57 protein-coding genes (1 of these 57 only partly in view) are annotated in these 57,048 nt (G+C 57.1%); 8 read left to right on the plus strand and 49 right to left on the minus strand.

Annotated features, from left to right (window positions below; translation table 11 throughout):
* From KOE80_RS02735 to KOE80_RS02750, 4 genes are all read right to left on the minus strand, one after another.
* Window positions 1-686 (minus strand): transposase (locus tag KOE80_RS02735; RefSeq protein ID WP_226348302.1); only part of this gene is annotated, 686 nt, incomplete at its 3' end.
* A gap of 137 nt (window positions 687-823) precedes the next feature.
* Window positions 824-1,342 (minus strand): GNAT family N-acetyltransferase, encoded by a 519-nt coding sequence (locus KOE80_RS02740; protein ID WP_413228915.1) that lies wholly within the window; start codon window positions 1,340-1,342, stop codon window positions 824-826.
* A 48-nt stretch (window positions 1,343-1,390) separates the two neighbouring features.
* On the minus strand, window positions 1,391-1,876 hold the full coding sequence (locus tag KOE80_RS02745) for a YajQ family cyclic di-GMP-binding protein (protein ID WP_026483353.1): 486 nt from the start codon (window positions 1,874-1,876) through the stop codon (window positions 1,391-1,393).
* Between the two features lie 74 nt (window positions 1,877-1,950).
* Window positions 1,951-3,603 (minus strand): acyl-CoA synthetase, encoded by a 1,653-nt coding sequence (locus KOE80_RS02750; protein ID WP_042480997.1) that lies wholly within the window; start codon window positions 3,601-3,603, stop codon window positions 1,951-1,953.
* 199 nt (window positions 3,604-3,802) lie between these two features.
* Between KOE80_RS02750 and crcB the strand changes: the two genes are divergently transcribed.
* Both crcB and KOE80_RS02760 read left to right on the plus strand, forming a co-directional pair.
* On the plus strand, window positions 3,803-4,189 hold the full coding sequence (gene crcB, locus KOE80_RS02755; RefSeq protein WP_045929973.1) for a fluoride efflux transporter CrcB: 387 nt from the start codon (window positions 3,803-3,805) through the stop codon (window positions 4,187-4,189).
* Window positions 4,186-4,938 (plus strand): glutamine amidotransferase, encoded by a 753-nt coding sequence (locus tag KOE80_RS02760; protein ID WP_222653287.1) that lies wholly within the window; start codon window positions 4,186-4,188, stop codon window positions 4,936-4,938. The genes crcB and KOE80_RS02760 overlap by 4 nt, the downstream gene beginning before the upstream one ends.
* Here the strand turns inward: KOE80_RS02760 and KOE80_RS02765 are convergent.
* The gene (locus tag KOE80_RS02765) at window positions 4,887-5,714 is read right to left on the minus strand and encodes an AraC family transcriptional regulator (RefSeq protein ID WP_045929975.1); all 828 of its coding nucleotides are present in this window, start codon (window positions 5,712-5,714) and stop codon (window positions 4,887-4,889) included. The genes KOE80_RS02760 and KOE80_RS02765 overlap by 52 nt on opposite strands.
* 85 nt (window positions 5,715-5,799) lie before the next feature.
* Here KOE80_RS02765 and KOE80_RS02770 point away from each other — a divergent pair, with 85 nt between their 5' ends.
* Window positions 5,800-6,804, plus strand: a complete 1,005-nt coding sequence (locus tag KOE80_RS02770) for a bile acid:sodium symporter family protein (protein WP_226348303.1) — start codon at window positions 5,800-5,802, stop codon at window positions 6,802-6,804.
* 86 nt (window positions 6,805-6,890) lie between these two features.
* On the opposite strand, the gene KOE80_RS02775 is transcribed toward KOE80_RS02770, so the two are convergent.
* The 11 genes from KOE80_RS02775 to KOE80_RS02825 form a co-directional block, all read right to left on the minus strand.
* Window positions 6,891-7,706, minus strand: coding sequence for a TlpA disulfide reductase family protein (locus KOE80_RS02775; protein ID WP_063690467.1), 816 nt, complete (start codon window positions 7,704-7,706; stop codon window positions 6,891-6,893).
* 97 nt (window positions 7,707-7,803) lie between these two features.
* Window positions 7,804-8,466, minus strand: coding sequence for a phosphoribosylanthranilate isomerase (locus KOE80_RS02780; RefSeq protein ID WP_226348304.1), 663 nt, complete (start codon window positions 8,464-8,466; stop codon window positions 7,804-7,806).
* A 61-nt stretch (window positions 8,467-8,527) separates the two neighbouring features.
* On the minus strand, window positions 8,528-10,201 hold the full coding sequence (locus KOE80_RS02785) for a TRAP transporter large permease (RefSeq protein WP_045929978.1): 1,674 nt from the start codon (window positions 10,199-10,201) through the stop codon (window positions 8,528-8,530).
* A gap of 2 nt (window positions 10,202-10,203) precedes the next feature.
* Window positions 10,204-10,821, minus strand: a complete 618-nt coding sequence (locus KOE80_RS02790; RefSeq protein WP_042481021.1) for a TRAP transporter small permease subunit — start codon at window positions 10,819-10,821, stop codon at window positions 10,204-10,206.
* Window positions 10,822-11,004: 183 nt separating this feature from the next.
* Window positions 11,005-11,820 carry a tRNA pseudouridine(38-40) synthase TruA gene (truA, locus tag KOE80_RS02795; protein ID WP_226348305.1) on the minus strand — a complete coding sequence of 272 codons (816 nt, stop codon included), beginning with the start codon at window positions 11,818-11,820 and terminating at the stop codon, window positions 11,005-11,007.
* 12 nt (window positions 11,821-11,832) lie between these two features.
* On the minus strand, window positions 11,833-13,239 hold the full coding sequence (locus KOE80_RS02800; protein WP_226348306.1) for a FimV family protein: 1,407 nt from the start codon (window positions 13,237-13,239) through the stop codon (window positions 11,833-11,835).
* Window positions 13,240-13,241: 2 nt separating this feature from the next.
* On the minus strand, window positions 13,242-14,366 hold the full coding sequence (asd, locus tag KOE80_RS02805; protein ID WP_042481031.1) for an aspartate-semialdehyde dehydrogenase: 1,125 nt from the start codon (window positions 14,364-14,366) through the stop codon (window positions 13,242-13,244).
* Between the two features lie 45 nt (window positions 14,367-14,411).
* A complete protein-coding gene (gene leuB / locus KOE80_RS02810; RefSeq protein WP_226348307.1) occupies window positions 14,412-15,488 on the minus strand; it encodes a 3-isopropylmalate dehydrogenase in 1,077 nt (358 codons plus the stop codon).
* 119 nt (window positions 15,489-15,607) lie between these two features.
* Window positions 15,608-16,252, minus strand: a complete 645-nt coding sequence (gene leuD, locus KOE80_RS02815; RefSeq protein WP_009462149.1) for a 3-isopropylmalate dehydratase small subunit — start codon at window positions 16,250-16,252, stop codon at window positions 15,608-15,610.
* 13 nt (window positions 16,253-16,265) lie between these two features.
* Complete coding sequence (leuC, locus tag KOE80_RS02820; protein ID WP_226348308.1) at window positions 16,266-17,669, minus strand: 3-isopropylmalate dehydratase large subunit; 1,404 nt, start codon at window positions 17,667-17,669, stop codon at window positions 16,266-16,268.
* A gap of 275 nt (window positions 17,670-17,944) precedes the next feature.
* Window positions 17,945-19,378, minus strand: a complete 1,434-nt coding sequence (locus tag KOE80_RS02825; RefSeq protein ID WP_226348309.1) for a PLP-dependent aminotransferase family protein — start codon at window positions 19,376-19,378, stop codon at window positions 17,945-17,947.
* Between the two features lie 182 nt (window positions 19,379-19,560).
* Between KOE80_RS02825 and KOE80_RS02830 the strand changes: the two genes are divergently transcribed.
* Window positions 19,561-19,992, plus strand: a complete 432-nt coding sequence (locus KOE80_RS02830) for a carboxymuconolactone decarboxylase family protein (RefSeq protein ID WP_226348310.1) — start codon at window positions 19,561-19,563, stop codon at window positions 19,990-19,992.
* Window positions 19,993-20,247: 255 nt separating this feature from the next.
* Here the strand turns inward: KOE80_RS02830 and KOE80_RS02835 are convergent, their stop codons facing one another.
* The 7 genes from KOE80_RS02835 to KOE80_RS02865 all read right to left on the minus strand — a co-directional run bounded on the left by KOE80_RS02835 (window position 20,248) and on the right by KOE80_RS02865 (window position 27,033).
* A complete protein-coding gene (locus KOE80_RS02835; RefSeq protein ID WP_226348311.1) occupies window positions 20,248-20,733 on the minus strand; it encodes a GlcG/HbpS family heme-binding protein in 486 nt (161 codons plus the stop codon).
* 109 nt (window positions 20,734-20,842) lie between these two features.
* The gene (locus KOE80_RS02840; RefSeq protein ID WP_226348312.1) at window positions 20,843-21,481 is read right to left on the minus strand and encodes a response regulator transcription factor; all 639 of its coding nucleotides are present in this window, start codon (window positions 21,479-21,481) and stop codon (window positions 20,843-20,845) included.
* Window positions 21,478-22,872: a sensor histidine kinase gene (locus KOE80_RS02845; RefSeq protein ID WP_226348313.1), complete on the minus strand. Its 1,395-nt coding sequence runs from the start codon at window positions 22,870-22,872 to the stop codon at window positions 21,478-21,480. The genes KOE80_RS02840 and KOE80_RS02845 overlap by 4 nt, the downstream gene beginning before the upstream one ends.
* A gap of 223 nt (window positions 22,873-23,095) precedes the next feature.
* Complete coding sequence (locus tag KOE80_RS02850; RefSeq protein WP_226348314.1) at window positions 23,096-23,923, minus strand: M48 family metallopeptidase; 828 nt, start codon at window positions 23,921-23,923, stop codon at window positions 23,096-23,098.
* 67 nt (window positions 23,924-23,990) lie between these two features.
* Window positions 23,991-25,052, minus strand: coding sequence for a chorismate synthase (aroC, locus tag KOE80_RS02855; RefSeq protein ID WP_035272817.1), 1,062 nt, complete (start codon window positions 25,050-25,052; stop codon window positions 23,991-23,993).
* A gap of 93 nt (window positions 25,053-25,145) precedes the next feature.
* Complete coding sequence (locus tag KOE80_RS02860; RefSeq protein WP_226348315.1) at window positions 25,146-26,612, minus strand: protein adenylyltransferase SelO; 1,467 nt, start codon at window positions 26,610-26,612, stop codon at window positions 25,146-25,148.
* Window positions 26,613-26,622: 10 nt separating this feature from the next.
* Entirely contained in the window at window positions 26,623-27,033 is a 411-nt protein-coding gene (locus tag KOE80_RS02865) for a DUF2069 domain-containing protein (protein ID WP_009462169.1), read from the minus strand.
* 56 nt (window positions 27,034-27,089) lie between these two features.
* Here KOE80_RS02865 and KOE80_RS02870 point away from each other — a divergent pair, with 56 nt between their 5' ends.
* Together KOE80_RS02870 and KOE80_RS02875 are read left to right on the plus strand one after the other, a co-directional pair.
* Window positions 27,090-28,469 carry a YihY family inner membrane protein gene (locus tag KOE80_RS02870; protein WP_226348316.1) on the plus strand — a complete coding sequence of 460 codons (1,380 nt, stop codon included), beginning with the start codon at window positions 27,090-27,092 and terminating at the stop codon, window positions 28,467-28,469.
* Window positions 28,453-28,914: a CBS domain-containing protein gene (locus KOE80_RS02875; protein ID WP_009462173.1), complete on the plus strand. Its 462-nt coding sequence runs from the start codon at window positions 28,453-28,455 to the stop codon at window positions 28,912-28,914. Before KOE80_RS02870 ends, KOE80_RS02875 begins: the two co-directional genes overlap by 17 nt.
* 21 nt (window positions 28,915-28,935) lie before the next feature.
* On the opposite strand, the gene dusA is transcribed toward KOE80_RS02875, so the two are convergent.
* Window positions 28,936-29,928 carry a tRNA dihydrouridine(20/20a) synthase DusA gene (dusA, locus tag KOE80_RS02880; protein WP_226348317.1) on the minus strand — a complete coding sequence of 331 codons (993 nt, stop codon included), beginning with the start codon at window positions 29,926-29,928 and terminating at the stop codon, window positions 28,936-28,938.
* The gene (locus tag KOE80_RS02885; RefSeq protein ID WP_146192484.1) at window positions 29,921-30,109 is read right to left on the minus strand and encodes a hypothetical protein; all 189 of its coding nucleotides are present in this window, start codon (window positions 30,107-30,109) and stop codon (window positions 29,921-29,923) included. The genes dusA and KOE80_RS02885 overlap by 8 nt, the downstream gene beginning before the upstream one ends.
* Before the next feature lie 22 nt (window positions 30,110-30,131).
* Here KOE80_RS02885 and KOE80_RS02890 point away from each other — a divergent pair, with 22 nt between their 5' ends.
* Both KOE80_RS02890 and KOE80_RS02895 read left to right on the plus strand, forming a co-directional pair.
* Window positions 30,132-31,103, plus strand: coding sequence for a homoserine kinase (locus tag KOE80_RS02890; protein ID WP_026483379.1), 972 nt, complete (start codon window positions 30,132-30,134; stop codon window positions 31,101-31,103).
* A gap of 14 nt (window positions 31,104-31,117) precedes the next feature.
* Entirely contained in the window at window positions 31,118-31,894 is a 777-nt protein-coding gene (locus tag KOE80_RS02895; RefSeq protein ID WP_226348318.1) for a BPSS1780 family membrane protein, read from the plus strand.
* A gap of 405 nt (window positions 31,895-32,299) precedes the next feature.
* Here the strand turns inward: KOE80_RS02895 and KOE80_RS02900 are convergent, their stop codons facing one another.
* The 24 genes from KOE80_RS02900 to KOE80_RS03010 form a co-directional block, all read right to left on the minus strand.
* Window positions 32,300-33,154, minus strand: a complete 855-nt coding sequence (locus KOE80_RS02900) for a type II secretion system F family protein (RefSeq protein WP_226348319.1) — start codon at window positions 33,152-33,154, stop codon at window positions 32,300-32,302.
* 2 nt (window positions 33,155-33,156) lie between these two features.
* Window positions 33,157-34,002: a type II secretion system F family protein gene (locus KOE80_RS02905; protein ID WP_226348320.1), complete on the minus strand. Its 846-nt coding sequence runs from the start codon at window positions 34,000-34,002 to the stop codon at window positions 33,157-33,159.
* Window positions 33,999-35,648, minus strand: a complete 1,650-nt coding sequence (locus KOE80_RS02910) for an ATPase, T2SS/T4P/T4SS family (RefSeq protein WP_264180181.1) — start codon at window positions 35,646-35,648, stop codon at window positions 33,999-34,001. The genes KOE80_RS02905 and KOE80_RS02910 overlap by 4 nt, the downstream gene beginning before the upstream one ends.
* Window positions 35,638-37,008, minus strand: a complete 1,371-nt coding sequence (locus KOE80_RS02915) for a type II and III secretion system protein family protein (protein WP_413228916.1) — start codon at window positions 37,006-37,008, stop codon at window positions 35,638-35,640. Before KOE80_RS02915 ends, KOE80_RS02910 begins: the two co-directional genes overlap by 11 nt.
* Window positions 37,005-37,886, minus strand: a complete 882-nt coding sequence (cpaB, locus tag KOE80_RS02920) for a Flp pilus assembly protein CpaB (protein ID WP_009462189.1) — start codon at window positions 37,884-37,886, stop codon at window positions 37,005-37,007. The genes KOE80_RS02915 and cpaB overlap by 4 nt, the downstream gene beginning before the upstream one ends.
* Window positions 37,883-38,503, minus strand: coding sequence for a hypothetical protein (locus KOE80_RS02925; RefSeq protein WP_115633791.1), 621 nt, complete (start codon window positions 38,501-38,503; stop codon window positions 37,883-37,885). The genes cpaB and KOE80_RS02925 overlap by 4 nt, the downstream gene beginning before the upstream one ends.
* Window positions 38,500-39,102, minus strand: a complete 603-nt coding sequence (locus tag KOE80_RS02930) for a hypothetical protein (protein WP_035272829.1) — start codon at window positions 39,100-39,102, stop codon at window positions 38,500-38,502. Before KOE80_RS02930 ends, KOE80_RS02925 begins: the two co-directional genes overlap by 4 nt.
* Window positions 39,099-40,361: a hypothetical protein gene (locus tag KOE80_RS02935; RefSeq protein ID WP_226348323.1), complete on the minus strand. Its 1,263-nt coding sequence runs from the start codon at window positions 40,359-40,361 to the stop codon at window positions 39,099-39,101. The genes KOE80_RS02930 and KOE80_RS02935 overlap by 4 nt, the downstream gene beginning before the upstream one ends.
* Window positions 40,358-40,615: a hypothetical protein gene (locus KOE80_RS02940; protein WP_009462197.1), complete on the minus strand. Its 258-nt coding sequence runs from the start codon at window positions 40,613-40,615 to the stop codon at window positions 40,358-40,360. The genes KOE80_RS02935 and KOE80_RS02940 overlap by 4 nt, the downstream gene beginning before the upstream one ends.
* 104 nt (window positions 40,616-40,719) lie before the next feature.
* Complete coding sequence (locus tag KOE80_RS02945; protein ID WP_226348324.1) at window positions 40,720-43,083, minus strand: TonB-dependent siderophore receptor; 2,364 nt, start codon at window positions 43,081-43,083, stop codon at window positions 40,720-40,722.
* A 257-nt stretch (window positions 43,084-43,340) separates the two neighbouring features.
* Window positions 43,341-44,330, minus strand: a complete 990-nt coding sequence (locus tag KOE80_RS02950; protein WP_226348325.1) for a FecR family protein — start codon at window positions 44,328-44,330, stop codon at window positions 43,341-43,343.
* 81 nt (window positions 44,331-44,411) lie between these two features.
* Window positions 44,412-44,915: a sigma-70 family RNA polymerase sigma factor gene (locus KOE80_RS02955; RefSeq protein WP_226348326.1), complete on the minus strand. Its 504-nt coding sequence runs from the start codon at window positions 44,913-44,915 to the stop codon at window positions 44,412-44,414.
* Window positions 44,916-45,156: 241 nt separating this feature from the next.
* On the minus strand, window positions 45,157-46,311 hold the full coding sequence (locus KOE80_RS02960) for a YncE family protein (protein ID WP_115633795.1): 1,155 nt from the start codon (window positions 46,309-46,311) through the stop codon (window positions 45,157-45,159).
* 40 nt (window positions 46,312-46,351) lie between these two features.
* Window positions 46,352-48,724 carry a TonB-dependent receptor gene (locus KOE80_RS02965; RefSeq protein WP_226348327.1) on the minus strand — a complete coding sequence of 791 codons (2,373 nt, stop codon included), beginning with the start codon at window positions 48,722-48,724 and terminating at the stop codon, window positions 46,352-46,354.
* A gap of 289 nt (window positions 48,725-49,013) precedes the next feature.
* Window positions 49,014-49,982: a FecR domain-containing protein gene (locus tag KOE80_RS02970; RefSeq protein ID WP_226348328.1), complete on the minus strand. Its 969-nt coding sequence runs from the start codon at window positions 49,980-49,982 to the stop codon at window positions 49,014-49,016.
* A gap of 7 nt (window positions 49,983-49,989) precedes the next feature.
* Window positions 49,990-50,493 carry a sigma-70 family RNA polymerase sigma factor gene (locus KOE80_RS02975; protein WP_226348329.1) on the minus strand — a complete coding sequence of 168 codons (504 nt, stop codon included), beginning with the start codon at window positions 50,491-50,493 and terminating at the stop codon, window positions 49,990-49,992.
* A 234-nt stretch (window positions 50,494-50,727) separates the two neighbouring features.
* Entirely contained in the window at window positions 50,728-51,423 is a 696-nt protein-coding gene (locus KOE80_RS02980) for a fumarylacetoacetate hydrolase family protein (protein WP_009462199.1), read from the minus strand.
* Window positions 51,420-51,956 (minus strand): inorganic diphosphatase, encoded by a 537-nt coding sequence (gene ppa, locus KOE80_RS02985; protein WP_009462201.1) that lies wholly within the window; start codon window positions 51,954-51,956, stop codon window positions 51,420-51,422. The genes KOE80_RS02980 and ppa overlap by 4 nt, the downstream gene beginning before the upstream one ends.
* 28 nt (window positions 51,957-51,984) lie before the next feature.
* Window positions 51,985-53,490: a heme biosynthesis HemY N-terminal domain-containing protein gene (locus tag KOE80_RS02990; protein WP_226348330.1), complete on the minus strand. Its 1,506-nt coding sequence runs from the start codon at window positions 53,488-53,490 to the stop codon at window positions 51,985-51,987.
* Between the two features lie 3 nt (window positions 53,491-53,493).
* On the minus strand, window positions 53,494-54,852 hold the full coding sequence (locus tag KOE80_RS02995) for a uroporphyrinogen-III C-methyltransferase (RefSeq protein WP_226348331.1): 1,359 nt from the start codon (window positions 54,850-54,852) through the stop codon (window positions 53,494-53,496).
* A 24-nt stretch (window positions 54,853-54,876) separates the two neighbouring features.
* On the minus strand, window positions 54,877-55,677 hold the full coding sequence (locus tag KOE80_RS03000; protein ID WP_060185187.1) for a uroporphyrinogen-III synthase: 801 nt from the start codon (window positions 55,675-55,677) through the stop codon (window positions 54,877-54,879).
* A gap of 6 nt (window positions 55,678-55,683) precedes the next feature.
* The gene (hemC, locus tag KOE80_RS03005) at window positions 55,684-56,646 is read right to left on the minus strand and encodes a hydroxymethylbilane synthase (RefSeq protein ID WP_226348332.1); all 963 of its coding nucleotides are present in this window, start codon (window positions 56,644-56,646) and stop codon (window positions 55,684-55,686) included.
* Window positions 56,643-56,768: a hypothetical protein gene (locus KOE80_RS20270; RefSeq protein ID WP_003799533.1), complete on the minus strand. Its 126-nt coding sequence runs from the start codon at window positions 56,766-56,768 to the stop codon at window positions 56,643-56,645. Before KOE80_RS20270 ends, hemC begins: the two co-directional genes overlap by 4 nt.
* Before the next feature lie 4 nt (window positions 56,769-56,772).
* A protein-coding gene (locus KOE80_RS03010; RefSeq protein WP_035272842.1) for a TerC family protein crosses the window boundary here: on the minus strand, window positions 56,773-57,048 show its 3' portion. 429 nt of this gene lie beyond the right edge of the window; 276 of the gene's 705 nt are visible here — the last part of the coding sequence; the start codon falls outside the window, past its right edge; it ends in the stop codon at window positions 56,773-56,775.

Here is a 57,048-nt window from a genome sequence, read left to right on the forward strand (position 1 = left end):
TCGTCTCGCACCATGAACCCGCTGTCCGGATCGGTCCGGCTGACCTTGATCTCCTTGGGCTTGCCCGAACCCGGCTGGCCCCCATCGCCATCCTCATCGTCTGCGCGCGCCTTCAACGGCTTCTTGCCCGAGGCGTGCCGATCCGCATCGATGGCCGCCTCCAGCTCGGCCAGATACGCCACCGGCGTCTGAGCTACCTTGACCACGTCATGCTTGTTCTTGTTGGCGTTGGCCTTCAAATGTGTGCTGTCCGTGTACAACACCCGGCCTTCGACCATGCCCCGGCCCATCGCCTGCAGCACGATCTGATCGAAGATCTCTTGATAAATGCCACTGTCGGCAAACCGGCGACGACGGTTCTGGCTCAGCGTTGAGGCATCCGGTACCTTGTCGGTCAGACGTAAGTCCAGAAACCACCGATAGGCCACATTAACCTGCACCTCACGGATCAACTGACGCTCGCTGCGAATGCCGAATAAATACCCCAGCAACAACAACTTGAACAACATCACCGGGTCTATGGCCGGACGACCATTATTGGCACAGTACAGATGGGCCACCCGATCGCGGATGAACTCCAGGTCGATCGCCGCAGCGATCTTGCGCACCAAATGGTCGCCCGGAACCAAGGAGTCCAGCGTGACCATTTCCCATTCATGTTGATAAGCAGTCGGGGTCTTAAGCATGAACGTATTATGAACAAGCCTGCTGTTTTATGGGAGGGTTTGTCAGCAGTCTGAGGCCGGGAATATTTCCCGGCCTTTTTTTGGCAACTCGAACAGGATACGCAGTCGCTAGATACTGAACGTCCCCTCAGAACAGTTCAATCGGGATGCACAGCGCAATCCATAAAACTGGCTTGCTCCCCATACTGACGCAGCTTTGCTTCCAGCACGGGTGCAGGCACCCCTTCAATCGGCTTGTAGCCCAGACGCTGCCAATAGCCCACGGCAGGTCCCAAAGACACCAGACTGCAACGACGCAAGCCACGCTGCCAGGCATAGCGGCGACCGGCTTGCAACAAAGCTCCGGCCACCCCACGGCCTTGCGCACGGCGCATTACGGCACAGTCGTGAATAAACCATTGGTCTGCAGGCGAAGGCAGGCTGTTCAGCGCATCGCCCAAGGACGGCGGCAACAGGCCCGCCCAGGGATAGGACACCAAATACCCTTGCAATTGATCGTCGGCATCGCGGGCCACCCAACAGCTCTCCGGCGCCAGATCCAGACGGTTCTGATAAAAACTGCGGTCTTCCAGAATATCCGCGTCGTACACATCCGCCTGGACTTCCAGCACCTGGCTCAGATCGTGCACCTGCATTAATTCAATTCGTACATTCATAGCTGCTACACGGCAGCGGCAGGCCACCACCGTGCCGTTTCACTCGGATTAGTCGCGGAAGTTATCGTACTGCAGCGGCAATTCCACGTCGGTCTGCTTCAGCAGAGCGATGGCAGCCTGCAAGTCGTCCCGTTTCTTGCCGGTCACACGCAATTTCTCACCTTGAATTTGCGTCTCGACCTTGAGCTTGGCGTTCTTGATGGCGGCAATCAGCTTCTTGGACGTAGGCTGGTCCAGACCCTGGCGCACCTTCACTTTCTGACGGGCACCGGCCACGTTCTCCAGCACTTTTTCAGTATCCAGGCAGCGCACATCAATACCACGGGCAGCAATACGGCCACGCAGAATCTGCATCATTTGCTCCAGCTGAAACACGCTGGGAGCCGATTGCAAAATGGTGTTCTCGTCTTCGAGTTCAAATTTGGCATCCGTACCTTTGAAGTCAAAACGGGTGGCCAGCTCGCGGCTGGCTTGCTCGACTGCGTTACGCAGTTCGTGGGTGTTGACCTCGGATACAACGTCAAAAGATGGCATTCCTAACCGTCCTGTTCCTTAAGTGCAGACAGGCCGCCTAAAGCGACCTGTGTGCTTTTTAGAAAACGCTGCTCTTAGTCCGAAGCGGCTTGCTTGGCCTGCTGACGCAGCGCGAATTTCTGTATTTTACCTGTTGCCGTTTTCGGCAACTCCATAAAACTGAAATGTCGCGGTATTTTAAAGCCAGCCAGGTACTGGCGGCAATGCGCGCGCAGTTCTTCCACGGTGACTTCCGCGCCGGGACGCAGCTCCACGTACACGTGCGGTGCTTCGCCCCAACGCTCGTCAGGCTGGGCCACAACAGCCGCCGCCTGCACGGCAGGATGGCGATACATGACGTCTTCAATCTCGATGGAGGAAATGTTTTCGCCCCCGGAAATGATGATGTCCTTGCTGCGATCCTTGATGCGTACGTAGCCGTCCGGCTCGCACACGGCCAGGTCGCCTGTGTGGAACCAACCGCCGCCCAGGGACTCCTGGGTAGCCTGCGCGTTCTTCAAATACCCCTTCATGGTGATATTGCCGCGGAACATGATCTCGCCCATGGTCTGGCCATCGGCAGGGACGGGTTCCATGGTTTGCGGGTCCAGAACCTGTACGCCCCCTTGCAGGTGATAACGCACCCCCTGACGGGCATTGCGCTGCGCACGTTCCTGGATATCCAGCTCGCTCCAGGGGGCATGCTGCGCACAGACCGAGGCGGGGCCATAAGTTTCGGTCAGGCCGTAAACGTGGGTCAGCGCAAAGCCCATGCGCTCCATCCCTTCAATCATGGTGGCCGGAGGTGCAGCGCCTGCCACCATGGCCGACACGCCCTTGGGCAGGCGGGACTTCAGCGCTTCGTCGGAGTTAACCAGCAGGGAGTGCACAATTGGCGCACCACAGTAGTGGGTGACGCCGTAATCGACCATATTGTCGACCATGGCCTGAGCCTCCACCTTGCGCAAACAGACGTTCACGCCAGCACGAGCCGCGATCACCCAGGGGAAAGTCCAACCATTGCAATGGAACATGGGCAAGGTCCACAGATAGACCGCATGCTTGGGCATGTCCCATTCCAAGACGTTGGACAAGGCCCCCAGATACGCGCCACGGTGATGATAGACCACGCCTTTGGGCTTGCCGGTAGTACCGCTGGTGTAGTTCAGGGCAATCGCGTCCCACTCGTTAGCGGGCAATTGCCAGTCGTAATCCGGATCGCCTCCGTCCACGAACTCTTCGTAGGTTTGCGAGCCGATACGCTCTGCGCCAGTGTCAAAATAAGTGTCCACGACGTCAATAACCAGAATGGGCTCTTTGCTTTCGCGCAGGCTCAGGGCTTCTTTCATGACGGCGGCAAACTCGCTGTCCACCAGCACCGCACGTGCTTCGCCGTGATCGAGCATATAAGCGATGGTGCTGGCATCCAGACGGGTATTCAAGGTATTCAGTACGGCGCCACACATGGGCACGCCAAAGTGTGCCTGAACCATGGGCGGAGTATTGGGCAACATCACCGCCACGGTGTCGCCTTTACCAACCCCTGCCTTGGACAGCGCACTGCCTAGCTGACGAGTGCGGGCATACAGCTGAGACCAGCTCATCTTGATGCCGTTTTGGGCGGGCCCATAAACCAGAGCCGGGTAGTCAGGGTAGACAAAAGCACTGCGCTCGATGAAATCCAGCGGCGACAAAACACGATAATTGGCGTCTGTCTGGGGCAAATCCTGATCGTAAATACTCACCACAAAGTCTCCAAAAAAGGGCGGGCTAACCGAAATGCACGGCGGTCCGTCTGATAATTGCGCTCTTACATTAGCTGGCTACAGAGCTTTGGGCAAGGTCGCCTTTTCAGCTATAGAGGCGCATAATGACACGCTATCTAAGGTATATATCGCGACCGGCTGACTGCTCGCTGACAGTTTGCCCCCTACCTGAAGGCCCTTCATGCCCGTAGCCATGCTGTATATCGCCGCCGGTGGCGCCCTGGGCGCACTGGCGCGTTGGTTCCTGAGTCAGGCCCTAAATGTCCTGTTCCCTACGCTGCCCCCCGGTACTTTGCTGGCTAACTTGATTGGCGGCTATCTGATGGGCATCGCGATGGCCTATTTCAGCGGACTGGGACTGGGCCACGAAGGCTGGCGCATGTTCGTCATGACAGGGTTTCTGGGCGGCCTGACCACCTTCTCTACCTTCTCTGCCGAGATCATGACCTTGATGATGCAACAGCGTTATATCTGGGCCTTGGGCGGCATCGCCATCCACGTGGTCGGCTCCTTGCTGATGCTGGGTCTGGGCATGGCCACCTGGGGTTTGCTGCGGGGACAAGCATGATGGACGTACATTTTCTTCAAGCCGGCTCCCCTCCTCCTGATGTTGAGCAGCGCTTTGGCAATCAGAACGCCTGGTTCAAACGCGCCCTTCAAGCTCTGGATGTGAATGTCCACACCTGGCGAGTTCACCAGGACGAGGCCCTGCCTGCGCCGGACTGCCCGGACCCGGTGGTGATCAGCGGCTCCTGGAACATGGTCACCGACAGGCTGGACTGGAGCGAGAACCTGGCCGCCTGGATTCGGGAACGCTATCAGACACACATGCCCTTGCTGGGTATTTGCTATGGCCATCAATTAATGGCGCACGCCTTGGGTGGGCGCGTGGATTACCACCCCAAAGGGGCCGAGGTTGGCTATCTGCCCATTCACTTGTCCGAACAGGCGCACGAACATGAACTGCTGGCCAATCTGCCCATGCAGTTCCCTGCCCTGCTCACCCACCAGCAAAGCGTGCTGAGCTTGCCCGAGCATGTAGAAATACTGGGCAGTTCTGCACACGACCCGCATCAAATCCTGCGTTACGGCCCCGCTCAGTGGTCAATTCAGTTTCACCCTGAGTTTTTTGCCGGCCTGTTGCGATACTGCGTTCTGCGCAAGGCCGAATCCTGGCGTGCCCAGGGCATTGATCCGCAAAGCCTGGCTGACCCCATTCAGGACACGCCCGACGCTCATCGCCTGCTGTGCAATTTTGTGCAGACTTACTCGTCCAGCGGTCCCAATGGGCGGCGGAAAAACTCGCCAGGCGTTTGACCCATCAAGTCCCGAAAGGCTGCTACAAAGGCCGACATGCTTTCATAGCCGCACGCCAAGGCCACATCAGTCACCCGTTCGTGTCGCTCCAGCAGCGGCAAGGCACTCATGACGCGCAAGCGCTGACGCCAGACCCGAAATGTCAGCCCGGTTTGCTGACGGAACAAGCGGCTCAAGGTTTTTTCTGACAAGCCCTGTTGCTCCGCCAAATCCTGCAAGCTCCAATCGCCTGCTGGCTGCGCCTGCAATTGCTCGCATACCTGCAAAAGGCGTGGGTCCGAGGGCCATGGCAGAATCAGGCCGCTTTCAGGCGCAGCCAGCAAACGATCCAGCAAAACCTGCACCAGACGGCCCTGCGCCCCCTCGCGCTCGTACAACACCGGCAAAAGGCTGAACTCGCGGATCAGCTCGCGCAATAAACGGTCTACAACGACCACGCGACACGCAGCAGGTGCTTCGGGCAGAGCACTGACATCAATATAGAGACTGCGAATCTGCGCATCGGGCGAACTGCGCACCCCATGCTCTACGCCCGCAGGCACCCATACCGCCTGTTGAGGCGGCGCCATGAAGCGCCCGCTGGCAGTACGCACCTCGATCACCCCTGTCAAAGCATAGGAAAACTGCACCCAGGGATGCCGGTGTGGGCGAGCAATGGCCTGATTGGGCAAGGTGCGTTCCTGGCCATATAAGGGCCGGGGCAGGTAACGCAGTTGCTGCAAACTCTCTGGAATTCGCTCTGCAGGCATCAGAATGTCCGTTTGTCGATAATCCATATCCGTTTAGCGATAAACCCCCAAAAAGGTCTACGGTAAAGTGAGGCCTTTCATAACGCAAGCCTTTCAAGCCTCTAACAAACCCATGTTCTCTCAACTGCGACTGCTTTTTGACAACTTCACCCTGATCCTGATCGGCGTGGTGGCACTGGCAAGTTTCTTTCCCACCTACGGCCAAGGTGCGGTGTTCTTTGACGTGATCACTGGCCTGGCTATTGCCCTGCTGTTCTTCATGCACGGGGCCAAGCTATCCCGCGAAGCCATCATTGCCGGAGCCACCCACTGGCGTTTGCACTTGCTGGTCTTTGGCTGCACCTTTGTCATGTTCCCCCTGCTGGGCCTGTTGTCCAAGCCCATCTTGCTGCCCTTGCTGGGCATGCCCTTGTTTGTAGGCATTCTGTACATGTGCGCCCTGCCCGGCACCGTGCAGTCGGCCATCGCCTTTACCTCGATTGCTCGCGGTAATGTGCCTGCTGCCATTTGCAGTGCCTCAGCCTCCAGCCTGATTGGTATTGTGCTCACGCCCGTACTGCTCAAGCTCTTGCTGGACGCTGACGGCGGCTCAGCTACTTCGACCCTGGATGCCATCAAGAAGATCAGTCTGCAATTGTTGCTGCCCTTTGTAGTCGGCCACCTGATGCGCCCCCTGATTGGCAAATGGATGGACCGCAACCGCAAATGGCTACGCAGCGTGGACCAGTCCTCCATCCTGCTGGTGGTCTACACCGCGTTCAGTGCTTCGGTGATTGGTGGCCTGTGGCAAGCCGTGCCACCCAAGTCCCTGGCTATTCTGGCTGTGGTTTGCCTGGTGCTGCTGGCCATCATTCTGTTCCTGACCACCTGGCTGGCGCGCAAACTGGGCTTCAATAAAGAAGACGAAATTACGATTGTCTTCGGGGGCTCCAAGAAAAGTCTGGCAACTGGCGTGCCCATGGCCCAAGTGCTGTTTACCGGCGCTGCCATTGGCCCGGCACTGCTGCCCATTATGATCTTCCACCAGATCCAGTTGATGGCTTGCGCATTCATTGCGAATAGATATGCGCAACGTCCTGAAACACCAGAAGAAAAAGCACAACTGCAAAGTGCCTGATCACGCTTTGCTGAATCGCTGAACAAATGGCCCGACTTCAACACGAAGTTCGGGCCATTATTTTTCATGCGGAAGAATGCCGACTTTTACTGAAGCTTGTTGATCTTGTCATTCAAGGTTGCAGCAGACAGCTCTCCTGCCCGCACATCCACCAAACGTCCCTGCTCATCCAAAAACAAGGTTGTAGGCAAGCCACGGCTGCGCACAGCCTGGCCCAGCTGCATTTGCGGGTCGCGCCACATATTATCCAGCTCCAGATTCTCGTCCATCAGGTACTTCTGGATCTCGGCCAGTTCCTCGCCCTGGTTCGCAAACACGATATTCACATCGGAACGGGTGGATTGCACTTGCTTGAAGGCAGGCATTTCGCGGCGGCATGGGGGGCACCAACTGGCCCACAGGTTCACAACCGTGACCTTGCCTTTATACAAATCCAGATTTTCCGGAGCACTGACATCAAGCTGCATGGGGATCAAGTCTATCTCGGGCAATGGCATGGCGGTTTCCACTCCCCCTCGTCCTGTCGCGACCATGATTAGCGAGAATGCCGCCACACCAACAGCCAATCCACCCGACACAGCAGGCAAAACGGCCTTGTCACGCAGCACACGCCACAGCACATAGAACCAGCCTGCGGTGACTGCCGCCGGGATCATGAGGCCGCCATCGCGCAAATCCAGCCAGCTCAAGGGTTCGCTTTGATAAAACTGCCATTGCTGGATCAGAAAACCCAAACGACCGACCAGCACACCCAGAATAATCGCACGCCACAGCACCGATTCGGCTCGGGTCTGCTTGCGTCTATCCAGCCAGGCGGCCAGAAACAGCCCCAGCAATGCCGCAACCATAAAAGCAAATAGAGACGTGGCAAAGGTAAAGGGACCGAGCTGTATGCTTTGCATAAACATAAATCCTGACAAGACCAAATAAAAATCGACCCGCCATAAGCGGGTCGGGGCAATAAGTACAGACAGCGTCGCTGCTAAAAGATTCCCTCAATCAGGAGGCGCTACTCAAAATCTGCATGAATTGGCCCATTTTCGTTTTGCATTTGATGCCGGGTTCCAGCTCGACTCCACTGCTGACGTCAATGGCATAGGGACGATGCAAGGCGACTCGTTCAGCCACATTGTCGATACGCATGCCACCAGCCAGCACCAGCGGTGGCAGTCCGTCCTGGCCCTCCAGACGCGCTTGCAGACCTTGAATCAGCTCCGGATCAAAAGCCGTACCGGTACCGCCATACGCATCGTGATAACCATCCATCAACCAGGCACGAGCATCCTGATACTTCAAGCATTGTTCCAGCAGGCCATCCACCGTCTCCAGACCAGGCGCACCGACTCGAAAAGCCTTGATATACGGATGTGCATAGCGACGGCATTCTTCCGGGCTTTCCTCACCATGAAATTGCAGCAGATCCGGCTGCACCTGTTCCAGAATTTCCCGTACAAAGCTCTCGGACGCATTCACAAACAGGCTGACTGCCTGCACAAACGCCGGGACACGGGCACGCAGGGCGGCGGCCTGCTCTGTACTCAACATGCGGGCGCTTTTCGGATAAAAGACAAACCCCACCGCGTCCGCGCCCAGCTGCACGGCGGCATCAATATCCTGCGCTCGGGTAAAGCCACAAATCTTGACTCGGGTACGGCTGAACATCACACATCCTTGAATAAAAAAACGGGGGCCAGATGCCCCCGTGGTCAATCATGAAACGACTTTATTGGAAACTGCTGGCCGCGTCATCCGTTCCAAATCCATAGCTGTCCGAACCGTAAGTCGATTCCGTGCCAAACTGGATTTGCGAATCCTCCAGCAGAACCTCGCCGTGTTTATAGTGCGTGACCAGTCCGGGGAAGACCAGCACCGTTGCCACCATCAACAACTGAATGATAATAAACGGTACCGAGCCCCAGTAAATATCCGTTGTGGCCACACGCTTGATACGCTCGCCCGTCACCTTGTCGGTGTAGTCCTCTTTAGGGGCCACCGAACGCAGGAAGAACAAGGCAAAACCAAAGGGCGGGTGCATGAAGGAGGTCTGCATATTGACCGCCAGCAAGACACCGAACCAGATCAGGTCAATGCCCATCTTGTCGGCAATCGGCCCGAGCAGCGGCACAATAATAAAGGCCAGCTCGAAGAAATCCAGGAAGAACGCCAGCAGGAAGGTCAGGATACTGACGATGATCAGGAAACCCCACTCGCCACCGGGCATGTCGATCAACAGGTGCTCCACCCACAGATCGCCATTGATGCCACGGAAGCTCAGACTAAAGACGGTCGAGCCCACCAGAATGAAGACCACAAAGCAGGACAGGCGAGTGGTGGATTCCATGGCCTGGCGCAATAGCTTCCAGGACAGGCGGCCACGCGATACTGCCATGATGATGGCACCCACAGCCCCCATCGCCCCACCTTCGGTTGGAGTCGCGACACCAATAAAGATGGTGCCCAACACCAGGAAGATGAGGAACAGCGGTGGCACCATCACAAAGACCACGCGCTCGGCGATCTTGGACAGCATGTTCAGCTTGAGCAACTTGTTGATCAGCGCAATCACCCAGGCCGTTACGCCCCACAACAGCAGCAGCACCACAATGTGCTCGTCCATGGGGATATTGGGATGCGTGGCAAAGTAATGTTGCGAGCCAAAGTACGCCACGGCCGAGGCCACAATGGTCAGGACGATCAGCGAGGTCAAACCACGGCTGCCGTTGGGCTCTACATACACGCGGGCCTCAGGTGGCAAGGCGGGAGCCGACTTGGGCTTGATGTAGGACATCACCACGATGTACAGAATGTAGACCACCACCAGCAACAGACCGGGCAGCATGGCGCCACGGTACATGTCGCCGATGGAGCGGCCCAGCTGGTCAGCCAGAATGATCAGCACGATGGAGGGCGGGATGATTTGCGACAAGGTGCCTGAGGCGGCAATCACCCCGGTTGCCAGCTTGCGGTCATAGCCGTAGCGCAACATGATGGGCAAGGAGATCAGGCCCATGGAGATGACCGAGGCCGACACCACACCCGTTGTGGCAGCCAGCATGGCACCGACCAGCACCACGGCAATGGCCAGACCACCACGCAAAGGACCAAATAGCTGGCCAATGGTATCGAGCAGGTCCTCGGCCATGCCGGATCGCTCTAATATCAGCCCCATCAAGGTAAAGAAGGGAACCGCCAGCAAGGTATCGTTCTCGACAATCCCAAATACCCGTTGTGGCAAGGCCTGAAACAAGGCCGGCTGCATCATGTCCAGTTCAATGGCGACCAGACCGTACAAAATCCCGATTGCCGACAAGGTGAAGGTAACGGGAAAACCCAATAGCAAAAACACGATCAGGTTAAAGAACATGATCGGAGCCAGATTATCAATCAGGAATTCCATTGTTACTGGCCCTTGGAAACAGAGGTTGTCACTTCATTTGCCTGGGCCATCTCACGAATCTCCTGGGCAAGTTCTTCTTCTGCACTCAGCCCACCATTTCTTAATAAGGGATTGGGACAGGCACCCAGCAAAAAGCCTATGCATTTGATCAGGTGAGACACACCTGCCAATGCCAATAGGGCAAAACCGACGGGGATCAGTAGCTTGACCGGCCAACGTACCAACCCTCCGGTATTGGAGGACTGCTCGTTAAGCACGTAGGACTGCTCGAAAAACGGAATGGAGAGCCAGAAAATCAGCAAGGTAGCGGGCAGGAGGAAAAAGATCACGCCGATAATATCGATCCAGATCTGAACGCGCGGCGGAAAACGTTCCGCCAGGGCATCCACCCGTACATGCTCATTCACAAAGAAGGTATAACCAGCCGCCAGCAAGAAAATTGCACCGAACAAATACCACTGCAATTCCAGCCACTGATTGGAACTGATGCCATATACCTTGCGAACTACGGCGTTAATAGCACTGACCAACACCACGATCAGGGTTAGCCAGGTCACGGACTTACCAACGACCGTATTCAGACGGTCGATCAAACTAGACAATCGTAAGAAGAATTTCATGGCCTTGCTCAGGATATGGTCGCCTTCTGGATTCGCTTGTGGCTAATGCCCGAAGGTGGTCGGCCTTATACAGATAAGAATGTAAGAGAAGAAAATGGCTTCACATTTTATACGATTGAAGCATGTGAAGCCGGTTCGGATACCGGGGATAAACCCTTTAGAAACGAGCTAAATCATGTTTTTTCAGGCCGTTTCACCAAAACGCAATCCGCTTAGCTCATAGAGCAAATCGTAGGGATTGCTGGCGGGAATATCAAACTGCTCGGGGTAATCCACCCCGGCCAGATACAGGCCACTGGCATCGAAAGTCGGGGCCGACAAGCGGCGATCGCGCTGTGCCAATAAATGCAGCACCCAATCAGGCGGCTGACGGCCTTGGCCGATATAAATCAGCATGCCCATCAGATTGCGAATCATGTGATGCAAAAAGGCATTGGCACTGAAACGAAACAGGAAAAAATCGCCCTGCTGTTCAATCCGGATCTGCGACATGGTGCGCACCGGACTGGCCGCCTGACATTGCGAGGAACGAAATGCACTGAAGTCGTGCTCGCCCACCAGATGCTGGGCGGCCTCTTGCATCAGGGCCAGGTCCAAGGGGCGATACACCCAGGCAACACGACCATGCAGCAAGGGGGAACGCACCCGGTGCTGACGCAGCAGATACACGTAGTGACGACCTTGGGCCGAGAAGCGGGCATGAAAATCATCCGGCACTTCACGTGCCCATTGCACAGCAACGGAATCCGGCAGCAAGGCGTTCAAGCCGCGCACCCACGACTCCAGGCTGCGCTCGGCAGCCGTATCCAGATGAACTACTTGATTGAGGGCATGAACGCCGGTGTCGGTGCGACCGGCGCAGATCGTAGAAACAGGCTGGGCCGTAAAACGGCCCAGTGCCTGCTCCAGAACATCTTGAACGGTGTTGCCACCGGCCTGACTTTGCCAACCCAGCCAGGGCGTCCCTTCATAGCAGACACCCAATGCAATACGTCTCATGGTGGGTTTGCCTTACTGACGAACGGGAGGCTCGTCCGAAGGCGGCTGATCCAGGTCCAGATTGATTTTTTCCAGCTTTTCCCGAACCATCGCTTCGCTGACAGGTGCAGGAGAATCATCGCCATGGCGATTTTCGGTATTGGCACGGCGTAAGACCCAGGTCACCAGGACCACAATCAATGCCAGCACCACGGCCATCACGGCCAACATATGTTCTTGAATCCAGGACACGGTCTTTTTTGCCTTGTTAACTGCACCGGCCATCTTGCCCTGCTCGGGCTCGGATGGCACGGAAATCGCTCCTGCCACGGCGGCAGAAGAAGCGGCGCCTGAAGCGCCAGAATGAGTATTACCATTGGCAGCATCGCTGCCAGAGTCGCTCAGCCCCAGCTCTTGAGCTGAATCCAGGACGAGATCCTTAGCGGCCTCGCCCTGGGACTGCAAGGCACGGCCCAGGGTAGAGACGTTCTCTTCCAATTGCGAGACACGGTCGCCAGTTTCGCGCAGCTCGTGCTGCAATTGCTGTTTGGCGTCACGGGCTTCTGCCCCTGCCGACAAAAGCAAACGATCCCGGCCTTGCGCCTGAGCGCCTGGCTCGCTGGAACCTGTTTGTGCCACACCTTGGGACGCATCCGCCTGCTCCTGCCCGGTTTGCGTAGCTGAACGCAAGGCCTGAGCCTGATCCACGTAGAAGCGGCGTGCCTGGGCATCGTCTACGGACAACATGGCCGCCGCATCAGGAATCTGTAGGGTTTGGCCTGCCTTCAGGCGATGCATATTCTGGTCGATGAAGGCATTCGGATTCTGCTTCTGGACCGCCATCATCCACTGATAGGAACTGACACCGTCCACCGCATGACGACGTGCCAAGGCATGCAAGGTATCACCCGATTTCACGCGTACTGCGCTTTGGGCCTGCACCTTGGAGGCTGTGCTCGAAGGGGAAACCTGCACCGACACGGGCGCCTGACGGCCTGCTTGTGGCTGCGTCACTGCTTTAACGGCCACGGGAGCCGGAGCCAGCACACTGACCTGATGCAGGAACTGCCCGCTATCACTTTGAATCTGCAAGAGCACATCGGCCACCGAGCCCGAGAACATCTGCTCGGAGGATAGCCGAATGCGTCGTACTTGCCCCTGCCCATCCCGGTCGATTACGGCCTTCAAGGAGTCCAGATCCACCGGAGGGGTCAAGCCAGCCTGTTGCCAGGCCGACAAGGGAGCAGGTGCCACCTTCAGGGACAGGCTTTCTTCAGGGCTGATCTGTCGTATGCCCACATCCAGCTTGAAAACCTGATTAGGAGCCGACACCAGACGACTATGGCCGATTTCCAAAGCGGAAACCGGCGCAGCCGCCAGCATCCCGGCCACTAGCAGGGCCGAACCCAGCGTACGTACAGGATGCAGACGGCCAACCATGATTAGAGCTCGCCCAAAGCGATGCGCAGCATGCGGCGCAGCGGTTCGGCAGCGCCCCACAGCAACTGGTCGCCAACCGTGAAGGCGCTCAGGTACTCGGGACCCATGTTCAGCTTGCGCAGACGTCCCACTGGGATGTCCAGCGTGCCGGTAACGGCAACCGGAGTCAGCGCTTCTACCGTGGCCTGACGCTCGTTGGGCACAACCTTGGCCCATTTGGAACCTTCAGCCAGGATGTCGGTGATCTCGTCCAGCGGAACATCGCGAGTCAGCTTGATGGTCAAGGCCTGGCTGTGGCAGCGCATGGCACCAATACGCACGCACAAACCGTCGATAGGAATGTGCTTGTCCTGCGCGCCACGGCCCAGGATCTTGTTGGTTTCCACGCCTGCTTTCCACTCTTCGCGCGTCATGCCATTGCCCAGATCGGAGTCGATCCAGGGGATCAGGCTGCCGCCCAGTGGTACGCCGAAGTTTTTCTGAGGCAGGTTGGGATCGCGCTGTGTCTGCAAGACACCGCGGTCGATATCCAGAATGGCCGACGCAGGATCGTCCAGCAGGCTGGAGACAGACTGGTTGATCAGACCGAACTGAGTCAGCAGTTCACGCATGTGTTGTGCGCCACCGCCGGAAGCGGCCTGGTACGTCATGCTGGTCATCCACTCAACCAGGTTCTGGTTGAACAGACCACCCAGACCCATCAGCATGCAGCTAACCGTACAGTTGCCACCAATGAACTGCTTGCCACCTTTGGCCAGTGCAGCATCAATAACAGGACGGTTGATCGGGTCCAGCACGATCACGGAGTTTTCATCCATGCGCAGCGTGCTGGCCGCGTCAATCCACAAACCGTTCCAGCCAGCGGCACGCAGCTTGGGGTAGATCTGGCTTGTGTAATCTCCACCTTGGGCGGTCACAATAATTGGCAACTTTTTCAAGGCGTCAATATCGTGGGCGTCCTGCAACGGGCCAGCACCGTCAGCCCACGAAGGAGCTGCGCCGCCAGCATTGCTAGTCGAGAAAAACACCGGCTGAAAAAGGGAAAAATCGCCTTCGTCGCGCATGCGCTGCATGAGCACGGAGCCCACCATCCCACGCCAGCCGACCAAACCTACCGCTTGAGTCATGGTAATACCACCTGGATATATAAAAAAATAAAACGATAAAAGATACTATCGCAAAGCCTTGAGCACTGCATCCCCCATAGCACTGGTGCTCAGCAATTGGCAACCGTCTTCGTAGATGTCGCCGGTACGCAAACCTTGTTCGAGCACGCTGGCAACCGCCGCTTCGATACGCTTGGCCTGGTCTTCTGCATTGAGCGAGTAGCGCAGCAACATGGCAGCGGACAAAATGGTGGCCAAAGGATTGGCCTTGTCCTGACCGGCGATATCGGGTGCCGAGCCGTGGCTGGGTTCGTACAAACCTTGCTGGGATGCGTTCAGAGATGCCGAGGGCAACATGCCAATGGAGCCTGTCAACATGGCTGCTTCATCCGATAGGATATCGCCAAACAGGTTGCCTGTGACGATCACGTCGAATTCTTTTGGTGCACGGACCAATTGCATGGCGGCATTGTCCACGTACATATGGCTCAATTCCACGTCCGGATACTCACGGGCCACATCAATCATGATGTCGCGCCAGAACTGGGACGTTTCCAGCACGTTGGACTTGTCCACGCTGCACAAGCGCTTCTGACGTTTTTGTGCGGCCTGGAAACCCACGTGGGCAATACGGCGCACTTCGCTTTCAGCGTAGTGCATGGTGTCAAAGCCCTGACGCTCGCCCGCGAAGTTACCCTCTTCCACGGTACGCACGCCACGCGGCTGGCCGAAGTAAATGTCGCCGGTCAGTTCACGCACGATCAGGATATCCAGACCGAACACAACTTCGGGTTTCAGGGTGGAGGCGTTGGCCAGTTGTGGGTACAGAATGGCGGGACGCAGATTGGCGAACAGGTCCATGGCACGACGCAAACCCAAAATGGCTTGCTCGGGACGCAGGTGGCGCTCCAGCGAATCGTACTTCCAGTCACCCACGGCGCCGAACAACACGGCGTCGGAGCCTTGAGCCAGGCTCAAGGTTTCGGGTGGCAGGGGGTGGCCGTGCAAATCGTAAGCGGCGCCGCCCACCGGAGCCACGGTCATTTCCAGATCCATGCCCAGAGCGCCCAGTACACGTTGAGCCTGTTCGGTAATCTCGGGACCGATGCCGTCACCGGGCAATACTGCGATTTTATGAGTCATGATGAGTAGAACGTAAAAATTAGGAAGTAAGTGTGAAGAACTCCGGCCAACTGGCCGGAGCATCTTGGCCGCCTAGGAAGACGGCCACAGCAAGGCTTCTACAAAACCTGCACCTATGCTCAAGGTTGCCCAACCAGCCAGGGGTGGCGGGCCAGACGCTCGGCTTCGTACTGACGGATCATGTCCGCTTTCTGCAAGGTCAGGCCAATTTCATCCAGACCATTCAAGAGGCTGTGCTTGCGCGAGGCATCAATGGTGAACGGCAGTTCACGACCTTCAGGCGTAATGACGCGCTGCTCGGCCAGATCAATACGCAGCTTGTAACCGGGGAAGGCTTTGACTTCATCGAACAGGCGGGCAATATCCAGCTCGTTCAGGACGATAGGCAGCAGGCCGTTCTTGAAGCTGTTGTTAAAGAAAATATCGGCAAAGGACGGCGCGATAATGGCGCGAAAGCCGTATTGCATCAGGGCCCAGGGAGCGTGCTCACGGCTGGAACCACAACCAAAGTTCTTGCGCGCCAGCAACACGGAAGCGCCCTGGTAGCGGTCCTGGTTCAACACAAAATCCGGGTTCAGCGGGCGGCGGGAATTATCCATGCCGGGCTCGCCATGATCCAGATAGCGCAATTCATCAAACAAATTGGGGCCAAAGCCGGTGCGCTTGATGGATTTGAGGAACTGCTTGGGGATGATCAAGTCCGTATCCACGTTCTCCCGATCCAAGGGAGCGACCAGACCTTCATGAGTAGTAAATGCTTGCATGGTGTGGATTTCCTCAGTTGAACGAACGCACATCGACAAAATGGCCGGCAATGGCGGCGGCCGCTGCCATGGCTGGGCTGACCAGGTGAGTACGACCACCCTGCCCCTGACGTCCTTCAAAGTTACGGTTGGAGGTCGAAGCGCAACGCTCGCCAGGTTCCAGACGGTCGGCGTTCATGGCCAGACACATGGAGCAACCAGGCTCACGCCACTCAAAACCGGCGCTCAGGAAAATCTTGTCCAGACCCTCTTGTTCGGCCTGACGTTTCACCAGACCGGAGCCTGGAACAATCATGGCCTGCTTGACGTTGGACGCCACTTTGCGACCCTTGGCCACGCTGGCGGCTGCACGCAAGTCTTCAATACGAGCATTGGTACAGGAGCCGATGAACACGCGGTCGATACGGATATCGGTCAAGGGCATATTGGGCGTCAGGCCCATGTATTCCAAGGCACGCTCCATGCCATTGCGGGTAACTTCGTCTTTTTCTTTCTCTGGATCGGGTACACGGCTGTCAATAGGCAGCACCATTTCTGGCGAGGTGCCCCAGGTCAGCTGAGGGGTGATCTGGCTGGCGTCGATACGGATCACGCGGTCAAACTCGGCACCTTCGTCAGTGTGCAAGGTGTTCCAGTAAGCCACGGCCTGATCCCACAACACGCCTTTGGGCGAGTAAGGACGGCCACGCAGGTACTGAATGGTTTGCTCGTCCACAGCCACCATGCCCGAACGCGCCCCGGCTTCAATTGCCATATTGCACACCGTCATGCGGCCTTCCATGGACAAGGCACGAATCGCCGAGCCGCCAAATTCAATGGCATAGCCTGTGCCACCGGCAGTCCCGATCTGACCGATCACGTACAGGATCAGGTCTTTGGCGGTACAGCCAAAAGGCAGCTTGCCATCCACCTGGATCAGCATGCTTTTGCTTTTCTTCATCAGCAAGGTCTGGGTGGCCAGCGTGTGCTCAACTTCCGAAGTGCCGATACCAAAGGCCAAGGCACCTACCGCACCGTGCGTGCTGGTGTGAGAGTCCCCACAAACCACGGTCATGCCAGGCAAGGTAGCGCCCTGCTCGGGGCCAACAATGTGCACAATGCCTTGACGCACATCGTTCATGCGGAACTCGGTAATGCCAAATTCTTCGCAGTTGGCGTCCAGGGTATCAACCTGCAGACGCGAGATCGGGTCTGCAATACCGTTCTGGCGGGAGGTGGTGGGAACGTTGTGGTCCGCCACAGCCAGGTTGGCACTGATGCGCCAAGGCTTGCGGCCGGCCAGTGTCAGACCTTCAAAGGCCTGGGGGCTGGTCACTTCATGCAGCAAGTGGCGATCAATGTAGATCAAACAGGTGCCATCCGTGTCCTGATGCACGACGTGTTCGTCGAACAACTTATCGTATAAGGTTTTTGCCATTGCGCTCTCGCGATTCAGTTAAGACTACAACCCGTACAGAACGGGCTGCACATAAATTTTTTCTTATTATGACAGGCGCAGTAACTGGGACAAGGCCAGTCACTATCCTAGTATTGAAACTACTAGGATAGTTGAACCAAAAAACCAAAAGAGCCGAACAACACGGAGTAACGGCATAAATCCGCAATCTAATGACGGAATCACGGACAGAACGCTCACCAGGCAACTCGAATAGCTCGATTACCTGATAACAAATCAAATAAGAATGACCTGCCTTAATGATTGCTGAAAACGGCAATAGCTGCGCTCAAGCGCCGAACCCAATCATCTGCCATGCGTTGATCACTGATATTGGCAAAGCCCATCAACAGGCCCTTATGCACGGCAGGCGGCATTTGCCAATCGCTCAGTGCCTGCACCGCCAAACCTTTTGCCTGCGCCGCCTTGGCCAGAACCCGGTCATCTTCAGCCTGCTTCAGATTGGCGAGCACATGAATGCCCCCCGCCTGGCTTTGTATCTGCAAACGCTCTCCCAAGGTCTGCTCTAGCGCCTGCACCAAACAGGCACGTCGTTGGGCATACAAGGTCCGCATCTTGCGCAGGTGCCGCGCAAAATAGCCCTGCTCCATGAAGTCCGCCACCGTGGCCTGCGTCAGGATGGACCCCGGCCCGCCTGAATAATGAGCCGCCTGTTGGAAGCGCCCCACCTGAGACAATGGTGCGACCAAGTACGCCAGACGCAAGCCGGGATTCAGGACCTTGCTGAAGGTGCCGGTATAGATCACCCTATCGTCCCTATCCAGGCTTTTCAGGGCAGGCAAAGGACGACCGTGGTAGCGAAACTCACTGTCGTAATCGTCCTCTACAATCCAGGCCTGCTGCTGTCTGGCCCAATCCAGCAACTGAAAGCGTCTGGGCAAAGACATGGCCATGCCCATAGGACTTTGATGGGTGGGTGTCACGATGGCGAAACGTGCCTGTGGGCAGTGCTGCTGCCCGGCGATAAGGTCCAGACCTTCCTCATCCAGCAGCACCGCATACGCCTGCATACCCGCCTGTTTCAGAAACTGGCGGGCAAAGATATAGCCGGGGTTTTCATACCAGCCCGCATCTCCCGGATTCAGAACGCTACGACACACCAGTTCCAGCGCCCCCCAATAGCCCGCCGTCACAAACACCTGCTCGGGCAGACACGCTATGCCACGTGACACGCCCAAATAAGCCGCAATGGCCCTCCGCAGCGGTGCATAGCCCGCCGGATCGGGATAACGCATTGCCAAGGCCCCCAGGGCACGCTGATTCTGATTGGCCAACCGTGTCCAGGTCTTGCGCGGAAAGGCGTCCAAAGCAGGCAAACCCATTTGAAACGGCAAAGGTGGAGCGTGCTCGGCGGGTACATAGGGCGAGGAGCGCTGGGGAGAAGCCGGCACACTGGTGTATCGCTTGGCCTCCAGCCGGTCTAACTGTGGTGACACTACCGTTCCTGCCGGCCCTCGGGCTAGAAAGTAGCCTTCACCCAGCAGGATTTGATAGGCCTGCTCGACCGTACCCTTGGCCACGTTCAGCTCACTGACCAGGCTGCGCACGGATGGCACTCGGTCGCCGGGGCGCAGTTGGCCCGCCGCTATCGCATCCCGAAAGCGCTCGTACAGCTGTTGATAAATAGGAATGCCTGGTTCCCGGCTGGGTTTCCAGTGGCGTAGATCCATACCTATGTCCTGGTCATTTATTGATTTCTTGTCCCTGATGAGTAGGACATTACTCATGGATAATCAACAAGTAAAGCAGGCAGCCCGGCTAGATCATCAGACTGCGACAAACCCTGAATCACGTACAGTCACAAAGCGAAAGGCTGCCCTCTCCCCCTGTCTTACTTTCAATTGGATACGCCATGAGTGCACTTCGCCTTCCCTACGACACCTTGTCCCCAAAAGCCTACCAAGGCCTGCTGCAAACAAAACTGGCTTTGGACAAAAGCAGCCTGGGCAAAGAACTGGTTGAGCTGGTTAATTTACGTATTTCGCAAATCAACGGCTGCTCCTTCTGCCTGGAAATGCACGCCGCATCCTTGCGTAGCTCGGGTGTGGCCAATGCCAAGATAGACAGTCTGGCAGGCTGGCGTGTCAGCGCGCATTTTGACGAACGCGAGCGTGCAGCCTTGGAATGGACGGAATCCATGGTGGATATTGCTCACACCCATGCACCCGACGAGCACTTCGAGCCTTTGAAAGCCCATTTCAGCGATGCAGAAATTTCGGACCTGACTTTTGCGATTGGCTTGATGAGCACCTTCAATCGCCTGGCTATAAGCATGCGCAAGTAAGCGTGAGTGATGATTCTGCAGCGACAAGAAACAAGAACCCCGCGCCAGAAGTCAATCTTCAGACGGAATAAGACCGTTCAGCTGCAACACTGAACGGACGGCTTATTTGCCAACAATCCTGCCTTTACCGCAGGCCGTGCGGCAATCACATCAAGCGACCACTGAATTAGCCATGCAATAACCCCCGAAGCTTGGAAGAATGTCCAAGTGCCGGGGGTCAGTTCAGGGGGGGCTCCCCAGTTTGCAGGAATGCGTTTACTTCAGATCGGCCTTCAGGGTTTCCAGGGCCCCTACGGCGCACGCTTCGTCCAGGTGGCCGCCAGGTGCACCGCCCACGCCGATGGCGCCTATCGTGTCATTGCCGACCTTGACCGGCACGCCGCCGCCCAGCAGCAAAAAGCCCTGGATATCACCCAGATTGGCGGCGCCAGCATTTTTCTGCGAACCCTCCAGCATGGCGCTGGTCAGGCTGCGAGCCGAAGCGGACGTATAGGCCTTGTCGATGCTGGCATTAACCGTATGCGGACCGGCCTGGTCGGCACGCTGGAACGCACGCAGTACGCCGGCGCGGTCAACCACAGCCGCCGACACGTTGTAACCTTTGGCCGAACATTGCTTGACGGTTTCGGCAGCCAGACGATCAGCCAGATCCAGGGAGATGTTTTTTTCGGTCAGCACACCCTGGGCCTGGGCGGCACCAGCGGCGAACAACAACGCCATCAAAAGGGAAGAGCGCAACATAGCAGTAATCTCCATTCATCAGTTCCGACAACATTGTCGGCATGGGAAAACTATACTTGCGCCGCCCGAACGGGACTATTCGGACGCTTACCCTCGCCTCTACGTAGTTTTACGGAGAGGCACTCACCAAGCTGGCGTAATGCCGAATCAGGTGGGCCAGGTTATCGACCTGCAGTTTGGCAAACAAGTTTGCGCGATGCGTTTCAACCGTACGGGGCGACAGCGCCAACGCCCGACCTATCTCCTTATTGGTCAGGCCCTCGACAATCAGCGCCAGCACCTCGCGCTCGCGCTCGGACAAACTGGTGTAACGCTCGCGCACCCATTGATCGGCCGCAAGCCGCGCGCGGCGACGCACATGCTGGCGCACAGCCTGCTGAACCGTATCCAGCAGCACATCGTCACTGACCGGCTTTTCCAGGAACTCGATGGCCCCCGCCTTGAAGGCGCGCCGACACATGTCCACTGTGCCGTGCCCGGTCAATAAAATGATGGGCTGATCCACGCCTTGCTCGACCAGGGTATCGAGCAAGGTCAATCCACTGATGCCGGGCATGCGCACATCCAGAATCAAGGCTCCGATAGACTGCCGATCGAAAGACTCCAGAAACTGTTGTGGATCCGCCCAAGTCTGCACGCGTAACCCTACCGTGCTGATCAATAAGGACAAGCTTTGACGCACGGCGGCATCATCGTCCAGCAGATGGATCAAGGGCGACAGGCCAGAGCCATTTTCGGTCGGGTTCATGATGATTCTTCATCCACGAGTTGAAGTTCCAGCGCAAACACGGCTCCCCCCATGGGGTCGTTGAACGCCGTCAAGCCGCCACCCATGGCCTGAGCCAGCGACTCGCTCAGGCTCAGGCCCAGACCCAGGCCATCGGAACGCGTCGTGAAGAAGGGCTCGAATACACGATCCAGATGCTGCGGGTCGATTCCCGGGCCGTTATCACGCACGGTCAATTCCACGCGCCCTGCTCGCAGCAGCACCTCCAGCCAGATACGCGGATTGCTGATCCGGGCGGCGCCCAAAGCGGATACGGCATTATTGAGCAGATTATGGATGATTTGTCCGAGCGCCACGGGATCACCGACGACAACGACATCGTGTGGAGGAAGACGTTTTTCCAGGGTAATGCCCTGCCGCTCCAACTCCGGCATCAGCAAGTGCACAGACTCGCCCAGCACCTGCGTCAAGGACACCGGGCGGCACTGCTCAGCCAGGCCGCTTTCACGCAAACTGTGCCGCAGGTGCGTCAGCACGCTGGCCGCGCGCTTGATCTGTTCTACCGAATGCATCATGGCCTCGCGCGCCGGCTCCAGGTCGGGGGGATCTTCCTGCAAGAGCCGCAGGCTGGCTTGTGTATTGGCCAGCACGGAGGTCAAAGGCTGGTTCAACTCATGCGCCAGACCCGCAGCCATTTCGCCGAGCGCATTCAATCGGGCCACCTGACCGATACGCAGCAGCCCCTGAGCGCGCAAGGTCTGTTCACGTTGCTTGCGCACATAGATGACCAGCCCCACCAGCAGGGCGCTGGCCAGGGCGAACAAGGCTGCCTGCCCCCAAGGCAAGTCGGCATAGCTCACAACGCGACGGGTGTTGAACTGAAAGGGCTGGCTGGTGGAAGCCAGCGTCTTGCCCGACTGGAATACCACAGGCCCGGCATGGTCCAATCCTGGACTGATCACCCATTGTTGATCCTGCCACTCCAGCACCACACGCACTGGACTGCCATTACGCTGAAAAGGCCATTCGTCCCAGGCGATGGCGGCATTCAAATCCAGTTGCACGGCAAAGCTGGCCGGATGCGCCGCCACCAGCAGAACATAGCGCCCCTGCGCCAGCCGCACATCCGTCAACACGGCACGCTCGGCCTTTAGAGACTGCAACTGCGCCTGCTGCCATTGAGGATTGGCCCACGCGGCATCGCTCTCTTGGCGATAAATCGCTATGACCTGAGGAAACATGGCTTCCAACGTTCCCAGACGCTCAATGCGCTGCACGGGCGGCTGCAACAGGGCGAGCATCTGCAAAATGGCGTCCTGCTGGGCCAGACGCTGGCCCAGCAGCCGGTAGGCTATATTGCTTTGCACCGTAAATGCCTCCTGCAGCCGCGCCAGTTCAGCGCGCGTCAACATGATGACACCAGTCAAAGACAGGCCGAGCCAAATCAAAAAACCATATAGAAAGGTACGATGGCGCGATTTCATGGATGCAGTTTGAGGATGGGAGGCAATCAGATAACCAGGCCGACTGGTCAAAAAAAACCAGGCTTTCCTATATTAAACAATGCCGCTACCCCGCACCGTTGTGACCGGCAAGGTCTGGATCCTCAAGATTCGATATCCAAAAATCAGCCTCTCACGGCTTGGCCGCCTGCTGATACAAAGGCATGACCCGCTCCGAGATCGCCTGCAAATCCGCAATGCGGGTCGAGGAAGCCGGGTGGGTAGACAGGAACTCCGGCTGACTTCTGCCCTGCTCCAAGGCGCCCATCTTCTGCCACAAGCTCACCGCCGCACGCGGGTCGTAGCCAGCACGCGCAGCCAGTTCAACCCCGATCAGATCAGCCTCGGACTCATGGGTACGGCTATTGGGCAGCTCAAACATCACTTCGCTCAGCGTACCGCCCAGATCATTCACGGCTTGCACGCCGGTCAGGGCGGACAAAACAGTCAAGCCGAAAGACGTCGCCATTTTCTGGGAAACCTGCTCACGCGAGTGCTCGCGCAAGGCGTGGGCCATTTCATGCCCAATGACAGCAGCCAGTTCCGCGTCCGTTGGCTGAATCCGTTTGATCAAGCCGCTGTAAACCGCCATCTTGCCGCCCGGCATGCACCAGGCATTAACTTCGTCCTCATTGATGACGTGGACTTCCCAATTCCAGGAGCGGGCGTCCGCACGGAAAACACCGACTTGATCGATCAGGCGTTGAGCAATGGACTTGACCCGACGAGTCTGGGCCGCATCGGTATCCAGCGCCTTTTGCTGCCGAGCCTGGGACAAGACCTGAGCATAATTCTGGGCCGCCGCCTGATTGAGCTCGGCCTCGGACACCAGATTGGAGATGAATTGTTTGCGCTCGACACCTACCGTCCCGCTTTCCGTCGTCTGCACCGTGGCACAGCCCGTCACGGCCAGTATCAAACCCGCCGCCAAAAGGCGTTTTCCTTTCGCAATACCTTTCATGCTCAGCTCCAAAAAAACAAACCTGACAAGAAAATGAAGTGCTAGGGTCCTGCGCAAACCCTCAGTTTCAGACGCCGCACTGCGAACGATGACGCAGACAATGATCCATCAACACAATGGCCAGCAAGGCTTCGGCAATCGGCGTGGCACGAATACCCACACAAGGATCGTGACGGCCCAGTGTCTGCACCTCAACCGCTTCACCGGCTCGATTCACGGAAGGACGCATGGTACGGATGCTGGCAGTAGGCTTGATCGCCAGGGAAACCGTCACGGCCTGCCCGGAGGAAATACCACCCAATACGCCACCGGCCTGGTTGGTCTTGAAACCATCGGGGTACAGTGCATCACCGTGCTCCGAGCCTTTTTGCGTAATGCAATCAAAGCCAGCGCCAATGGACACGCCTTTTACCGCGTTCAATCCCATCATGGCATGGGCGATATCAGCATCCAGACGGTCATATATAGGTTCACCCCAACCTGCAGGCACGCCTTCGGCCACGACTTCAATGCGGGCACCAATGGACTCGCCTTCTTTGCGCAGCTCATCCATATAGGCTTCCAGCTGCGGCACCACGTCTAGGTCTGGCGCGTAAAAGGGATTCTGCTCGACCACATCCCAGCTTTTGAAAGGAATAGAGATAGGACCCAGTTGGCTCATATAGCCGCGAATCTTCACGCCGAAGTGCTCGGCCAGCCATTTCTTGGCAATTGCACCGGCCGCCACGGTAGGCGCAGTCAGGCGAGCTGAAGAGCGACCACCACCACGCGGGTCGCGGTTCTCGAACTTCTTCCAGTAGGTGTAATCCGCATGACCGGGACGGAAGGTATCCAGCAGATTGCCGTAATCCTTGCTGCGCGCATCGGAGTTGCGAATCAGCAGGCTAATGGGCGTGCCAGTTGTACGACCTTCGTAAATACCGGACAGAATTTCCACCTGATCCGGCTCACGGCGCTGAGTCACGTGGCGCGAGGTGCCAGGACGGCGGCGATCCAGTTCAAACTGAATATCCTGTTCAGACAGCTCCAGGCCCGGAGGGCAGCCGTCGATCACTGCGCCAATCGCTGGACCATGAGATTCGCCGTAATTCGTGACGCGGAAGCTTTTACCTAGAGTATTGCCGGACATAGAGAAAGTGAACGCAAAGAAATGAGGAAAAATGAAAGACAGGCACGATTATGGCATTGTTCCCGAATCCGGACATGCACCGCGCCCGGTCTTTCAGGAAGAGCAACTGACGGCCAGCTCCGCACTGCCTTCTGGCGGCGGCATGGCATAGGCCTCAAAACCGGCCCGCTCGGTGTATGGGTCGCGCAGCAGCTTCAGCAAGGTGTCAATTTCGCTGGCGTCATCCTTGGCAGCAGCCTGGATGGCCTGCTCAGCCAAATGGTTACGCAGCACATACAAAGGATTGACGCGGTTCATGGACTCGCGCTGCTCTGGCGTGTCGGAACCGTCCAGCGTCAGGCGCTGGCTATAGGCCTGCCACCAGGCCTGGGCCTGATCTTCGGAACCCTCAAACAGGCTCAGGAAAGCCTCGGGTGCCTTGCTGGCCTGTGCCAGAGCACGGAAGGACAAGGTGAAATCCGCCCCGCTGTTGTGCAGCAAGCGCCACCAGTCATCGACCAGTTGCGCGTCATCCGCCTGCCAGGTGCGCAGGCCGAACTTGGCCTGCAAATTGGCGTGATAGCGCTTCAGGAAACTAGCTTCAAAGGTCTGCAAACGCTCTTTCACCGCATCCACATCTGGATCCAGCACCATCAAGGCACTGGCCAGGCGATACAAGTTCCAATGCACAATCGCAGGCTGCGCATTCCAGGCATAACGGCCTTGATTATCGCTGTGATTGCAAACGTGATTCACACGGAATCGGTCCATGAAGCCGTACGGACCGTAGTCAATGGTCAGACCCAGAATGGACATATTGTCAGTATTCATGACGCCGTGGCAAAAGCCGACAGTCTGCCAGTCGGCCACCATTTCTGCGCTGCGATGCGTCACTTCCTGCAAGAAGCGGCAGACGCGCTCCTGCTCCGAATCGCCTTCGACCAGCAGTTCCGGATAGAACTCGCGCAGCACATAGTCCAACAATTCACGCACACGGCTTGCGTCGTTGGCCCAATGTTCAAACGAGCCAAAACGCACAAAACTGGGGGCAACACGTGTCACAATCGCGCCCGTTTCCACGGTTTCCCGGTACACAGGCGTATCCGAAGTGACCAGGGCCAAGGCCCGGCTGGTCGCAATGCCCAAACCGGCCATGGCCTCACTGGCCAGATATTCACGCACACTGGATCTCAGCACGGCACGGCCATCGCCCATACGGGAATACGGGGTTTTACCGGCGCCCTTCAACTGCAATTCCTGCGGGCCCGTGGGGGTATCGATTTGCCCCAGCAAATGCGCACGGCCATCGCCCAACTGTCCTGCCCAGACACCGAACTGGTGACCACTGTATACAGCCGATACAGTCAGGCCACCCGGCAAGGGGGCTTGGCCGCTGACTACATCCAGAAATTCCTGTTCCCCCAAACGGGAGACATCCAGACCCAGTTGCGCCGCCAATTCCTTATTGACGTGCAGCAGGCGGGAATTGGCCAGGGGTTGCGGCGGAACCGCCGTATGGAAAGCCGAGGGCAAATCCGCAAAATGGTGACTGATGGCCAGGCCATCGAACAAGCTGGACATACAGACCCCCTTAGGCCGATTTGGCGGCTTTGGCAGCCTCGGCTTTTTCGGCCTTGCTGCGCTGCTTGGCTGCTTTCTTGGCAGGCCAGAGATAAAAAATGGCGCAGAAATAATAAATCAGGGACAGAACAATCTCTGCAATCGCCCAGGGCATGACTTCAGCCACCGGGTCCGACCAGGCACGCATGACCCCTTCTGCGAAGTACAGCAGAATCATCATGGACGTCCATTGCAGGGTATATAAATTGCCCTTGAGCACGCTGCGCAGCGGCAGCACCAAAGGAATCACTTTCAGCACCAGCCAGGAGCCGCCGGGTTTCAGGGGCGCAAAATGAAGCTCCCAAGCCAGGCACAAAGCAATCAAGGCGACCAAAGCCAGGGCCGCCACTCGATGAAGTATGGGGTTTAAAGGTTCATGCATGCTGTTATTATCACCTGAACCCTGTCGAAAAGCAGCGTCCGCCGCATCAAACCGCTATGAAAAACGACGAGAACTTCCCTATGCCCTCTGAGCAAGCTGAACAAACAGACTTGAGCCCAGACAACACAGATCCCGTGTCCCAACAGGAGCTCCCGCCCGCCCCCACCGCCAAACATCACTTTTTAAGTGTGGCGCGCTTTGCCATCAAGCGGGTGGCCGAAAAAGATCTGATGAAGGTAGCCTCCAGCCTGACCTACACCACGATCCTGGCCATTGTCCCCATGCTGACGGTGGTACTGGCGCTGTTCACGGCCTTTCCACTGTTTCAGGAATTTGAAAGTGCCCTGGAAGGGTTTTTGACCCGTAACCTGATGCCCGAAGTAGTGTCAGAAAACATCATGTTGTATCTGAACCAGTTTGCCTCCAAAGCGTCAGGCCTGACGGCGGTAGGCAGCTTGTTCCTGATTGTCACGTCCATCATGCTGATCATGACCATTGACGAGACCTTCAACAATATTTTCCAGGTACACGTGCAACGCCCACTGGGACAACGCCTGCTGGTGTACTGGGCCATTATTTCGCTGGGCCCGATTCTGACGGGTGCCAGCCTGTGGGCCACAACCATTCTGGCCAGGGAGTCCTTAGGTTATATCGGCGACTTGTCCGGCATAGTGACCTTCGCCCTGTCTTACGTCCCCTTCCTGTTTACCGCCCTGGGGCTGACGGCGCTGTTCATGTACGTGCCCAACCGCCGTGTATGGTGGCGCGATGCCCTGATCGGTGGGGTAGTCACGGCCGCCTTGCTGGAGCTGATGAAAGCCGGTTTCGCCTTCTACCTGACGCGCTTTCCCACCTACACGATTATCTACGGTGCCTTTGCCATCCTGCCAATCTTCCTGCTGTGGATTTACATCTCCTGGCTGATCGTCCTGCTGGGCGCCTCCATGGTGGCGATTCTGCCCGACTGGCGTGGCCGCAACTGGGTCAAGACCAATGTGCCCGGCATTGCCTTTACCGATGCCGTGAACCTGCTCTACCAGCTGTGGCTGAACCGTCAGAACCCGCAGGGACTGAGCGTACGTGAACTCAGCCACAAGCTGGAACGCGACCCGGACGAGCTGTACGGCATTTTATGCAAGCTCAAGTCCATGGGGCTGATTGCGGATACCCAGCAAGACAATGACGAACAGTGGGTACTGAGTTGCGATCTGCGTCAGGTCAGCCTGAAACAACTTACCAAAGCATTTCTGCTGGACCGCGCCCATACCCACGAGGGTCCGCTAGAATATGTATTCAATTATCTTTCTCAGTTTTTCGATCAGCGACTATCCAATCTGGAAGAACTGTTTGAGTCGCCACAAGGCATTCTGACAGGACAACCAGCCATACTAAACGCCGATCCCGGTCAGGAGACCCAGTATGCTAAAAGTCAGTGAAATCCTGCGTGTCAAGGGAGACACGCTTTATACAGGCACCCCCGAAATGACCGTCGAAAAAGCGGTACAGAGCATGAGCGAGCTGGATATTGGTTCGCTGGTGATCATGGAGCATGGTCAGTTGGTGGGTATGTTGACCTTTCGCGAGATCATTCGCCACTGGCACGCCCAGGGTGACAAAGCCCAGGGCTTTACCGTGCGCAGCATCATGGATGACGCCCCCGTCAGCGTCACTCCCAACACCAGTGCCGACGAAGTGCAGCGCCTGATGCTGAACAACCACGCACGCTACATGCCCGTGATGGACGGTCCGGTGCTGATGGGGGTTATTTCCTTCTTTGACATGGCGCGCGCCATTGTTCACGCCCAGCAGTTCGAGAACAATATGCTCAAAGCCTATATCCGCGACTGGCCTACCGATTCCGAGCAAGCCAGCGCGTCCTGATCCACCCGGATTCTGCCGTCTTTACTGACGGCGCTGCAATTCTTCCCAGGCCTGCGCAAGCAGGCCTGGGTCGTTTTTGGCCAGCCAATTGTGATCGGACAAGGTACGACGCCACTGTCGTGCGCCCTTCTTGCCGTGCGGCCAGCCCAGCATGCTTTTAATCACAATGCGCAGCGGCACACCGGCCTGCACATGAGGGCGGGCGTAGGCAATCATCTGTTCGACGACCGAATCTTCATCCAGCAGCACATCCTCGGGCCACAGGCGGCGGTGAATATCGCTCAAGACCGCCGGGGTATGCCAGGCGGCGCGCCCGAGCATTACGCCATCGAACTGCTCTTCCAGCTCGACAGCCTGATCGGTCTCGTGAATGCCGCCGTTCAAAATGAACAGTGCTTCGGGAAAGTCCTTTTTCAATTGCATGGCCATGTCATAGCGCAAAGGCGGGATTTCCCGGTTGTCCTTGGGCGACAAGCCTTTCAAGACCGCATTGCGAGCATGAACGGTAAAAACACGGCACCCGGACTCGAACAGAAGCCCCACAAAATCCCGCACAAAATCATAAGACTCGTTGTAATCCAGCCCCAGCCTGTGCTTTACCGTCACGGGCACGGACACCGCATCCTGCATGGCTTTCACGCAGTCAGCCACCAATTGCGGCTCATTCATCAAACAGGCACCGAAAGCACCCTTTTGAACCCGCTCCGAGGGGCAACCGCAGTTCAGATTAATTTCGTCGTAACCCCACTTTTCACCGGCCAGAGCGCTGGTAACCAAGGCATCCCGGTCGCTGCCCCCCAGTTGCAAGGCCACCGGATGCTCTGCCTGATCAAAATCCAGATGACGTGCCTGATCACCGTGCGTCAATGCGCCCGTGGTGATCATTTCAGTAAACAGCAAGGCGCGCGGCGCCAGCAGACGATGAAAAAAGCGGCTGTGGCGGTCAGTCACGTCAATCATGGGCGCCACACTCAAACGCCACATCTGGCTGTCCGGCATCACAAAATTAGTCATAAACAGGGAGCAAATCGCCTGATTGCAGGCTTGGTGAAAAAGGGAAAACACCCATTTTAATGGTTTCAGCCGACCACTGGATGAAGATAAAGCGCGGTAAATCGCCGCAAGGCTCCAAAAAGCGGGCGCACTGGTCTAAAATCGGCCGTTTGACATACTTGCGCGCCTGATAGTGCGCCACCAACCGGACCCTCACTGAAAGCATGGCTGTTTTTACTTCTGTCAGCGAACTTGACGCCCGCGAACTGCTGGAACAATACACAATTGGCGAATTTGTTTCCTTACGTGGCATTACCGCCGGCATTGAAAACACCAATTACTTTCTGAGCACCACCCAGGGCGAGTACGTTCTGACGTTGTTTGAAGTCCTGACGCTGGAACAACTGCCCTTCTACATCGAGCTGATGCACCACCTGGCCGCCAAAGGTGTGCCGGTGCCCGAGCCCATGACCCGCCGCGATGGCAAACGCATCTGTGTCATGCACGGCAAGCCTTGCTCGATTGTGACGCGCCTGCGTGGTGGTTACGAGCCCGAGCCTACGGTTGAACACTGCCGTCAGATCGCCCGCACACAAGCCCAGGCCCACCTGGCTGCTCAGGACTTCCCCCTGGAGCAACCCAATCTGCGCGGCCTGAGCTGGTGGCAAGCTACCGTTCCCCAGGTTCTGCCTTTCCTGGATGCGAGCCAGTCCGAGCTGATCCAGACCGTTCTGCAAGAACAAAGCAGCTTTGCCGACAGCGACACCTATCGCTCCTTGCCTCAAGGCCCGGCCCACTGCGACCTGTTCCGCGACAACGTGCTGTTTGCCGGCACGTCCGAAGCGCCCCAGATGGGCGGCATCATCGACTTTTACTTTGCCGGTTGCGACACCTGGCTGTTTGACGTGGCCGTGGCCGTGAACGACTGGTGTATCGACCGCCTGAGCGGTGCCCTGAATCTGGAAAAAGCCCAGGCCTGGCTGGAATCCTACGCCCAGGTGCGCCCCTTTACCGAAGCCGAACACAGCGCCTGGCCTATACTGATCCAGGCCGCCGCGCTGCGCTTCTGGATCTCGCGCCTGTACGACTTTTATCTGCCCCGCCCCGCTCAAACCCTCAAGCCGCACGACCCGCGGCACTTTGAGCGTGTGCTGCGCCAGCGTCGCGACCATGCTGTACCGGCGCTCCCTCGATAAATACGGATACTGATATGCAAGCTGCCAAGCTCCCCTTTCTTTACGGGTGGTACTGGATTCAGGAAGGATTGCGCTTGTTCAAGCGGCAACCGGCTGCTCTATTCTTCTGGAGCCTGATCACCTCCATCCTGATCAACCTGAGCAATATTTTCCCCATCGTGGGCCAGATGGTGCTGATCGTGCTGGTCCCGACCATGACCTTCATCATCCAGAATGCCTGTCGTCGCATTCATCAAGGAGAGGTCATGCGCCTGGGCATGTGGACCGAGCCCTTGAAGCCTGCCCCGGTACGCAACCGGCTGATCAAGCTGGGCTTTATTTACCTGCTGGCCTGCCTGGTCGTGGGCTTTGTGGCGACTTTCCCCTTTGTGAATGAGCTGTCCCAGCTAATGGACAACAGCAATGCCACTCCGCAGGAAGTCATGGCAGCCTTTCGCAAGCCCATCATTTTGTTCTTCGTACTGTACCTGGGCCTGTCCGCCCTGTTCTGGCACGCTCCGGCCCTGGTAGGCTGGCATGCCATCCCCGTCAAGCAAGCCCTGTTCTTTTCCATGGTGGCTTGCTGGCGCAACAAGGCCGCCTTCCTGCTGTACGGCCTGTGCTGGGCGGCTGCTTTCTTCGCCATCCAGACCCTGGGCGAATTGCTGCTGGGTGCAGGTTTAAGCCCAGGCACGGCCACCATGGTGCTGACGCCTATCAATCTGGCGATGGCCGCTATCCTGTACGCCAGCTTCTACCCGGCTTACCGCAGCGTGTTTGGTGATCCGATGCGCGATACCGAGCAAGGCTAAGCCCAGTCCAACCATACCCCGCCCCCTGTTTGACGTATTTCCTGCAGGGCGGCGGCCCAAGTTGAAAACAGCTCAGGCCCGGACAGATAGCCAAGCGGTGCTTCCAATACCGATCTGGCCTTTCTATGCCACCGTACCACCCCTGGCGATACTGCCGGACAAAACCTCAAGGGCTGATCGCTTTCATCCAGAAAGCAGATATCCAGCGCCTGACGCATTCCCCATAGATGAACCGCTCTGCAAGGCCGCAGCCACACGGCGGTTGCGAAACCCTTATTCTGTGGCAATGCCTTCCAGCCACGCCAACGGGCCCAGAAAGTCTGGGCGTCGAATAAATACAGGGGCTGTGGTTGCGCCTGCTGCAGCGCCTGTTTGATCAGTACTGATATGGACATCACCCTAACCTCACCCTGCCAGCCAAGGGCCTAACAGACTCATCGCAATCACCAAGAACGTGCAGGGAAAAATGCACACGACCAAAGGGGCCAGCAAATACACAGGCAGCTTGAGAGCTCGTTGCTCGGCTTCCAGGTGCAAATGACTACGCAGTTTTTCTGCTTGAGCGCGCAGCAACAAGGCTAAGGACAAACCTGTGTCCTGCGCCAGTTCCAAGGACAAGGCCAACTCCTCCAATTCTGCCTGCCTGAAGCTTAAAGCGACATTGCGCATCGCCTGCGGCAAACGCCGTCCTGCTCGAACTTCGCCCTGTACCTTGTTCAAGCTGTTCAGCAGGCTTCCTTGCGGTAGCGCCTGCGTTGCACCCGTCCAGGCCTGCTGCACGCCCAACCCGGACTCGACTGCCAGTACCAGTAGATCCAGAAAGAATGGCAGGTCCCGGCGGCAGCGTGAATGATGCTGGCGCTGCAGTTTTCTTCCCTGTGAGATAGCTTGCAATACACTCAGGAAGAAACCAATCAGAGCCAGCCCTGCAAGCTCCATCAATGAAGTCCCCTGGGTCAACAAGAAAGCACTAACAAGGCTTGTGAGCAAGGCAGTCAAGGCCACACGTTTGCTTAAAAGCCCCCGTACCTCCTTGGCATACGAGCCCCACAATCGCTCCGGCCACTCGTGCACAAAAGGCAGGGACAGGCAAAGATTCAGGACTCTGGAAAACGGCGCTTCCCAAGCCTGCCAGGCCGCCAGCCCCAAACTGCTGCCTCCTTGCAGCAGAAGCAGATAACGGCCGCGCCAAGACCACAGAAAGGCAATCAAGAACAAGGCCGCACTCAAGGCAGAGAGCATCCAGATCAGTGCGAGCATACTCACCCCTCCCCTCGCAAAATCACTTGCATCCACCACAGCCCCATCAGCAGCATGGCTACTAGCGCTCCCGCCACCCAGACGCCCAATGTGTTGAACCAGGCTTGCTCAAATGCCGTGGCGTCCAGAAGATATAAAGCTCCCGCCACAAAACCCGGCAAGCAGAACATGATTCGTGCCTGCAAACGGGCCTGCGCGGTCAAAGCAACAATCTTGTCTTCGATAGTCAGACGCGCCCGAATGGTTTGCGCCAGTATCTTCAAGCGTTCCCCCAGCCCCGCCCCCGTGCTCTGGCCCATCTGCAATGCACTGAACAGCATGGCTAGTTCTGACACCGGCACTCGGCCCAGAAGGTCCTGATACGAGTCCTTGGCATTCAGCCCCAAGCGCTGTTGACGCAAGAGCAAACGCAGCTCTTGCCCCAAGGGTGCTGGCAAGGATTGAGACAACTGCTGCAAAGCCGCTTGCAAGGCCAAACCTGCTTGCAGGCTCAAGGCCAACGACAGCACAAAGTCCGGCAGTTGTCGTCGTAGCATTTCCAGGCGTCGGCGTGCCATCCGGCGCAGAAGCACTAAAGGCGTTACTGCCGCCAGCAAGACCACCATCACAGCCAGCCAGAACGACTGCATCAACCACCAAGCCGTCAGAAAGATCAGGGGCAATAAAGCCCAGGCTCCAAAAGCCAGATCCTGGCTACGCACAAAGACAAAATGCGACTGCAAGCTTTGCTCGGACTGCTTAAGCAATTGCTGTCTATAGCGCGTGGCAAGACGCTGTCCTGAACGCAGCAAAACATACGCCAAAGCGGTGGTACCCAAGACAATCAGCAAAATACTTAGCAATCTCATACTTGCCTCTCTGCTGGAGAAACATGCTCGGACCGCAAGCCACTCGCAGCAAAGCCAAACTCCGGGCGATAGCTGTACAAAGTTTGCAGTTGGATACGCTGCGCCTCGATCCCGGTTACCTCCACAATCTCGTGCACCAAACGCTTGCCATCGGGCAGGCGGCTAAGCTGCACAATAATGTGCAAAGCCCGCGCAATATGCTCTCGCACAACCAGCAAAGGCAAATCCAGACCTGCCATCAACACCATCCCTTCCAGGCGGGACAAGGCATCGCGAGGCGTATTCGCATGCAAAGTCCCCATCGACCCTTCGTGGCCGGTATTCATGGCCGACAACATATCGAAGGCCTCTGCGCCCCGGCACTCTCCCACCACGATACGGTCTGGCCGCATTCGCAAGGCTTGTCGCAGCAGACTCCGTATATCCACCTGCCCCTGACCTTCTGCATTCGCGGGCCGTGACTCCAAGGCCACCCAATTGCTGTGCTGCAACTGCAACTCAGCCGCGTCTTCCAGGGTCACGATTCGTTCGCCATAATCAATGCAGGTGCTGAGCACATTCAGCAAGGTGGTTTTGCCCGTACCGGTTCCGCCCGAGACCAGAATATTGCAGCGCCGCTGCACCGCCTGTTGCAGGAAAGCGGCCATCTCCGGCGACAAACTGCCCGTCTGCAACAGATCCTCCAGCCCCAGGCGTCGTTTGGGGAACTTGCGTATGGTCACGCAGGTTCCCTTGACCGCAATGGGCGACAGTACGGCATGGAAACGCGAGCCGTCGGCCAAGCGACCATCCACTGCGGGCGAGCTGATATCCAGCCGTCTACCTAAGGGAGCCAGGATGCGGTCAATAATCGCTCGCAAGGCCGACTCGCTGCTGAATACCAGAGGATGGGCCTGGAGCCGCCCCGCCTGCTCAACAAACACCCGGTCGTAATGATTGACCATAATTTCCGAGACTGAGCTATCGGCCAACAAGGGTTCCAGAGGCCCCAAACCCACCGCCTCGGCGCAGACACTGGCTTGCAGTCTGGTCTGTTCATGCTTGGGGACAGCACATTGGGCCTGGATCAGGCGCCCCAGGCAATCAAAGGCTTCCTGCTCCAACTGTTTGTCTGTGACGCGGGAGAGATCCCGGCGCTCCAACTCCAACGCACTCAACAAGGCTTGATGCAGGCGTTGTTGTTCTTGCCTGAACAGTTCACTGTCGGATATCGGAACATCTGCTTGCCCTGAAGTGAAAGAGCCTTGTCCACTTTGTGCTGCCTTTCGCGGTTCCTCCATCGCAAACGATTGTGGCATTGAGGTTCCCGGTCGATTCCCCAAGTCCGAGACGGCCGTATCAATTCGGGGTTGCGCCATCTGCCCAAAACCAGCAATCCGCAACTTGAACCCGCCCAGCGCCAGCACATCACCCAAGCGCAATGGCCCATCGTCATAAACCCGTTTGCCGTTAAGCTGCACGCCCGTCAACGAGCCGTGATCCTGGATGTACACCGCCCCCGCCCGTTCCAGCAAGCTGGCATGCTGGCGCGCGATACGCCAGGATGGCAGAACAACATCACAGGCAGGGTCACGTCCTATCAAGGCCGGTAGACTGACGGTGCAGGGGCGCGTCGTCCCCAGCTCCGACTCAAGCTCAAGGTTCAACACGAAACACCTCACTATCAGGTTCTGCCCATTGCGACCAAGCCCCTCGCCCTGCCTCCTTGGGGAGAGCACGCACGGGGGTGTTCAAACGCGGGGCATCGGGAAAAGTCTGGTCCAGCCACTGGGCAGCATTCGCCTGCCGAGCCAGCAAATCAGGATGCTCTGCCGCCACCAAAGTCGGCGTCACAAATACCGCCAGTTCCGTTTCCTGCCGGGCAAAGCGCTCGGAACGAAACAAGGCGCCCAACACAGGCAAACTGGCCAATCCCGGCAGACGATCCACATGCCGGGATTCTTCACGCGAGATAAACCCGGCCAGCACCAGCGTTTGCCCTGAGCGCACATTGAACTCGGTCGAGGCTCGTCGGGTTTTCAAAGACGGCCCGGCGGGTTGGGATAGGCTGGCATCAACGGAGCTAACCTCCACCTCGATCTGCGAACGCACCAACCCGCCACGCTCGACTCGCGGCACAATGCGCAGCGACACACCGTAAGGCTTGAAGCTGGTCTTGCTGTTTCCCTTGTCGTCCGTGGTGGTGTAAGGCAGCTCGCCCCCGGCCAGAAACTCGGCTTGAGAACCACTGCGTGCCAATAGCTGCGGTTGCGCCAGTACAACCGCATGCCCTTCCTGTGCCATGGCCTGAACGCGAGCAGACATCAAGGCGCCAACACCAAAGAATGCTGCCCCCTGCTTGGCAGGAAACGCCAAAGGCAAAACAGCTTCACCTGGCCTGTCCAAAAACTGATGAGTAGCCGCATCCCAGGCACCGCCCATACTCAAACCACCCTGAGAGCTTCCATCCCAACGCACTCCCAGCTCTCGCAGACTGTTGCGCGGCACCTCCACTACCTGCACATCCAGCAAGACCATCGGTTCCCAACCGTCCTGCTGCGTGAAATCCAGCAATTGAGGATGCTCCTGACTTAATGCCTGAATGCGTTGCTTGTCCTGATCACTTAAACCTTCTCCTTCCAGCACCAGCTTGCCACCCAGTTCGCTGATGCGTAACTCGGGAATGCGTTCCAGCAAACTTCGTAGCTCCGCCAAGGTTTGCCTATGATTTTCTGGCGACACCTCAATTTGGTAGGACTGGCTTTGCCCGGAATGGGACCAGACTTGTACCACCGTGCTGCCCGTCTTGCGTGCAAACAGAATCAACTCGCCCGATTCCGTGGTGACAGCGTGAACAATATCACCGTCGCCGACCGCCACCCGCTCCACCTGCGTGTCAGGCAGAACCATCAACTCACCGACTTGTAGCCCCAAGCCCTGGGTCTGGCTTTGCAAACTTGCACTACACAGGGCACCAGACAGCAAACTCACAGCGGCCCGCCTACACCAATCGCGATTTTTGCTCATGGCTGCTGCCCCACAGAAAAGCCGTCCGGCATATCCAGCCAACCCAGACGCTCCACTTCTGTCTGGCCAAGTTGCCCTGCCGGTCTGTTGCCGTACAAAACCTGTACAGGCTGTTTGGGCCTTGCACCCGGCCCTAGACCCAGAATGTCAGCCAGCTCACCCCGCACGGCAGCCTGATGGGGTGTATGGTCATCCGGATTGCGCAGCAAGGCACTGATGCGTCCATGTTGCCTGGCCGCCAGCAACTTCAAGGCATCGTCCGGGCCTACATCCAGCGTCAAGGTGTTGTAGACGTCCTGATCCAATCTGGCCGTGGTCGAGCCTTCACCCGATCGTTGTCCGGTCGCCAGAACCAGAACAGACTGCAGCAAGGGGGCCGTTACCCGCCGCTGCCGATCATCAAAACTGACATAGATATCGATCAGATCTCCAGGCCGGATCAACCCCGACACCGAACTGATCGCATCCACCGGCACAGTCAGGGCACGCCTGCCAGAGAGCAATTGCTGTGAAAATGGACTGCTGACTTCCTGCACATGCGCCTTGCTGATCAAATCCCCTGCCCGCAACGGCTGGCTGAGCACTTGCCCCAGCAAACTCTCAAACTGCGCCACATCCCAACTGTCACTAGGCACCAGTTCGGCAGGAAAGGCGCGGGCGGCCAAATGCTCCGCCTGCAACACCGTCCCCGCTGTCAGACTGGAGGCGGCTACCACCCTATCCAATTGCACACGATGCGCCGCTTGCCGCAGAGCCTCCTCCTGCCGGTCCAAGTAACGACTGCTGGTCCCGGCTGCCATCAAACCAGCCACCAAGGCCAGCAGGCCAAACCCTGCGCTGGGATGACGGCATAGCCACAAGAATTTCGCCCGAATCATGAGGCCTCCTTTCCACAGGCACGGCAGATCAAGAGCAAGTAGCGCTGCTGCTCATGCTCCAACTCCATGACATCCAGCTCGGCCGGGCCTTTGCGCCAATAACGCTCGCCCGCCTCGCCTCCCCAGTCCTTGCGACGCAAATCGGCTTGCCATCCAGGCTCGGCCTTCAACAGCCAACTTTGCACTTGCCCTGGCTGTTCGTGTTGCCACAGGACGGCACCAGCAACGGGTGGCGCTGACCAAACCGATGAGGGGGAAACAGGCTGACTGTGTTCGGAAACACTTAACAAACCCGACAAGGTCGAGGCCTGTATATCCTCCAACCACAAAACGCAATTCCTGCCATCTTTGGCACGCAGAAATACCCATTGCCCTTCCAATCTGATTGCGCCGTAATGAGCTCCACAGAATGGCTCCAAACGAGAAGCCAAGGTCTGCGCATCCAGGTCTGTGCTCAGTCCCCAGCTATACACAGGTCCAACATCGGTCTGTGCCATTTGCCCTTGATCCCACTGAACTTGGGAATCCTGCAAAGGTAGGAGCAAGGGCTGCGTTCTAGCCGGCACAGGGCTGAACATCAAGAAAAACAGCAAGAGCAAGGCAAGCAGCTGTCTCATGGCCGCTCCTTGGATCCATGATCCGGCACGTAATCCTGCCACCGGCTCAGCCAATCCAAATCGGCTCGTGTCCGCCCCCAGGCCGCGTCCATAGGCCCTGCCTGCCGTATCGTTTCTCTGGCAGCGGGCCGGCTTGAGGCCATGGCCTCACCCCAAGCAGTCGTACTGTTTTCCAAACGCTGACGTGTTTGTTGTGTACTGTTAGCCTGCCCCGCAGCCGCCCACAGCCGGGATTGGCGCTGCAACTGTGTTTTGATGGACAGAGTTGCCAGCCAACGCGGCCACGGAATGGAAACACGCGACTGTGCCGTCCAGAATCCACTGCGCAAGCTCAAAAGCTCCCATTGCAAGGGCTGGGTTGTCGCTATCGGCGACTCCGAAAAACGGGTCGGTACTGCTTCTTGAACGGGGCTGCTCGCTGCTGGAACTGGCTTGCCATGGGCATCGTGCGTGAACAGGCTCAAGTGTGTACTCTGCTGCATTTGCTGCAAGCGATACTGCTGCTGCATCAGCCAACGTCCCGCCATCACCATCAGGCCCAACACCACACCCAGCAAACAGGCCTCGACCAGTGCGATCCCTTTTTGTCGTGTGTTCATAATTGACGGCCTCCTGCATCCATCAGCCGTGCCTGCCAAAAGGGCAAAAACAGGCTGGGCTTGGCATCCACACCGGAATCTGCCCTATCCGGTGGCAGGGAGAAAAATGATTGCGCCGCCGCCCGTGTATGAACGGTTTGTCCCAAATGGCCTTGGGCCTGTAATGTCAGCACCAGATCGGGGCCTGCGCTCTTTTCAGAATCAGCCAAGGCATACCCGTCTACCCATGACCTTTGACTCCAGGGTCTGGCATCTCGCCGCGCCCAGGATTGCGCCACTGTATTGCCTTGAGCCGAGAGCAAAGAGCTATTGCCCTGCTCCAGCGCCCACTTCCAGAAGCTCTGCCCTGAAAAGTCGTCTGGCGCATCAATTCCGGACGCATGAGTTGGCGTTTGCAAGGCCCACGCCATGGCATATTCACGGAAATAACAGCCTATCCAACGGTTGGAGCGAACCATATGCATGGACTGCGTATCGTTGGAATGCCAGCGGCCCGAACGGTCAAACTCGGTACGACCAGCACGACGCAAACGATGCTGCCACAAAGGGCAACGCCGATCGACACCGGGATAAGAGCGAGCCTCGTAATCCCGTGGGGCCAGAAACCCGTATAAAGACACCAGATGCGCCAAGCCCGACTGCCACTGGGCTTGTCCGGACTGTAGCAACAGAAACTGCGGCCAGTCGTCCTGCTCAAACTGCCAGCGAATGGCTTGAGCCGGCCAATCCGACAAACTGCCATCCAAGGTCGCCTGAATAATGGTTTGTCGCCGTTGCGGTAACCCCTCTACCAATTGCTCTTGGGCCTGCGCCAGCACGTCATGAATCAAACGCTGATGGGCCTGGAAAGCCTGTTCTAAGGCCTGCTGGTTGTCTCCAGCAGAGCGCGCCTGGGTATACGCCAGTCCATGTGCAGGACCAAACATCATGGCGACCAAGTGCACAGGCGGATTCGCCCTACGCGCTTGCCCGGACTGGGTTTGCGCTGCCCTGTCCCATGTTGCCAAGGTCAATAAATGACCCAAAGCCAGTTGATGCCCCAACTGCGCCCGATTGATATAAGCCAGCAGGTTCAAGGTACGTGCCTGCTCGGTGGCCGCACCATAGGCAGCCGCATCCAGCACCAGGGACAAACGCCCTTGCTGCTCGGCAATCTGGTTCACATGAAAGTAGCCGCCCCACGCGACAGACAGAAGTGCCAGCGCGATCAGGCCCCAGGCTAATGCCGCCCCCTCTTGTGGTCGGTTGGACGGCCTCATTGCGCATTGCCTGTAAAGGATTTCAGGCTCTTGGCACTGCCTTGAGCCGCAGCAGCAGAAGCGGCAGATTGCGCTTGCTGAGTCTGCTCGGAGCCATCCTCCCCCGCCAGTTCCTTGGCCATGGCCGCGGTCTGATTGCGAATCACCTGACCAAAGGACTGGTACACCGCAATGGCCGCCACCGCGACCAAAGCCACAATAATTAAATACTCGACCATGCCCTGGCCGCGCTGCCGCCTGATGAACTGTCTCATTGGAATCTCCCAAAAGTCAGTTCACAGTCTGCCCCTTGGCAGCGGGCCAGAATATTCGCAAAAGCCGAGCTGGATGGGCTTGTCCGGCTGCCGGCTCTGTTGCCTTACATTCGATATTGCACGGTCAGATAAACAGTGCGTGGGGTGCCATAGTAATTATGGTCATAACTGATCGACTGGAAATAATGGCGGTCAAACAAGTTATTGATATTGACGGCAGCACTGAGCTGATCGCTAAACTGATAGGCGACGCGGGCATCCGCAACGGCATAGCCACCTTGCTTGCGTCCGTAGTAGCCGAAGCTGGACGAAGCACTTTGCAGATTCAATCCCGCGCCCATGCTCCATTTATGCCATTGCCCTGGCAAACGGTAATTGGCCCAGACTCGTGCCATATGACGTGGCACACCCGTATTGGCGGAAATATCGTAACCCACAGACGGGACATCATTGCCCCGGTTACGCGTCTGGGTGTAGGTATACGAGGCAGCCACCTGCAAGCCACGCAAGATTTCACCGTTGATTTCCGCCTCAAAACCCTGACTACGAACCTGCGCAGAGGGCCGGTAGCACGTACCGCCGCAATTCAAGTTGGCCACGCTCTCAGGCACCGTACCATCCTCGAAAGCCACGCCCTTTTGATCAGTGCGGAAAACCGCCAACAAGGTATTGACGCGTCCATCCATCAACTCGCCTTTCAAGCCCAACTCGTAATTACGACCTGTGACAGGACTCAGAAAAGCACCGGAGCGGTCGCGCTGGCTTTGTGGCCGAAAAATATCGGCGTAACTGGCATAGACGGACCATTGATTATCCAGATCCACCACCAACCCCATAAAGGGGGTGAACTTGCTGTTTTCCTTGGCATTGGTTTCGGATTTCCCCCAAACACCGTCAGACAGGTAGGTCTGCTCATACCAGGAGAGACGGCCACCTACTAACACGGAAAAGGGCTCGGCGAGCTGATAGCGTGCCGTGGCATACACGCCTTTCTTGTCCGAACGATAGCCGTCATCCATACGATTGGCAGCAATAATATCTTCACTGGCCAATTCGGGAGCGGTGACACGCTGCTGGTACGACGCATTCAGGTTCTCTACATTTCGCATCCAGCCCCACAAGTCATGGCTGCGCAAACGAGAAAAATTAGCGCCCAGGGTGACATCCAGCTGCCGGTCAAACAAACGAGTACGTCCGTTCAAATAGGCATCGCCACCCCATTGGCGCGACACCATATCAAAGGCGTAGGCGTCTCCCCGAAAGGTATTAGGAGGGCCCAAACGCCCTGTCCGGAGCAGATACTTCACATCGTTGGACTCACGCACACGCACTAAGCTGGCCTTGAATTTCCAGTCCTCGTTAAAGCGATGCGCAAAATCTGCAAACCAGGTGTCCTGAGTCTTGGACGTATGGTTCCAGGGTGCGCTCAAGTTCGTATGCCGCGGGTAGTCTGGCATAGAGCCATCACCATAATTGGGCAAAGCCGACCAATCGATGACACCATAGGGTTTCTCGCGGCTATAACCCAAACCTACTGTGGTGGCCGGCCCCAGATCAAAGTCGAGAGCCCCGTAAAACGTGCGATCCACCGAACCCACATAATCGCGGAAGGAGTCTTGCTTGTCATAATTCAACACCACCCGTCCGCGGACAGTGGCCGAGTCGTTCAGTGCGCCGGACAAATCCGCCTGAGCACCGTAGCGGTCCCACGATCCAGTTGTGCCAGTAAATACAAACTGTCGCTCGTTGGTGGGACGTTTACGCACCATATTCACCGACCCTGAAGGATCCCCCGCGCCTTCAAATAGACCTTGCGGACCACGCATGATTTCAACGCGATCATAAATCGAAGTATCTGAATTAAAGGCAGAGCCACGCGCATACAACTGGCGCTCCAAAGGCACACCGTCAAACTGATAGCTCTGGATAAAGAAGCCACGCGAATAGAACTGACCACCGGGATCATTGGCCACCATAGTGACACCCGGCGCCTTGTTCAAGGCATCCCGAATATCGGTCACACCCTGATCATCCAGCTGCTGACGGGTGATGACCGAGACGGCCTGGGGAATCTCCCGCAAGGACTGCTCACCCTTGCTGATACTGACTCTGGGGGTGACATAGGATCCACTCCCTTCCGTCGCCAGGCTCGTATTGGCCATAACCGTGATCGGAGCCAATTGCGTAGTGTCATCACGGCTTGCTAGGGTTAAAGAAACCGTTCGCCCTTTCCAGCTGGCTTGCACGCCCGTCCCCCTCAACAAGCTTTGCATAGCCTGCTGCGGCGTCATGCGCCCCCTGACTGGCGCTGCCTGAAAGCCACTGACGGTATCGGGCAAATAATAGATTTGAATGTCTGCCTGCTGCCCCAACTCAAGTAAAGCCCGGTTCAGGGATTGAGCCGGAATAGAGATTGACAGCGCAGGCGCGTCCTGCGCAATCGCCTGCCCCAAGGGACTGAACGACAAGGCCAGTGCCAATACGCTGAGCCCTACACCCTGCACCGGGCGTAAGGCAAAAAGAGGCCATCGTTTATTTGTGTTCTGTGGATACACCGTAGTACTCGTTATAAGGAAAGCGACGCACAAAGCGACAAGCCCTTTGGCCAAAGGCAATCAGGGACGCAAAACTGTCCCTTCCCTCATAAGAGTCAATCAGGAGCAAACTCCGTAACGATTCTCGTTCCTAAATTGAAAGCAATTGTATCTTTCAAGGAATATGTGGTCTAACGAGCCGCAATACCCAACCGGCCATCGGGTCCTTGGACAATCACCACGGGTGCCAATGAGGGCAGGACGCCCAGAAAAGCCTGGGGATCATTCACATCGAAAACACCGGTCACTCGCAGCCCCCGCAAGGATGGGCTATGCAGCACAATGCCTGGCTCCTTGTAGCGATTGAGTTCGGCTACGATGTGCTCCAGTGGCTCAGCATCGAAAATGGCTCGACCCTGACGCCAGGCCAAAGCCTGCACCATATTTCGTGACTGCACGGAGGCCTGTTGACCGCTACCCAGACGCACACCCTGCTCCCCTACGAGGTTGTAATTGGTGCTGTTCCACCAGGGTCCGCTCTCTACACGTACCGAACCGGAATCAACCGCCACATCAACCGTGTCCGTCTCGCGTCGCACATTAAAACGAGTGCCCGTCACCCGTATCACGGCCTGGCCGGCATCGACATTAAAAGGCCGATCTGGCTCGGAGCGCACCTGGAAAAAAGCCTCCCCTTTTTCCAACACGACGCGGCGCTCGGATTGATAAAAGGACACGTGCACCACGCTATCGGTATTCAGACTGATCAGCGATCCGTCCGGCAAGGTCTGCTCAAGCCGTTCGCCCTTGCGGCTGACATAGCGCTGGGTATATTGCTCACTTTCCAGCCAACGCTGCGGCCCCAGAACAGCGACACCCGCTATCGCCGCACAGGCACTTCCCAACCCTGCGATAAACGCTCTACGTCCCCATTGCGGTGCCCGAGGGCGAGTGTTTTGTGCCAAGCGTGCCTTGAAAGCGGCATCCGGTGTTGCCTGCACAATCGACCACATGGCTTCCATGTCCTGATAAGCCTGCGCATGACGCGGGTCCTGTTCACGCCATTGCTTGAGCAGCGTCTGATCCCCCTCCTGCATCAGGCCACCTCGCACGCGCGCAAACCAGAACGCGGCAGCGTCGTGTGGATCATCAGGAATGGGAAGTGAATGGGATAAGCTCATAGTCGCTACGATAGCTCGCCGGTTAATCCCTGTACCAATGCGGGTGAAGACAGAAAAGTGCTCATGGCGTGCATCGTTATATTAAGAGGAAAACTGCTGCAACTTAAGCTGCAAATGACGCATGCTGCGGGTCAGGTACTTTTCTACCGAACTGACGGACAAACCCAGATGACTGGCGATCTCGGGCACGGTCCAGCCGTCCAGCCTGTGGCAGGAAAAAACCCGCTGACAGACGGGTGGCAGCTCATCCAGGGCCGCCAGCAAGGCTTCCGACAACTGCCCGCAATAGGCTGCCTCCTCGGCGCCCGACACCACGGGATGATCCTGTTCGCTCAGATCCTGCAAGGGAATCGTTAAAGCAGGCTGCTCCCGCTTTTGTCGCTGTATCAGACTGTTGGCCGCACTGCGATGCAAATAGGCTCTGGGATTGCTGATTCGGGCTACGTCTTGCTCCAGCATTCCGGCAATAGCATCGTGGGCCACATCTTCCCCATCACAGCTGTTTGATGAACGTCGCGTCCACGTCTTAACCAGCTCGTGGTAATGCACGAGCCAAGTTTTACGTGAGGACGAAAAACGCGACATAGAACGGCATGGGGTAAATAGATCAAGGGGACATAATAATAACAACGATTCTCATTATTGTTATTGTGTTTTGATCCGAACAGGAAAAAGCCTTGAAACAAAAGGATCATCTCCTGAGATCTTTGTCTCCTTTATCAGGCAAACGAACAAAAAAAAACCGCCAACTAATCTGCCCCCAAAGCTTGGATGGTTGTCCAATATTTGGGGTGCAGTTCAAATGGCGGGCGTTCTTGAAACAAGCTTAACGAGGCGCTAACCGGGCCACGCCTTCCCTTGCTGTTCTGCTCTCTTCCTTGATGGACACGTAGACATTTCCCGAAGCTGCATCCAAGGCCAAACTATTAGGGTGCGGCACCAAAGGCACCGTCGCCAAAAGCGTGTAGTCCTCTGCATCCAGCACGCTGACCGTGCCGCTATCCCGGTTGGAAACATAAACACGGTCCCGGCCTTCATCCAGCATCGGTGCAATGGGAGCCTTGCCCGTCGGTACGCTGGCCAACAGGGCACCGTTTCTGGCATCAATCGCCACCATCCTATGTCCGGTTCCGCGCTTTTCATACTCCGTCAGCCCGGCTTTCTCCTTGCGCAAGGTATCCATACGCTCCGAACCCAGATCACTTGCCAGCAGACGATGGCGTTTGTGGTCATAGGCCAGATTCAGCAATTGATCCGCCTTGACCTCCCATTGGGTTTTGATGGTCAAGGTCTTTGTATCAATGCCAAATACCTGTCCCTGCAAGTTGGACACATAGAGCCTGTTGCCCTCTTTATCCAGAGCAATGCCCGCTGCGCCTGCTCCCAGGCCAGAAACAACCTGATCCAGTTTCAGATTGGCCGTATCGACGACATACAGCACACTGCCTTGGGCACTCAGACCCGGAGCATAGAGGCGTTGCCGCTTCTGATCCACGACCAGCTCGCGCAGCAGATGCGGATAGATCGCTTTATCGCCGTCGTAACGGATGGGCTCGGCCAATTGCACGACGCCAAGAACGCGATTTTTCGCCGTATCGACGACCGTCACCGAGGCCGTCAGTGCGTTACCCACGTACAGACGGTTGGCGGCATCATCCAGTGCAACTCCGAACCCACCCCGCTCCAGCGGAATTTCTACTGTCACCGACAAATCAGCTGGATTCAGACGCAAGATTCTGGAAGGTTCACTGACAGGATCCGCGCCCCCGGCTGATGCCACAAAAACCGCCTGCTGACGCGCCGAATAAGCGAGTTCATACAAGCGCGGCGCAATCATTTTGCGTGTCACCTGTATCGTTTCCTGGGCTTTTTGCTCCTGGGTCGCGGGACTTACCGCTGCCCGCTTGTCCGCACCCAATTGTGCGCAAGCAGCCGTCACGCTGACGCAGGCCAGCAATCCATATCGCTGCCATTTATTCATAGTCCACCTCGTGCTTGGTAATAAGTGAAATTCGTCTGGATTAGAAATCCATACTGGCGGACAACATGAATGTTCGAGGAGCGCCCTGCCAGAGCTTGCCGCTACCGCCAGCCGACCAATAGGCTTTGTTGGCGATATTCAGTACATCGGCACGCAAGGTCAGTGCATGACCGCTTATGGAAGTTTGATAACGCAAGCCGGCATCAAAGATAGTTCTACCCGCCGCACGCATCGAGTTATCGCTGCTGTAATACTGTCCCTGGATCGCCTGCATATTTCCTGTCGCCGTCAGACCTGTCACACCAGGCACATCCCACTCCACACCCAACTTGCCTTGCCACTTGGGTCTGGCCATGACGAACCGCCCTTGATTGACACCACCGGCTGTCTTGCTCAACTCGGCATCCAGATAGGCAATGCCCCCCATCAGACGCAAGCCCTCTACGGGCTCTCCAAAGAAGTTCAGTTCCAGGCCACGATTACGCTGCTCACCATCGAAGGAGAAGATATTGCTTGTGGGGTCGATATAGCTGTTGGGCAGGCGGATTTGATAGGCACTCAATGTCGCGGCAAAATCACCCAGATCCAGCTTCACACCCACTTCATGTTGTCTGGTTTTATGCGGTGCGAAAATTTCACCGGCGTTATTGGTGCCCACTGGAGCAATCGCCCCCTCACGCAAGCCTTCGATGTAGTTTCCGTATACGGAAACCTCATCGCTGAGCTTGACCAGCAAGGCCGCCGATGGAGAGGTGGCCGACTCCTTGTAGCGCGCCGTACTGACACCACTGACAGGGTGGAAAGACTCGCTCAGCACGTTCTGATGCCGGATTCCCAGTGTCAACATGATGCTATCGTCCGCAAAGGACAGGGTGTCAGCGATGCCTACGCTGCTCAGACGAGACAAGGCGGTTTTGGGCACGTCCGATTTGCCGATGACTGTTGCGGGAGCTGGCCCCCAAGTAGGAGCATAGATGTTCGTGTACCAGTCCGTGGGCAATAGTCCGACAACCGTTTTGGAACGCACTTCTTGCTCATAGTATGAAGCGCTCAGGGCCAGTTCATGCCGCACGCTGCCCGTGCTCAGGCGGGCCATGATGCCCACATCACCTGCCTTGCGGTCCAGCACTTGGCGCTGCTGTCCAAAATTGTTTCGATAGCGGCCCTGCGGATCGGTGACCGCAAACACCACCCCGAGCAAGCCGTCATAATCCGTGCTGCCTTGGCCGTAGTTACCGTAAACCGTCACGTCCTTGCTCAGATCAGCTTCGCCACGCAGCACAAACGCGGTGTCCTCGGCACGGGAGTATGTCCAGTCTGGTGCCAAAGCCTGCCCTGGTTTAGGTACATCGGGCGTATCCAATCCGCGACTCACCGTAATGCCACGCGTGACACCTTTCACATTGTCTTTACTAACGTAAAAGTCAGCCGCCAGCCGTACGGTATCCGTACGCCAATCCAGCCCCAATGCAGCCAGAGTTGCCCGTTTCGACTGCTTATCGGTAGCCGTACTTCCGTCCTGATACAAGCCGTTAAAACGAATACCAAACTGCTGCTTGTCACCAAAGCGGCGCCCTACATCGACATGGCTACCATATTGGCCATCGGAGACGAACATGCCGGTCAAACGCGCCAACGGCGTTTCAGTCGCACGTTTGGGGACCAGGTTCACACTCCCGCCCACTGAACCGCCGGGCGGCATGCCATTGAGCATGGCAGACGGGCCTTTCAGTACCTCAACCCGTTCCACTAACTCCAAAGGGACACGGTTATAAGGCAGCAAACCGTACAAGCCACCAAAGGCAATATCGCCCGAACCCACGTCAAAACCGCGAATCACAAAAGCTTCGCGCACAGTGCCACGCATGCCCAGGTCGTACACCGCAGCGTCAGTAGAGCCAATTACCCGCGCCAAATCCTGCGCCTGCCGTACCGCCTCTTCCGTATAGCTGATGGTGCTGAACGGCGTCTCCATGAAATCCTTGTAGCCCAACAACCCTACCCGACTGCCCGTGGCCACCTTGCCGCCTGCATACACCGGCGTCAAATCCCCACGATACAAACCGGTGACAATCACAGGACTGAGCTGCGCGACGCCACCCGCCTGGATATCGACAGAGGACGACATGGCCGTTTCAGGCAAAGAACGCAACACGTAGCGGCCGCCGCTTGTAGCGACCGCTTCATAAATCGTGTCGGCAAGCAAACGAGCGAAGCCGTCCTGAACACTGTACTGCCCTTGCAGGGGGCGGCTTCGCAAGCCCGCCAATTGCTGCGGCTCAAACACCAGCTGTACACCAGAAAGCGCGGCAAACTCGGCCAGAGCGTCACTGAGCTTGCCCGCCGGCAGAGCGTAAGTTCGTTTGGCGCTGGTATCCATTACGTCAGCAGCCAGGGCAGGAGAGCTGGCCATCAAGGAGGTTGCCGTCAACGCGCAAAGCGTGGAACTGAGAAACAGAGCGAGAACATCTGCTCTAAGCCGGAACACAGTGCGATGGGGGTGTGAAGTCTGCGCGTCAGCCGTTTTGCGGGCCAGTCTGGACAGACATGCGTGAGAAGCCATGCTAAGAACCTTTCGTCAATGGAGGTGAAAACCTGCGACGTCATGCGTCATAAGAGGTACACCGGACGAGACGAAAAAAGTGCTCACTTTATGGGAGAATTTTTTCAAACCTTGAGCAAACGCACGGAGTTGCGCCTCTTTAAAGCTGCGGAACCAGCTCCACCCAATATGATGAGTAAGTCACGATGCGCAATGGCAAAGACTCCGCCAGGCTGGCCAAGGCGGCATCAGTATCCTTCAAGGACAAGGCCCCCGATACGCGCAACTGCGATAAGGTCGGATCACAACGCAGCACACCCGAGCGATACCGCCCCAGCTCGGCCAGAACATCCTCCAGCCGCATGTCTTTGGCCAACAGGATGCCCTGCTCCCAAAACACATCCGCGTCTTGCAGTGGACGAGGCGTGCTGACGCCCCTGATATCAAAGTCTGCCTGCTCACCCGCTTGTACGCGACGAGACAGCCCCGCCAAAGGCCGAACCTCGACGGCATGCTCCAGCACCGCCACGCGGAACGTATCACCATCCAGCTGGCGCACACTGAAACGTGTTCCCAAGGCACGCACCAGTCCGGCGGAGGTATCGACCAGAAAAGGTCTGGGAACGGCAAAAGAGTCCGGCTGGGTCGTAATCAGAATCTCGCCAGCCAGCAAATGGAGTCGGCGCTCGGTCTGGCTTTGTGCAATATTCACGGCGCTGCGCGTATTGAGCACCAGCTGGGAACCATCAGGCAGAACCAGAGGTTTACGCTCCCCCGTTCCTGTGGCCACATCAGCGGTCCAGCGACGCCAGGGAGCCTGACTGACGGCCAGCATCCCCAAGGGCGCAGCAAACAGCAACGTCCCCAGCATGCGCAAGGTGTGACGACGTTTGTGGCGACGATCCAGCTTCTCCACCGCCTCTTTGCCTATCTCCGCAGGCAACTGATCGAAAACATGGAATACAGCCTGTGTTCGCGTCCAGGCCTCTTCATGAGCCGGGCTTTTTCTGCGCCATTGTTCGAAAGCCTGACGCTCGCTGTCTGAAGGCGTGTCGTACTGGAAGGTCATGGCCCAGTTGGCCGCCTCTTTCAGCAGATCGTGCTGGATGGTGCCCGTGGATGAAGACATGCTAGCCCTATGCAACCGCCGCGCAGGCAACCAGCGCTTTCTGGATGTAGCGACGCACCGTAATCAAGGGCATCTTCATATGCTCGGCAATCTGAGCCAGCGTCATGCCATGCAGTTGCGCCAGCAAAAACACCTCCCGAGTGCGCGGCGTCAAGCTGGCCAGCATGGCGTCTATCCGCATCAAGGCCTCGATGATGATCAGTCTGGTTTCCGGGGATGGCATATGCACAGCGGGAAGATGGGCAATGGCTTGCAGATAAGCCTCTTCCACCGACTTTCTGCGCCAGTGATCGACCAGCAAGCCTTTCGCGACATGCGTCAGCAAGGCACGCGGTTCACTGCCAAGACCTGGGGAAAATGTGCGTGCTGTCAGAATGCGCACAAAGGTGTCCTGCGCAATATCAGCGGCATCATTGCTATTGCCCAGCTTACGGCGCAGCCAGCCCTGCAGCCAGCCATGATGAAGGCAATAGAGCGTTTCAACCGTCATCACGGATAGCTTGTCAGACATGGGTGTATTCATTGAAAGCCTGGAGTCAGGCAGGGAGACAAATAAGAATAAGTCTCAATTATCAATAAATTACTTCTGACAGGCAAGATATACCGTCATCTACACACGCCTGACCGTCAGACGGCAGACATGCAAATGACGACGCGCCCCCGCCTTGCATCAGAAGACCCAATGAATAAACCCGTCTGGAGACTGCTCTCCAGACGGGTTCATGACCAGCTATTCAGACCTGGATCAGACCAGACGCACCTCTATGCTACCCAGACCGTCGATCGCCCCGTGCATCACATCGCCACGTTCCACCGAGCCGACACCGGCTGGGGTTCCCGTGAAAATGATGTCGCCTGGGAACAACTCGAACAGGCCCGACAGGTAAGCGATGGATTCAGCCACATTCCAGATCAGCTGATTCAAATCGCCAGTCTGGCGACGCTCGCCGTTGACGTCCAGGGTGATAGCACCTTGGGACAGCTCGCCAATACGGCTGCGTGGGACCAGAGGGCCGGTCGGCGCGGAGTGGTCAAAGGCTTTGCCCACTTCCCAGGGACGACCAGCTTTTTTAGCTTGCGTCTGCAAATCCCGGCGGGTCATGTCCAGACCCACCGCGTATCCCCACACACATTCAGCAGCCTGCTCCACAGTCAGATCACGCCCGCCCTTGGACAAAGCCACGACGAGTTCGATCTCGTGATGCAGATCCTGGGTGCGGGAGGGATAAGGCATGTCGCAGACCTGGCCGGGCAGCACGTTCAAGATGGAGTCCGCCGGTTTGCAGAAGAAAAAAGGATCTTCGCGACCGGTAAAGCCCATTTCCTGTGCATGCTCGACGTAATTGCGGCCGACGCAGTAAATGCGGCGTACAGGAAAAACCTGCTCACTGCCCTGTACGTTCAGGGCCGCAACGGCGGGTGCGGGAATGACGGTACTCATTTTGCCTGGCCGTCAGCAAAGCGCTTGGCACCGTCTACCAGCTCTTTCTTGGCAGCTTCGATACCGTCCCAGCCCTTGACCTTGACCCATTTACCTTTTTCGATGTCTTTGTAGTGCTCGAAAAAGTGCTTGATGCGCTCCAGCTCTTCAGGCTGCAGATCTTCAGGCGACTTCACGTTGCGGTACAGGGGGTACAGCTTGTCGGTAGGCACGGCCAGCAGTTTGGCATCGCCACCGCCTTCGTCGTCCATATGCAGCACGCCGATAGGACGGCAAGGAATCACGGCACCGATCTGGATTGGGAAAGGAGCAATCACCAGCACGTCAACCGGGTCGCCATCGTCCGAAATGGTTTGCGGAACGTAGCCGTAGTTGCAGGGGTAGTGCATGGCGGTCAGCATGAAACGGTCCACAAAAACCACGCCGTTCTCGTCAACTTCGTATTTGACGGGGTCCGAGTTCATGGGGATTTCGATGACTACGTTGATCTCGTCGGGCAGTTTTTTGCCAGCAGGTACTTGGGCGAGGCTCATTCGTGCAAACCTTTAAAAATAAAAGAAATTAATCGTTGGAGCGTCGAGGACGATCCGAAGTTTGAGAGAGATCGACCCCAGGGATGGGAGCCGTATCAAAGTAATCATCCAGATCCGAAGAGGAGCTCAAGCTGTCTTGCGAAGGCGTGGCAGCAGGAGGCACTGGCTCGGCCACCACAGGCAATGGACGGCCCTGATCCGGCAGGTCCTCGGCCACGACGCTGGCGGCATAGGTGTAATGCGGCAGATCGTCGTCATCCTGCGATGGCAGGCTGTCTGCATCGGTATGGCTAGGGTCATGACGAGTATCGGCTGCTGGCAAAGCCGTGCTGACCGCCAGAATCGGTAACGTGCCGGCCATGGAGGCGGCCTTGCGCCAGTAAGAGACGGCTTCGTCGTGACGACCCAGGCTGTCGTACAGGTTACCCAACAAAGCATGATTACGCAGATCGCCCTGGATTTTCAGGCTACGCAACAGGTAATGCTCGCCCTGCCCCCACAATTGGCTGGTCAGGCACAGATGGCCCAAGGTGGACAGCAAGACCGGATTGTTGGGCTGACTGCGCAGCCACTCTTCGGCCTTGGCCAAACGGCGGCCCACATATTCAGGTGGGCACTGGGCGTAGGCTTCCAGCAAGCGGCTGTCGAAACTGGCTGCAATCGCAGGCTCCAGGATACGACCGGCTTCTTCATAATTGCCTTCATGTTCTTGAATCAGGGCAGCTTCCAGCGCGACGCCGGGCAGGATCTTTTCTTCGGACTTCAGATCCGACCATAAGGCCTTGAACTGTTCAGCACCACCCACACGCAAACGAGCAGCAGCGGCAAATTCGATGTGGTTCAGTGCCTCTTGACGTTCGATGCCGCTGCGGCGCACCAGCAAACGGGTCAACTCGTAAACACGTTCGGCATTACCTTGCTGGCGGTAGGCGCGCAACAACAAACGAGTGGCGTGCAAGTGGCGCGAACTGGCATCCTGCAAATCCTGCAGCAGCTCGATGGCTTCTTCGGTACGATTCTGATCCAGGTACAGCTCGGCCGATGCCACGGCACTGGCCTCTTTCAAACGGGCATTATCGCCAGCGGCAGCACGAGCGGCGGCCAAGGCTTCGTCACGTTGAGCAATCTGACCTTGGTAATGCGCAGCACGCGCTGCTGCCAAGCCTGCCACGACCTTGCTGGACTGCGAGCGGGTTTTGCTCATCAGCTTCATCAAGTCTTTTTCAGCTTGCTCGTAACGACCTTCCAGAATGCTGATCCAGCCAGTTTCCAGCAAAGCCTGGTCACGGCGTTGAGCGCGACGACCACGCCACAGGCGGAAACGCTCCGGACCATCGCTGAACCAGGCCAACAGGCGCAGCAGTACGTACAGCACGATGAACAGCCCCAGCGTGCACAGGACCACGTAAGTCAGCGAAGCACGTGCCAGATAATGCGGCGTGACCAAATAAACATTACCGGCGTGTTCACGCAAGACCAGAGCCAGCGCGACCGCAGCGATAAATAAGATGAGAGTCCAAAACCAAGTACGCATACCTTACCCCTGCGCCTGAGCCGGCTGTTCCGTCTCGGATTGAGCGGGAGTCGCAGACTCAGTCTGTTCGGCAGCAGGAGCAGCGGGCTCCTCCTGGCTGGCAGGTTCTGTGGATTGAGGAGGGTCGGACAAAATAGGGTCCGTATCGCCCTGCTCGGTCGTGGTGTGGTCGGCATTGTCCTGACTGCGGCCGGCCTGAGCCTGACGCAGGCTCTCAATGGCCGCCAAGGTGTTATTCACGGTAGGCAAACGAGCACCGATGCGGGTGTCCTGCAATTGGCGGGTCAGACGCAAGGCCTGCTGAACCTGACCGGATTGTGTATCAAAGCGTTTTTCCAGCGCCGTCGCGACTGCGTTCAGCTCGGTCTGCCAGACGGCGGACTGATTCATCATCATGGCCAGTTGGGCGGCCATAATGCGCAGACGCAGGTTCTCTCGCAGACGGGCAGCCTGATCCGGCGACATCAGCAAGGCGGCGGCATCGTCGACACGACGGATGGAGACAAACTGCCCCAGATCGTGGCTGACCGAGCGCCAGGCGCTGCTACCCCACTGTTCCACCGTATTCCAGCTGCGCTCCCACCAAGGGGCATCAGCTGCCAGTTCCGTAGGTTCCTGAACGTCGGACTGCAAGTCCAGCGCTTCAGTATTCGCACCACCGGCAACGTCATCCGGCACCAGCAAAGGCGCTTCCGAGACGTAGCGCGACAAGGTATCCAGTTGACGCGACAAGGAGGCCACATCCACCGTGGCAGCGGCGCGCAGGCGTTCCAGATCGCCATTCAGTGTTTGTTGCAAGGAAGCCAGACCGACGCGATTGGCACGAGCCAATTGCGCCTGAGCAGCTTCCAGAGAAACGATGGCATTGGCCACATTGCCACCCAGCATCAGCTGTTGCTGCGCAATCGTGGCCAGGTGATCAATATCATTCAGCAAAACCAGTTCCGACCCGCTGTCTGTCATGGTCTGGAAGGCTTGGCTCAGATCATGAAACTGTTCGGTGGAATCGTTAAAGGATTTTTCCAACTGGGCAAGCTTGTCGGACTGACGCTGCGCCAAGGCCAGGGCCTGCTGCGCGGTTTGGCGCGCCTGCTCTGTGGTGTTGATATTGGTCGCCAGCTGGGCTTGCAGCTCGGCCTTATGCTTTTCCAGCAATGAATTCTGGTACCAAAGACCGGCAGCGGCCAGCACCACCACAACAGCCGTCAAAGCATAAGCCGGACCCGCGCCACTTTTACGCTTTTGCGGCGCAGTGGTGCTGTCTTTGGGTTCGGAATACGGACGAGGAGCCGCTGTATTGGCTGGGCTGGAAATGGGAGTCTCCGGTTCGCTTGCGGATGCGTTCTCTGTTTTATCGTTCATGGCAAGATTGTAATCCGTGTGAGGCTAATCGCGCGAGAGCACCGCCATCAAGGCAGCGACAATGTCATCATCGTCTGGCGTACACCTTTTTACCATTGGTGGCGCTGCGATTCCAGCCTGCAACAATAAGGACTGTAAATGTTCTTCAATACGCGGATGTATGACCACATAGGCACATTGCGCCCAAACATCCAGTAAACCCAGGCTTTGTACATTGGCGAAAACCGCATCGGCGCTTTGAGAACTGCTGAGCAACACGGCCAGACGGCCCGCCTGCAAACTGTCACGAATTTGACGGCCCTGCTCTGTACTCCACTGGGCGGGGCTACGCTGGTAAATCGCGAGGCGCTGGACCTGAATACCGTGATTTTCTAGTTGCTGTCCCAACCATTCACGACCGCTATGACCGCGCACAATCAGAACCCGCTTAAATTGCGCCAGTCGGGGCTCCAGCACCGCCCACAGAGCCTCTGAGTCCTGCAAGGAATCCGTATTTTCAGGGTGAAGTACGGCATCTGGGGAAACGCCCGGCTGGGCGCGCAAACAGGCGGCGGTAGCAAAACCAACAGCAGCCAGCAATACCTTGTCAGGCCAGCGTTGGCCGCGCGCTTGCAAAGCCGCAAAGTAAAAATTGACCGCACTGCTGCTTACAAAGAGCACCAGGTCAAAATCCTTGGGATCTTGCCATTGTTCTTCGGACAGGTTTTGCGCTTCCAGGCTCAAGGCGGGCATAAGCAAGGAAGAAAAACCCTGCGCGGCCAAGGCAGCCGACAGGGTTTCGTTCCGTCCCGCGGGGCGGGTCAGTAATACACAGGGCAGGTTCATGCCGCTTTACTCGCCTTCTGCGGGCTGTTCCGTAAGCAAGCGATCCAGAATGGCTTGAGCACCTTGCTGCTTCAGATCTTCCGCCAGCGACAGGCCCAAGGCTTCCGCATCTTTGGCCGCACCCGTGATCTGAGCGCGGTACACCGTGGAGCCGTCAGGTTCGGCAACCAGGCCGCTCAGGCTCAGCTCCTCGCCATTCAGGGTGGCATAAGCAGCCAATGGCACCTGACAGGAACCACCCAAGGCACGCGATACAGCACGCTCGGCCAAGGCACATACGTGGCTGGTGGAATGAGCCAAAGGCGCCAACCATTGAGCCACATCGGTACGAGTTTTCAGAATCTCGATGCCCAAGGCCCCCTGCCCGGCGGCAGGCAAGCTGTCTTCGATCGAGATGTAATCGCGAATACGCTCGGCCAATTCCAGACGACGCAAACCAGCCGAAGCCAGAATAATGGCATCGTAATCGCCACGATCCAGCTTGGACAAACGGGTCTGGACATTGCCACGCAGAGGACGGATGTCCAGGTGCGGGTAGCGCTCTCGAATCTGGGACTCGCGGCGCAAACTGGAAGTGCCTACGATGGCACCAGCAGGTAAAGCCGCAAGATTGGGATAAGTATTGGAAACAAAAGCATCGCGTGGGTCGTCCCGCTCAATGATGATGGGCAGATCAAAGGACTCGGGCAACACCACCGGCACGTCTTTCAGGGAGTGCACCGCCAGATGGGCGCGGCCATCCAGCAAGGCGGTTTCCAGCTCTTTGACAAACAGGCCCTTGCCACCCACTTTGGACAGCGTACGATCCAGAATCTGGTCACCACGGGTTGTCATTTCCAGCAAGGATACCTTGCACTGCGGGTACAGCTGCTGCAAAAGGTCGCGAACATGCTTGGCTTGCCACAAGGCCAGTTGACTGGCACGAGTGGCAATAACCAATTCCTGAGGAGTAGAAGCCACAGCGGTCATGCAGCAAAATAGCGCACGATGGCGGCAGCAACAATACCGATAATGGCCAGGATCCCTAAGCCTTGCAGCAGGGACAAACCGCTTTCCTGACCTTTGGCGTCGGAGGATTTAAAAATTGCCATAGAACTAAGCTTCCTTGGTAGAACCTTTACGGTGCGCCAGCCATTTGCCCAGCGCCACCACTAATAAGGCACAAACAATCTCGACCCCGAGTTTAACAGGCTGGGGCTGCACGCCAAATTGATTTTCCACAATCTTGTCCGTGACCAGCATGCCGCCTGCAATCCAGCCCAGCAAGGCACCGCCCAGGGTGACGACAATAGGGAAACGGTCGATCAGTTTCAAAACCAGGGTGCTGCCCCAGACAATAATGGGGACACTTAGCAATAAACCAAAGATCAC

The sequence above is a fragment of the Alcaligenes sp. 13f genome, assembly GCF_020496585.1.
In the GTDB taxonomy this organism is placed as follows: domain Bacteria; phylum Pseudomonadota; class Gammaproteobacteria; order Burkholderiales; family Burkholderiaceae_B; genus Alcaligenes; species Alcaligenes phenolicus.

Coding starts and splice junctions, on each gene's coding strand:
- KOE80_RS02800 (WP_226348306.1), bottom strand. CDS start 13,239: ATGGTTGGCCGTCTGCATCCTGTACGTACGCTGGGTTCGGCCCTGCTA.
- KOE80_RS02835 (WP_226348311.1), bottom strand. CDS start 20,733: ATGTTGCGCTCTTCCCTTTTGATGGCGTTGTTGTTCGCCGCTGGTGCC.
- leuB (WP_226348307.1), bottom strand. CDS start 15,488: ATGACTCATAAAATCGCAGTATTGCCCGGTGACGGCATCGGTCCCGAG.
- KOE80_RS02870 (WP_226348316.1), top strand. CDS start 27,090: ATGAAAAACGACGAGAACTTCCCTATGCCCTCTGAGCAAGCTGAACAA.
- cpaB (WP_009462189.1), bottom strand. CDS start 37,886: ATGATTCGGGCGAAATTCTTGTGGCTATGCCGTCATCCCAGCGCAGGG.
- hemC (WP_226348332.1), bottom strand. CDS start 56,646: ATGACCGCTGTGGCTTCTACTCCTCAGGAATTGGTTATTGCCACTCGT.
- KOE80_RS02915 (WP_413228916.1), bottom strand. CDS start 37,008: ATGAGCAAAAATCGCGATTGGTGTAGGCGGGCCGCTGTGAGTTTGCTG.
- KOE80_RS02875 (WP_009462173.1), top strand. CDS start 28,453: ATGCTAAAAGTCAGTGAAATCCTGCGTGTCAAGGGAGACACGCTTTAT.
- ppa (WP_009462201.1), bottom strand. CDS start 51,956: ATGAGCCTCGCCCAAGTACCTGCTGGCAAAAAACTGCCCGACGAGATC.
- KOE80_RS02785 (WP_045929978.1), bottom strand. CDS start 10,201: ATGGAATTCCTGATTGATAATCTGGCTCCGATCATGTTCTTTAACCTG.
- KOE80_RS02905 (WP_226348320.1), bottom strand. CDS start 34,002: ATGAGATTGCTAAGTATTTTGCTGATTGTCTTGGGTACCACCGCTTTG.
- dusA (WP_226348317.1), bottom strand. CDS start 29,928: ATGACTAATTTTGTGATGCCGGACAGCCAGATGTGGCGTTTGAGTGTG.
- leuD (WP_009462149.1), bottom strand. CDS start 16,252: ATGCAAGCATTTACTACTCATGAAGGTCTGGTCGCTCCCTTGGATCGG.
- KOE80_RS02990 (WP_226348330.1), bottom strand. CDS start 53,490: ATGCGTACTTGGTTTTGGACTCTCATCTTATTTATCGCTGCGGTCGCG.
- KOE80_RS02965 (WP_226348327.1), bottom strand. CDS start 48,724: ATGGCCAGCTCTCCTGCCCTGGCTGCTGACGTAATGGATACCAGCGCC.
- KOE80_RS02860 (WP_226348315.1), bottom strand. CDS start 26,612: ATGTCCAGCTTGTTCGATGGCCTGGCCATCAGTCACCATTTTGCGGAT.
- KOE80_RS02780 (WP_226348304.1), bottom strand. CDS start 8,466: ATGTTCAGCCGTACCCGAGTCAAGATTTGTGGCTTTACCCGAGCGCAG.
- KOE80_RS02740 (WP_413228915.1), bottom strand. CDS start 1,342: ATGAATGTACGAATTGAATTAATGCAGGTGCACGATCTGAGCCAGGTG.
- KOE80_RS02980 (WP_009462199.1), bottom strand. CDS start 51,423: ATGAGTACCGTCATTCCCGCACCCGCCGTTGCGGCCCTGAACGTACAG.
- KOE80_RS02895 (WP_226348318.1), top strand. CDS start 31,118: ATGCAAGCTGCCAAGCTCCCCTTTCTTTACGGGTGGTACTGGATTCAG.
- KOE80_RS02830 (WP_226348310.1), top strand. CDS start 19,561: ATGAGTGCACTTCGCCTTCCCTACGACACCTTGTCCCCAAAAGCCTAC.
- KOE80_RS02745 (WP_026483353.1), bottom strand. CDS start 1,876: ATGCCATCTTTTGACGTTGTATCCGAGGTCAACACCCACGAACTGCGT.
- KOE80_RS02960 (WP_115633795.1), bottom strand. CDS start 46,311: ATGAATAAATGGCAGCGATATGGATTGCTGGCCTGCGTCAGCGTGACG.
- KOE80_RS02930 (WP_035272829.1), bottom strand. CDS start 39,102: ATGAACACACGACAAAAAGGGATCGCACTGGTCGAGGCCTGTTTGCTG.
- KOE80_RS02765 (WP_045929975.1), bottom strand. CDS start 5,714: ATGGATTATCGACAAACGGACATTCTGATGCCTGCAGAGCGAATTCCA.
- KOE80_RS02940 (WP_009462197.1), bottom strand. CDS start 40,615: ATGAGACAGTTCATCAGGCGGCAGCGCGGCCAGGGCATGGTCGAGTAT.
- KOE80_RS02975 (WP_226348329.1), bottom strand. CDS start 50,493: ATGTCTGACAAGCTATCCGTGATGACGGTTGAAACGCTCTATTGCCTT.
- KOE80_RS02845 (WP_226348313.1), bottom strand. CDS start 22,872: ATGTTGACGCGCGCTGAACTGGCGCGGCTGCAGGAGGCATTTACGGTG.
- KOE80_RS02900 (WP_226348319.1), bottom strand. CDS start 33,154: ATGCTCGCACTGATCTGGATGCTCTCTGCCTTGAGTGCGGCCTTGTTC.
- KOE80_RS02825 (WP_226348309.1), bottom strand. CDS start 19,378: ATGGATCTACGCCACTGGAAACCCAGCCGGGAACCAGGCATTCCTATT.
- KOE80_RS02925 (WP_115633791.1), bottom strand. CDS start 38,503: ATGAGACAGCTGCTTGCCTTGCTCTTGCTGTTTTTCTTGATGTTCAGC.
- asd (WP_042481031.1), bottom strand. CDS start 14,366: ATGACTCAAGCGGTAGGTTTGGTCGGCTGGCGTGGGATGGTGGGCTCC.
- KOE80_RS03000 (WP_060185187.1), bottom strand. CDS start 55,677: ATGAACCTGCCCTGTGTATTACTGACCCGCCCCGCGGGACGGAACGAA.
- KOE80_RS02970 (WP_226348328.1), bottom strand. CDS start 49,982: ATGTCTTCATCCACGGGCACCATCCAGCACGATCTGCTGAAAGAGGCG.
- KOE80_RS02955 (WP_226348326.1), bottom strand. CDS start 44,915: ATGTCGCGTTTTTCGTCCTCACGTAAAACTTGGCTCGTGCATTACCAC.
- aroC (WP_035272817.1), bottom strand. CDS start 25,052: ATGTCCGGCAATACTCTAGGTAAAAGCTTCCGCGTCACGAATTACGGC.
- KOE80_RS02995 (WP_226348331.1), bottom strand. CDS start 54,852: ATGAACGATAAAACAGAGAACGCATCCGCAAGCGAACCGGAGACTCCC.
- KOE80_RS02850 (WP_226348314.1), bottom strand. CDS start 23,923: ATGAAAGGTATTGCGAAAGGAAAACGCCTTTTGGCGGCGGGTTTGATA.
- crcB (WP_045929973.1), top strand. CDS start 3,803: ATGCCCGTAGCCATGCTGTATATCGCCGCCGGTGGCGCCCTGGGCGCA.
- KOE80_RS02840 (WP_226348312.1), bottom strand. CDS start 21,481: ATGAACCCGACCGAAAATGGCTCTGGCCTGTCGCCCTTGATCCATCTG.
- KOE80_RS02770 (WP_226348303.1), top strand. CDS start 5,800: ATGTTCTCTCAACTGCGACTGCTTTTTGACAACTTCACCCTGATCCTG.
- KOE80_RS02775 (WP_063690467.1), bottom strand. CDS start 7,706: ATGCAAAGCATACAGCTCGGTCCCTTTACCTTTGCCACGTCTCTATTT.
- KOE80_RS02760 (WP_222653287.1), top strand. CDS start 4,186: ATGATGGACGTACATTTTCTTCAAGCCGGCTCCCCTCCTCCTGATGTT.
- KOE80_RS20270 (WP_003799533.1), bottom strand. CDS start 56,768: ATGGCAATTTTTAAATCCTCCGACGCCAAAGGTCAGGAAAGCGGTTTG.
- truA (WP_226348305.1), bottom strand. CDS start 11,820: ATGAGACGTATTGCATTGGGTGTCTGCTATGAAGGGACGCCCTGGCTG.
- KOE80_RS02790 (WP_042481021.1), bottom strand. CDS start 10,821: ATGAAATTCTTCTTACGATTGTCTAGTTTGATCGACCGTCTGAATACG.
- KOE80_RS02865 (WP_009462169.1), bottom strand. CDS start 27,033: ATGCATGAACCTTTAAACCCCATACTTCATCGAGTGGCGGCCCTGGCT.
- KOE80_RS02890 (WP_026483379.1), top strand. CDS start 30,132: ATGGCTGTTTTTACTTCTGTCAGCGAACTTGACGCCCGCGAACTGCTG.
- leuC (WP_226348308.1), bottom strand. CDS start 17,669: ATGGCAAAAACCTTATACGATAAGTTGTTCGACGAACACGTCGTGCAT.
- KOE80_RS02935 (WP_226348323.1), bottom strand. CDS start 40,361: ATGAGGCCGTCCAACCGACCACAAGAGGGGGCGGCATTAGCCTGGGGC.
- KOE80_RS02950 (WP_226348325.1), bottom strand. CDS start 44,330: ATGAGCTTATCCCATTCACTTCCCATTCCTGATGATCCACACGACGCT.